The sequence below is a fragment of the Micromonospora sp. LOL_014 genome, assembly GCF_048060245.1.
Taxonomy (GTDB): domain Bacteria; phylum Actinomycetota; class Actinomycetes; order Mycobacteriales; family Micromonosporaceae; genus Micromonospora_E.
The window spans coordinates 1-51,956 of sequence record NZ_JBHMIP010000039.1; the positions used below are offsets into that span (position 1 = coordinate 1).

Sequence of the window (51,956 nt, forward strand, 5' to 3'; positions counted from 1 at the left end):
CCGCCGACGAACGCCTACGCGAGGTAGTCAACAGGGCCAACGTTGCCTGACGCGGCACTAGTTCCAGTTCGAGTACGTCACCAGCGGTGGTGGCGACGCGTCCTCGCAGCAGATCGTCCAGATAGCCGACCCGCCTCCCGTCGCTCATGGTGGCCAGCGCCAGCGGCCCACCGAGGCCAGCGTGGAGCCCGGCCGACTCGGGGACCGCACGGATCCGGATGTTCGGCCGGTGCCCGAGGTCGACCAGGTGGGCAAGCTGATCCTTCATCACCTCGCGCGGACCGCGACGCAACGCCGTCTCCTCGACCAGGGCCACCAGATCCACCGGGGGATCGCGGTCCAGCACCGCGCGCTGTCGCTCCTGACGGGTCGCGATCACCTCCTCGAACCGGACCCGGTTGGACGGCACGGCAGCGAAGACCTGCCGCATGTACGCCTCGGTCTGCAGCAGCCCAGGGACCAGGGTCGGCTCCCAGGCCCGCAGCAACACCGCGCGTCGCTCGTGATCGACCCAGGAGCGCAGCCACGGCTGGCGGTCCTCTCTGCCCTCCCTCGACAGCTGTTGAAGCTGGTCACCGGAGTTCAGTAACTTGTCGAGGTCCTTCGCGGTGTCCTCCTTCGGCACCAGCCGGCCGGTCTCGAAGCTGGCGATGAGCGACTTCGACACGCCTACCGCTTTGGCCAACTGGGTCTGGTTCATGCGCTGAGACAGCCGGAGCCGTCGAAGCTCTCCAGGTAGTTCAGTCATGTTTATAACCTCCAATAACTCGGGCTCATCTCTATCTCTGCGACTTTCATATTGCCCTATGTTCGGGTGGGAGTCCAGGGTGGATTGCGACGGGAAATTGACTCGATGAGTGAGGGGGCGACGGTGGAGGTGGGGGCGCTCGTCGGGGCGGCGCTGCTCGGCTTCTGTGCCGGGCTGTGGTCGTTCAAAGTGAAGTCCAGATGGTGCCCCAGCTGTGGGCGTGCGACCTGGCCGATGGAGCGCGGTGCCGACGGCGTCCAGCGGCCACGCGGCGATGGAAGGCCCGATGGGTAGCCGGCTGCTGCGGACGCCGGAGCCGAAACCAGGGGACGTGCTGTTGATCGGCCAGGAAGCGAGCATGCAGTTCGCCGGCGACCGGAGAATTCGATTTCGGGTCATCTCGGTGGACCGGAAACCGACCTACGACGGTTGGATCTGGCTCACCGGCTACGTCATAGACGAACGCGGATACGCCGCCGGGCGGCGGGAGATCTTCGTGCAACGCGACGGACTCTACCGACTGGCCAAACGGCAGTCGACGGGACAATTGATCAAGGAGAGAAAAGATGATCACAGAGATGGTACGGGACTGGTGGCTGCGCTGGCTCGACTGGCGTTCCGGCCGGTCCACGGCGTCCAGGCGACTCGAATACCTGCGCCGCGAACGGCACGGACAACACCAACGCGGCCGTACGACGGCCCGGCACCGCCGGCTCGACGGCAACCGGGGACGCCACTGGTCGGCGGAGGCTACCGTCCTGGTCCCGACGCTGCGCCCACTGATGACGTACGGCCAACAACTCGGCTACCGGCTGCCGCCGCACGGCATGACCTGACCGGCGGCGTACCGCCGGATGATGAGTGGAGGGTGCGGGATGATCAGGGCAGGGCGCGGCTGGTTGCGACGGCGGCGTACCGGGCGGTGCTCGGCTTCGGGGTCCGAGCGAACGTCTCCCGGTCGACGGTGTGCAGGCCGAAGTGGAAGCGGTAGCCGGCGGCCCACTCGAGGTTGTCCAGCAGCGTCCAGTGGCAGTAGCCGAGCACCGGTACGCCGTCGTCGATCGCGTCGAGCAGACCGGCCAGCGACGGTTCGATGAAGTCCGCCCGCAGGGCGTCGTCGTCCACACCGACGCCGTGCTCGGTCACGAAGACCGGCACCCCGCTGACCTGGTACGCGTACCGCACCGCGCCGCCGAGTGACGTCGGGTCGATCACCGCGCCAGCTGATGGAGCCCGGCCGGATCGTTCGGCGAGGACCGTCGGCGTGACGTGCTCCAGGAACCAGGTGTCGCTGGTGTTGTCGCCCTCGGTCTGGTGACCGGAGGTGGCGACACCGAATAGGAAGCCGTCCGGGAAGCGTCTCATGGATGGACATTTCCGTGGCCGGCTCAAGATCACATGACGAAAAACTGGGACGCCACCGGCGTGTCGCCCGAATTTTCGTCAAGTGATCATGGAGTCAGGTGAGCTGCTGTACAGCGGACTGGATGGCGCGGTGCACCGTCGGGTACGCGTAGATCATGTGCCGCAGGCTGGTCAACGGCACCTCGCCGTGCACGGCGACGGCGAGTGCGCCGAGCACCTCGCCGCCGGTCGGTCCCGCCGAGGTCGCCCCGACCAGCACGCCCCGACTCGCGTCGGCGACCAGCTTGATGAAACCGTCGTTACCCGGCCCATGGATCCAGCCACGCGACGACTCGGCGACGTCGGTCACCGCCACCGCGACGTTCACGCCCTGCTCGCGGGCCTGGCGCTCGGTCAGGCCCACCGCGCCGATCTCCGGGTCGGTGAAGGTGACCCGGGGGACCGCCCGGTACTCGGCGGCCGGTCCGCCCTGGTCGAGGATGTCGCGCACCGCCACGTCCGCCTGGTACATGGCCAGGTGGGTGAAGGCGCCGTGGCCGGCGACGTCACCGACCGCCCACAGCCCGTCGGCGACCCGCGTCCGCTCGTCGGTGACCCGCATCCGCTCGTCGACCGGCAGGTGCCGGGCCGCCGGGTCCAGTCCGACGGTGTCGAGGCCGAGTCCGCCGAGGTCGCTGCGCCGGCCGGTGGCGACCAGCAGCCGCTGTCCGTTCTCCGGGCCGCCCTGCGACAGGTGCACGGCGAACGTGTCGTCGCGGTGCTCGACCCACTCGGCGCGGCTACCGAGCCGGAGCCGGATCCCGTCGTTACCGAGGGCGCGGGCGGCCAGCGCCGACGACTCCGGCTCCTCCCGGGACAGCAGCCGCTCACTGGGCTCGACGATGGTCACCCGTACGCCGAACCGGGCGAACACCTGGGCCAGCTCCAGCCCGATCGCGCCGCCGCCGAGCACGACCAGCGACTCGGGCAGGTCGGTGACCTCGATCGCTTCCTTGTTGGTCCAGTACGGCGTGCCGGCGAGCCCGTCGATCGGCGGCACCACCGGGACGGTGCCGGTGGCGAGCACCACGCCCCGGCGGGCGGTGAACACCTGCCCGTCGACGTCGACCCGCCCGGGTCCGGTGAGCCGGGCGGTGCCGTGCAGCACCCGTACCCCTTTGCCGGTGAGCCGGTCGACGGCGGCCGTGTCCGACCAGTCGGCGGTGGCCTCGTCGCGGATCCGTCGGGCCACCGGCGTCCAGCCCGGACGGATGTCGGCGGTGCCGGCCAGGCCGTCGATCCGGCGGCCCTCAGCGAGTGCGTTCGCCGCCCGGATCATCATCTTGCTCGGCACGCAGCCCCAGTACGGGCACTCGCCGCCGACCAACCGGCGCTCCACACCGACCACGTCCAGCCCGGCCTGGCTGAGCCGGCCGGCGACCTCCTCACCGGCCACGCCCAACCCGACGACGACGACGTCCACCTGTTGCGGCTCACTCATCCGGCCAGCATGTCACCACCGCCGGCAACCCGCAGACCGGGCGGCCCGCTGACCGGACGCCGACTCAGCGGTCCGACAGTGGCGGCGGGTAGTCCAGGCCGGCGCGGACGGCGAGCGGCAACCGCCACGGCTCATGCACCGCCGCCCCGGCGACACCGGCCAGCTCCGGCACCCACCGCCGGACGTACTCCCCGGCCGGGTCGAAGCGGTGCGCCTGGCGCAGCGGGTTGAAACCCCGGTACGGACGGGTGTCGTTGCCGGTGCCGGCGACCCACTGCCAGTTGCCGGAGTTGTTCGGCAGGTCACCGTCGAGCAACCAGCGATCGAACCAGCCGAGGCCGTCCCGCCAGTCCAGGCCGAGCTCCTTGGTGAGGTACCCGGCGGTGATCAGCCGGGCGCGGTTGTGCATCCAGCCTTGCGCCTGCAGTTGCCGCATGCCGGCGTCGACGATCGGCACCCCGGTGCGGCCGGTCTGCCAGGCGTCGAGGGCGTCGGCGTCGTAGCGCCACTGCTCGGCGGCCCCGCGCCGGTACGCGGTGGTCGCCAGGTCGGGGAAGGCGTTCGCAACCTGGTAGTGGAAGTCCCGCCAGCACAGTTGCCGGACGAACGGACCGGCGCCGTCCCCGGCGGCGGTGGCGACCTCCAGCGGCGACAGACAGCCGAACCGCAGGTAGGGGCTGAGCCGCGAGGTGGCGTCGCCAGCCAGGTCATCGTGGCTGTCGCCGTACCGATCGAGGCGGCTGCTGCCGTACCGGTCGAGGTCACCCAGCCAGTCGTGCAGCCGGCGCCGCCCGGCGGTCTCGCCCCCGGCGGCGGCCTGCGGCGACTCACCGTCCGGCAGGGCCGGCAGCCGTCCGACGGCGGGACCGCCGGGCAGCCGGATCCGCGCCGGATCGGCGCTTTCGGCACGCCAGTCGGCGCCGGCCCAGGCCCGGAAGTACGGCGTGAAGACCTTGTAGTGGTCGCCGTTGGTCGGGGTCAGCGCGCCCGGGTGGACGACGGTCAGCCCGGGAAAGGCGCGGTACGCGATCCGGTGCCGCTCGCATTCGTCGGACAGCCGCCGCTGCCGGTGCCGGGCGTAGTGGCTGACGTCGGCGGAGATGGCGACGCCGTCGGCGTCGACCTCGCGGGCCAGCCGGATCGTCTCGGCCACCGGGTCGCCGCGGCGGATCAGCAGGTCGCCGCCGAGCCCGCGCAGAGTCGCCCGCAGGTCGGCGAGGCTCTGGTGCAGGAACCGGTCGCGGTTGGCCGACCGGCCGGCCAACCGTGGGTCGAGGACAAACAGCGGCACCACCTGTTCGGCGGTGGCGCAGGCGGTAGCCAGCGCCGGCTGGTCGTGCACCCGCAGGTCGCGGGTGAACAGCACGACAGCGGTACGCACGGCGCTACGGTGCGGTCGGCGTGGCGGCGGTCGGCCTTGGGGCTGGCGCCGGCGTCGGCGGTGCGGGGACGTCGACCGGGCCGGGCAGGGTGACCGGGGTGCCGGCCGGGGTGAGCAGGGACCGTAACGCAACAGCGGCCCGGCGACGGTTGGGAACGGTGGCCCGGCGACGGAACACGTCGTAGCCCTGCGCGGCGATTTCGTCGAGGATGCCGCCGTACAGCGCGTACGCGGTGCGGATGCAGGCCTGCGACGCGGGTTCGAGCAGGATGACGCCGGGGGCGGCCGCCGCGTAGTGGCCCCTGGCCCGGCCGACCTCGTAGCGGATCATCTCGATGATCGGCGGAGTCGCCCGGCGCTGTCGGGCGGCGTCGACCAGGTCGGCCCGGGTGATCCCGAACCGCGCCAGGTCCTCGTCCGGCAGGTAGGTACGGCCACGGTCCAGGTCCTCGGCGACGTCCCGGATGAAGTTGGTGAGCTGGAAGGCGAAGCCGAGCTGCCGGGCCGGCTCCCGGGCGGCGGCCCGGTCGGTGCTGCCCAGGATCGGCAGCATCATGGTGCCGATCACCGCCGCCGAGCCCTCCATGTAGTCGAGCAGGTCGGTGTAACGCGGGTACGAGGTGACCGTCAGGTCCATCGTCATGCTGCGCAGGAACGCGGTGAAGTCCGCCTTGTCCAGGTCGAACACCGCGATGGTGTGCAGCACGGCGGGCAGCAGCGGATCGTCGACCGGGGCACCGTGCAGGCCGGCGAGGAACCGCTGCCCCCACTGGTCGAGTGCGGCTGCCCGGCCGGCGGGTGGCAGTTGGTCGGTGCGGTCGACGATCTCATCCGCGTACCGGGTAAATCCGTATAAAGCATGAACATGCCGGCGTTTCCACTGCGGGAGCAGCCGGGTCGCGAGATAGTAGGTGCGCCCGTGTCGTCGGTGCAGGTCACGGCAGCTCTCGTAGGCAGCGGACAGATCGACGTTCATCGGGCCTCCTCGGCTATCGACGCAAGAATCGACGCAACTTCTGGCCCTAGGGTACGCTCGATCGCGTGGCCAATCACACAGTTGCCGACACCGACCGAAGCGCGTCGGTCGACGAGCCGGCCGGGTCGGCCACCCCCGGCTCGCCCCCGGCCCGCCGCCGTGACCTGCTGACCGCAGCCGTCGACGACACGTTGATCGATTTCCTCTCCGCCGAGATCGACGCGCTCGACCGCATCGATCCGGCGCTGCGCCCGTTCGCCCAGATCGCCCGGGACACCGTGCTCGCCGGCGGCAAACGGCTGCGGCCGGTCTTCGCCCACTGGGGCTGGCGCGGGGTGGCCGGCCCGGACGCGCCGCTGGCTCCGGTGCTGCCGGCGCTGGCCGCGCTGGAGCTGCTGCACGCGTTCGCGCTGGTGCACGACGACGTGATGGACGGCTCCGCGACCCGTCGCGGCCGCCCCACCGCCCACCGTCGGTTGGCCGGGCAGCACCGGGCGGCCGGCCGCGACGGCGACCCCGACCGGTTCGGCGACGGTGCCGCCGTGCTGGTCGGTGACCTCTGTCTGGTCTGGGCCGACCGGCTGCTCGGCCAGGCCGGCGTGCCACCCCGGACCCTGCTGGACGTGCGGCGCCGCTACGACCAGATGCGGGTCGAGACGATCGCCGGGCAGTACCTGGACGTCCTCGGCGAGACCGAGGCCGACACCTGGTCGGTCGACCGGGCGCTGCGGGTGGCCCGGCACAAGACCGCCAGCTACACCGTGCTGCGGCCGCTGCACCTCGGTGCGGCCCTCGCCGGACCCGGCGCCGACCCGGCGATCCACGAGGCATACCGGCGCTACGGCATGAACGTCGGCGAGGCGTTCCAACTGCGCGACGACCTGCTCGGCGTCTTCGGTGACCCGGCCACCACCGGCAAACCCGCCGGCGACGACCTGCGGACCGGCAAGCCGACGGTGCTGCTGCTGATCGCCCGCGAGCTGGCCACCGAGGCCCAACGCGCCGAACTCACCCGGCCGCCGTCCGGCGCCGGACGGGAGTCCGGCCGGGAGATCGATCGACGGGTAGGCCGGCTGGCCGAGATCGTCGTCGAGACCGGCGCCGCCGACCAGGTGGAACAGCTGATCGAGCAACGGGTACGGGACGCGGTCGACGCACTGGGCGACGCCCCGATCGACGCGGCCGCCCGTCGTGTGCTCACCGGCCTGGCGGTGACCGCCACCACTCGGCAGGCATGATGTGAGCGGCGTTCAGAAGAAGGAGGTGGTCGCGGCATGCGTACCGTGACCGGGGCGACCGAACGCGTCGTCGTGGTCGGTGCCGGGCTCGGCGGGCTCGCCTGTGCCCTGCACCTGGCCGGTGCCGGACGGCAGGTCACCCTGCTGGAACGCGAGTCGGTGCCGGGCGGGCGGGCCGGTCGGCTGGCGCTCGACGGCTACGAGTTCGACACCGGGCCGACCGTGCTGACCATGCCCGAACTGATCGCCGAGGCGCTCGGCGCGGTCGGCGAGGAGCTCTCCGACTGGTTGGAGCTGATCCCGCTCGACCCGGCCTACCGGGCGTACTATCCGGACGGATCCACCCTGGACGTCGTTACCGACACCGCCCGGATGGCGGCCGAGGTGGCCCGGGTCTGCGGCCCCCGGGAAGCCGACGGCTACCTGCGCTTCGTCGACTACGCGCGGCGGCTGTGGCAGCTGGAGCGGGCCGACTTCATCGACCGCAACCTCGACAGCCCGCCGGACCTGCTCACCGGCAACCTGCTGCGGCTGCTGGCAGCCGGAGCGTTCCGGCGGATGCAGACCAAGATCGGGCAGTTCTTCACCGACCCCCGTACCCAGCGGATCTTCTCGTTCCAGGCGATGTACGCCGGGCTGGCGCCACACGACGCGCTGGCCATCTACACCGTCATCGCCTACCTGGACTCGGTGGCCGGGGTGTCGTTCCCCCGGGGCGGCATGCACGCGGTGCCCCGGGCGCTGGCCGGCGCCGCCGAGAAACACGGCGTACGGATCCGCTACGACACCACGGTGACCCGGGTGGAGACCGCCGGTGGTCGGGCGCGCGCGGTGCTCACCGCGGACGGTGACCGGATTCCCGCCGACGTCGTGGTGCTCAACCCCGACCTGCCGGTCGCCTACGCCGAGCTGCTGCCGCCGGCCCGCCGCCGGCGGCTGCGCTACTCGCCGTCCTGCGTGGTGCTGCACCTCGGCGCCCGGCAGGGCTACCAGCAGATCGCCCACCACAACATCCACTTCGGCCGGCTGTGGAAGGGCACCTTCGACGAAGTCATCCGCCGGGGCGAGCTGATGAGCGACCCCTCGCTGCTGGTCACCAACCCGAGCCGGACCGACCCGTCGGTGGCCCCGCCCGGCGGGCACACCTACTACGTCCTCGCTCCGGTGCCCAACCTGGACAGCGGCCGGCTGGACTGGCGCGGTGACCTGCCACAGCGGTACGCCGACCAGCTGATCGCCACCCTGGCCGAGCGCGGCTACCGGGGCCTGGCTGACGGGATCGAGGTCCGCGAAGTGCTCACCCCGGCCGACTGGGCCGACGCCGGAATGGCCGCCGGGACACCGTTCGCCGCCGCGCACACCCTGTTCCAGACCGGCCCGTTCCGGCCCGGGAACCTGCACACCACCCTGGAGAACGTGGTCTTCGTCGGCTCCGGCACCCAACCGGGGGTCGGCGTGCCGATGGTGCTGATCTCCGGCAAACTGGCCGCCGGTCGGATCACCGGTGCGGGGGGTGCCCGATGACCGGGACGTCGCGGGAAAGCCATCTGGTCGAGTTGGTCGACCGGGCCGGGCGACCGGTCGGATCGGCCACCGTCGCCGCTGCCCACCAGCCGCCGGGCCAACTGCACCGGGCCTTCTCGGTGATCCTGGTCGACCCGGCCGGCCAACTGCTGCTGCAACAGCGGGCTGCGGTGAAGACCCGGTTCCCGCTGCGCTGGGCGAACACCTGCTGCGGCCATCCGCTGCCCGGCCAATCGGTGACCGAGGCGGCCAACCGCCGGCTCGGCGAGGAGGTGGGCGTCGCGCCGGTGCCGTTGACCGAGCTCGGCGTGCACACCTACCAGGCCACCGACCCGGTCACCGGCCGGACCGAGTACGAGTACGACCATGTACTGCTGGGGGAGCTCGATCCGGCCTCCCCGCTGCGGCCGGATCCGGCGGAGATCGCGCAGCTGCGCTGGATGCCGCCGGATGAGCTGCGGGTCGGCCTGACTGACGACCCGCACGCCTACGCCCCGTGGCTGGCCGGCGTGGTCGACCAGTTGTTCGCGCCGGGCCGGCGGGACCACGACGCGGCTGCGGAGCGGAACGGCGCGAACGCGGAGCGGCACGGCGGGGCTGCGGAGCGGCCAGGTGAGCGATGACGCGCTGAGCGCGGGCAGCGTGGCACGCCGGCTCGGCGTGGCGGTGACCACGCTGCGCACCTGGCACCAGCGGTACGGGCTCGGCCCGACCCGGCACGTCAAGGGGCATCATCGCCGGTACAGCCGGGAGGATCTGGCCCGGCTGGAGGTGATGCGCCGGCTCACCGCCGAAGGCGTGTCCCCGGCCGAGGCGGCGCAGTGGGCACGCGGCAACGCGGCGTCACCCACCGCTGAGCCTGGTCGGGCCGGCGGCGGGCACACCATCGCGGTCGGCACCGCCGGCCCGGCCGCCCGTGGCCTGGCCCGGGCCGCCGTACGCCTGGACGACCTGGCCATGCGGGAGATCATCGAGCGTGGGCTGCGTACCGACGGGGTGATCTCCACCTGGGACCGGGTGGTTCGCCCGGTGCTGGCCGGCGTCGGTGACCGGTACGCGGCCACTGCCGGCTTCGTCGAGGTGGAGCATCTGCTGTCCCGGTGCGTCTCCGCCGCGTTCGCGTCGGTGACCGGGCCGGCCCTGCCGGCCGCGGCGGGTCATTCTGCGGACGGCCCGCATGACGGCGGCGGCCCCGGAGCGCTCCTGGCCTGCACCGACGAGGAGCAGCACTCCCTGCCGCTGGAGGCGCTGGCCGCCGCACTCGTCGAGGTCGGCGTGGTCGCCCGGTTGCTCGGTGCCCGGGTACCGGCGACCGCGCTGGCCGCCGCGGTCGACCGGACGGGGCCGGCCGCCGTCGTGCTCTGGTCGCACACCCCGGCGACCGCAGATCTCGGGCAGCTGCGCGTGGCCCGATCCGGACGGCACCGTCCGGTGCTGGTTCTCGCGGTCGGGCCGGGCTGGCCGGTCACCGAGCTGCCGGACGGGGTCCGGCATTGCGCCGACCTGACCGACGCGGTGACGCTCTGCCGGTCCGCCGACCGAGTCGTCGCCCAGCAGCACGGCCCGTAGCTTTCTGTGGTACTGCCCGTCACAGCCGGCGGTCGGCGGCGCTCAGATCCGATGTGCGGGTTCGAGTTGAGCGGATTGATCGACTAACGTGTGCTTCGCTCGATCTCCGTCCACCCCCTCGCCCGGAGTCGACATGTCGAAACGCACCGTGTCGAAACGTGCCATGGTCGCGGCAGGCTTGGCGGTGTTCGCGCTGCTGGTCGGCAGCGAAAGCATCGCCGCGCTGCGTGGTGCCCGGCAGGCGCCGACTCAGGTGCCGGCCACCGCCGCACTCGGTGTCGCGCCGGACCGCGCTGCTCCCACCCCTGAGCCGGTGCCCTCACCCGGCCCCCGCGACCCGGTGCCGGCACCGACCGCTGAGCCCGCCGACCAGCGATCCTCGGCCACCGAGACCGGCGGCTCACCCGGGGCGTCCGCCCGGCCCGCCGTCGACGAGAGCCTGCTGCAGCGGCGTACCGGTGGCCGGCAGGTGGCGTTGACCTTTGACGACGGCCCGCACCCGAAGTGGACACCGCTGATCCTCGACGAGCTGCGGGCGGCCGGGGCGCGGGCCACCTTCTGCGTCGTCGGTGCCCAGGTACGGCGGTACCCGGCCCTGATCGCCAGGATGGTTCGGGAGGGGCACGCCCTGTGCAACCACACCTGGAGCCACGAGCTCGATCTCGGGTTGCAGCCGCCCGACGAGATCCGGGCCAACCTGCTGCGGACCATCAAGGAGATCCACAAGGTGGTACCCGGCGTGCCGATCGAGCACTTCCGGCACCCCGGCGGCCTGTGGACGCCAAAGGTGGTCACCGTGGTCGAGGAGCTGGGGATGGTCCCGCTGGACTGGGACGTCGACCCGCAGGACTGGCGTAAGCCCACCAAGGAGGAGCTGGTGTCGCAGGTCACCGACGGGGTCCGGCTCGGGTCGATCATCCTGCTGCACGACGGTGGCGGTGACCGGTCGGCCACCGTCGCCGCGCTGCCGGTCGTGGTTAAGGAGCTGAGGCAGCGGTACGGCATCACCCTGCTCGGTGCTAGCCTTTCCCCCTGATCCGTCCGGTTCGCCGATCTGGTTTGGTCCGGGGCATACTCGTCACGTATGCTTTCGCAAGCTTCCGGCGGGGCCGGATGGGAGCACTACCGTCGGAGTCGCGATGTGCGATGATGACGGGGCCGCCCTCATCGTCTAGCGGCCCAGGACGCCGCCCTTTCAAGGCGGTAGCACGGGTTCGAATCCCGTTGGGGGCACCACCGGCCGACCGACCGGCCGGAGCAAGACCGAGGTCCTGTGGAGCAGTCGGAGTGCTCGCCGCCCTGTCAAGGCGGAGGTCGCGGGTTCAAGTCCCGTCAGGACCGCGCAACGCCGATCGCCGTGCGTTTCCCACGCGCGGCGTTTCGTTTTCGGGGCCGACCCGACCGGTCCGGGTGTTCTCACCGGCAGGCGGGTATGATGTCCCGGACACCCGGCCAGGTAGCTCAGTTGGTACGAGCGTCCGACTGAAAATCGGAAGGTCGGCGGTTCGACCCCGCCCCTGGCCACAAAGCCTCTCGCCGGGCTTCAGCAGCGCCCAATCGCCTCCTGCGGTTGGGCGCTTCGCTGTCGGACGACGCGTCGTGGCTCCGTCTGCGCCGGGGACTGCCCTTGACATTCCGCGACGGGCCGTGAGACTGCCGGCATGGCCGAACACGACGGCACCGGCCCCGCCGCGGCGCCCCCGCCCGCCAATTCGCCACCCCGGCGGGTGCGGGTCGTGCTGGGCGAGGTCGGCCGGCGCGGGGACGCCGACCGGCTGCGTACCGACCTGGCTGAGCAGACGCAGATCGGCGAGGCACTGGTGCGCGGCCTGGTCCGGGCACAGTTGGCGTTGGCGATGCGGCTGGCGGTGGTGGTCATGGTCGGCCTCGGGTCGCTGCCGATGCTGTTCGCGATCGCCCCCGGCGTCGCCGAGATCAAGATCGTCGGCGTCAACCTGCCGTGGCTGCTGCTCGGGGTGGCCGCGTTCCCGTTCCTGGTGGCCGTCGGCCTGACCTACGTTCACCTCGCCGAACGCAACGAACAGGACTTCGTCGCGCTGGTCCGCCGGCCGGAACGCTGAGCGGCGCCGATGACCAACCCGTACGTGATCCCGGCGCTGGTCGTGGTCACTCTGGTAACCGTCGCGATTGGCTTCTACGGGCTGAAGCTGGCCCGGACCACGTCCGACTTCCTGGTCGCCTCGCGTACCGTCAGCCCGTCCTGGAACGCGGCGGCGATCAGCGGCGAGTACCTTTCGGCCGCGTCGTTCCTCGGTATCGCCGGCCTGATCCTCAAGTACGGCGTCGACGTGCTCTGGTATCCGGTCGGCTTCGCCGCCGGCTACCTGGCCCTGCTGCTGTTCGTCGCGGCCCCGCTGCGCCGGTCCGGGGCGTTCACCCTGCCGGACTTCTGCGAGATCCGGCTCAGCTCCCGGCGGCTGCGCCGGCTGGCCACCGTCTTCGTGATCTTCATCGGCTGGTTCTACCTGCTGCCCCAGCTGCAGGGCGCCGGGCTGACCCTGGCCACGGTCACCGGCGCGCCCTACCCGCTGGGAGCGTTGCTGGTCGGCGGGGTGGTGACCGCCAACGTGGCGCTCGGCGGCATGCGGGCGGTCACCTTCGTGCAGGCGTTCCAGTACTGGCTCAAGTTGACCGCGCTCGCCGTACCGGCGGTCTTCCTGGCCATGCAGTGGCAGTCCGACGGACGGCCGCCGGTCAGCCCACCGGACGGGTTGACCTTCACTCAGGCGACCACCGTGGTGGTCGAGCGGTCCGCGACGCTCAACTACGCCGACGGGCGGACCGAGCAGGTGACCCCGGGCACCGAGCTGACCTTCGCCGCCGGGGACCGGGTCCCCGAGGTGTCCGGGGCCGAAGCCTATTGGGGCGCCGCCTGGCTGCTGCCCGGTGACCCGGACCGAGGTGACCAGGGGCTGTTCGCCACCTATTCGCTGATCCTGGCCACCTTCCTCGGCACGATGGGGCTTCCGCACGTACTCGTGCGGTTCTACACCAACCCCGATGGTGCCGCCGCCCGCCGGACCACCCTGGTGGTGCTGGCCCTGGTCGGCCTGTTCTACCTCTTCCCCACCCTGTACGGGGTACTCGGTCGGGTTTACACGCCGCAACTGCTGATGACCGGACGCTCGGACGCGGTCGTGGTGCTGCTGCCGGAGGCGGCGCTCGGCGGCGGACTGCTCGGTCAGCTGCTCGCCGCGCTGGTCGCCGCCGGGGCGTTCGCCGCCTTCCTGTCCACCTCGTCCGGGTTGCTGACCAGCGTCGCCGGGGCCGTCTCGACCGACGTGCTGCGGCGCAACTCGGTACGCGGGTTCCGGCTGGCGGCCCTGGTCGCCGGCGCGGTACCGATGGTCCTCGCGCTGAACGTCTCCGGCCTGGACGTATCGCAGGTCGTCGGGCTGGCCTTCGCGGTGGCCGCGTCGAGCTTCTGCCCGCTGCTCGTGCTCGGCATCTGGTGGCGTGGCCTGACCGACGCCGGTGCCGCCGCCGGCATCGTCGCCGGTGGTGGCGCCGCCGTCGGCGCGGTGCTGTGGACCGTGCTGGGTCCGCCACTGACCGGCTGGCCGGCGGTCCTGGTCGCCCAGCCGGCGGCCTGGACGGTGCCGTTGGCGTTCGCGGTGATGATGCTGGTGTCGGTGGTCACCCGGCGGCGGTTGCCGGGTCAGGTGAACGCCCTCATGCTGCGACTGCACGCGCCGGAGAGCCTGCGCCCGTGACATCCTGCGTCGGTGTCGCCGTCGCCGTCGTACCCGGGTAGGAGAGCCGGATCCTCCCTCAGCGGGAGCGTATCCGGGATGCCGGTAGTTACCGTCGGACCATGACAGATGCTGCCCAGCCCGGCGGGCCGGCGCTCGTCCTGCGCGGCCTGGCCAAACGGTTCGACGACAAGGTCGCGGTCGCCGGGGTCGAGCTGGACGTCCCGGTCGGCTCCTTCTACGGCCTGCTCGGCCCGAACGGTGCCGGCAAGACCACCACGTTGTCGATGGCGGTCGGGCTGCTACGGCCGGACGCCGGCCACGCCCACGTCCTCGGCCACGACGTCTGGGCCGACCCGGTGCGGGCGAAGCAACTGCTCGGCGTACTGCCGGACGGGGTGCGGCTGTTCGACCGGCTCACCGGTGCCGAGCTGCTCGCGTACCACGGTCTGCTGCGCGGCATGGACCCGGCGGTGGTCGACCAGCGGGCCGGCGAACTGCTCGACGTGCTGGCGCTCGACGACGCCGGACGCACCCTGGTGGTCGACTATTCGGCGGGCATGAAAAAGAAGATCGGGCTGGCCTGTGCGCTGCTGCACGGACCCCGGCTGCTGGTGCTCGACGAGCCGTTCGAGGCGGTCGACCCGGTCTCCGCCGCGCTGATCCGCGACATCCTGCAGCGGTACGTCGGCGGCGGCGGCACGGTGATCTTCTCCAGCCATGTGATGGCCGTGGTCGAGCGGCTCTGCAGCCACGTGGCGATCCTCGCCGACGGAGTCATCAAGAAGGTCGGCACGTTGGACGAGGTACGGGCCGGGCGGTCGCTGGAAGAGGTCTTCGTCGACGTCGTCGGTGGTCGTACGGCCACCGGGGAGGAACTGGCATGGCTGTGACCGGGCCGGGAACCGGCGGTGCGGTCACCGGGTCGACCGCCGACGCGCCCGCCGTCGCCGGCCGGCGCCCGGTACGGGCCCGGCACTTCGTCCGCCTCAAGCTGCGGGTGATGGGCAACAACCTACGTGGCCAGGGCTGGCGGATCGCGTTGTTCATCGGCGGGATCATCGCCGGGCTGTGGTTCGCCGGCAACGGTTTCCTGATCCTCGCCGCGCCGGGGTTCGTCGACAGCGAACAGGGCATGCTGCTGGCCGCCGGGTTCGGCGGCTCCCTGCTGGTGCTCGGCTGGCTGCTGTTGCCACTGGCCTTCTTCGGCGTGGACGAGACGCTCGACCCGGCCCGGTTCGCGCTGCTGCCGCTGCCCCGGCGGACCATGGTCACCGGGCTGCTGGTCACCGGACTGATCGGCGTACCGTCGATCGCCACCGGTCTGGCCACCCTGGGGCTGGTGCTCAGCGCGGCGCTGCTCGGCGGCCCGCTGGCCGGCACGGTCCAACTGGTCGGGGTCGCCGCAGGTCTGCTGCTCTGCGTCCTGGGTAGCCGGGCGATCACCAGCGCGTTCGCCGGCATGCTGCGGTCGCGCCGGGTGCGTGACCTGGCCGCGGTGCTGCTCGCCGTGCTGGCCGCCCTGCTCGGTCCGCTGCAACTGCTGGTCATCGGCGGGCTCGGCAACGCCGACTGGGACCGGCTGGCTGAGGTGGCGGGAATCCTCGGTTGGACTCCACTGGCCGCCCCGTACACGATGGGTTTCGACGTGGTCGCCGGGCGGCTCTGGGCGGTACCGGTGAAGCTGGCGGTCACCGCCGTCGCGTTGGCCGGCCTGTACCGGTGGTGGTCGAGGTCGCTGGAGTCGGCGATGGTCGGCACCGCGAGCGGCGGCCCGGCCAGGTCGGTGGCCGCTGCGTCCGGAACCCCGGTGAGCCAGTTGTTCCCGCGGCTGCTTGCCCGGACCCCCCGCGACCGGTACGGCGCACTGGTCGCCCGGGAGGTGCGCTACTGGTGGCGGGACATGCGGCGGCGGGCAAACCTGATCACCGTCGCCGTGGTCGGGGTGTTCATCCCGGCGCTGATCAACGCCGGCGGTTTCAGCGCCTTCACCTACGATCCGGACGGTTCGGTGGGCACCGGACCGTCCGCGTCGGCGACCAGCGTCAGCATCTCGATGCTCTTCGTCGGCGCGCTCGCCGCCGTGACCCTGGCCAACCAGTTCGGATTCGACGGCAGCGCGTACGCGGCGAACGTGATCGCCGGGGTGCCGGGTCGGCTGGAGCTGCGTGCCCGGGTGGTCGGGTTCTCGGTCTACATCGGGCCGCTGCTGGTGGCGATCTCGGCCGGCTTCGGGTTGTTCCTGCGCGAACCGGGCTGGATCCCGGTCGCCGCCGGGACGCTGTTCGCCGCGTACGGTGCCGGGCTGGCGGTCAACCTGATCGTCTCGGTGGTCGGTGCCTACTCGCTGCCGGAGACGTCGAATCCGTTCGCGCTGAACAGCGGTGCCGGCGTGGCGAAGAGCATGCTGGCGCTGGTGGCGATGGTCGCGTCGGCGGCGGCCGCGGTGCCGATCGTGCTGGCCACCGCGCTGCTCGGCGAGGTCTGGTACTGGTTCGCCCTGCCGGTCGGCGTCGGATACGGCCTGGGTGCGGTGGCCCTGGGCCTGTACATCACCGGTGACCTGCTGGACCGACGGATGCCGGAGCTGGTCGCCACGGTGACGCCGCGCCGGTGACTCCCGACTGGGTCACAATGTTTCACGTGAATCATCCCGAGCCCGGTGCCGAGATCCACTATCGCGACCCGTTCGCCACGGCGAGTGAGGACCGTTCGCCCGCGCGGCGGCTACGTGGCCGGCTGGCCGTCCCGGTAACGCTGTGGACGGCCGGTGGTGGGTCGGCTCCACTCGCCGGATTGACCGTGTCGTCAACGGTGCTGGCCGACGGTGACCCGCCGCGACTGCTCGGGCTGCTCGACGAGGAGTCGCAGCTGTGGGAGGTGCTCCGCGAGTCGGGCAGGTTCGCGATGGTTCCGCTGGGTCCGGCGCATCGGCAGCTCGCGGACCGGTTCGCTGGGCTGATGCCGGCGCCGGGCGGACCGTTCAAGGCAGCGGACTGGCAGTTCACCGAGTACGGCCCGGTCCTGGCGGGGGCAAGCGGGTGGGCGGGCTGCCGGCTCGACGACGCCCGACCGTACGGGTGGGCGATGCTGGTGGAGGCGACTGTCGAGTCGGTCACGGTCGGCGACGAAGGCGACGCCGGGCCGCTGATCCACTACCGCGGCCGGTACCGCGAACTCGGCGAGCCGCGCGGCCGGTAGCTCGGTCCGGGCCGACCCGGGTGGCAACCGCTGGCCGGCCGGGGCGCTACCACTAGGCTCGGGAGCATGCTGCCTGTTCCCCGATTCGGCGACGGCCATCGAGTGTTGGTCACCGGAGGTGCTGGTTTCGTCGGAAGCCACCTCGTCGACCGGTTGGTCGCGCGTGGTTGTGCGGTGGTGGCGGTGGACAACTTCGTCACCGGCTCCAAGGAGAACGTCGCCCACCTCACCGACGAACCTCGGTTCACCCTCGTCGAGGCGGACATTTCGGACGGATTGCCGGATCATCACCCGGCGTTGCGTCAGCGGTTTGACGCGATCATGCACCTTGCCTCGCCAGCCAGCCCGACGGACTTCGCCACGCTGCCGATCGAGATCCTCCGGGTCGGCTCCCTCGCCACGTTGCACCTGCTGGACCGGGCGGTCGCCGACCGGGCCCGGTTCATCATGGCGTCGACCTCCGAGGCGTACGGCGACCCGTTGGTGCACCCGCAACCGGAGACCTACTGGGGCAACGTCAACCCGATCGGGGTGCGCAGCGTCTACGACGAGGCCAAGCGGTTCGCCGAATCGGCGACGATGGCGTACCACCGGTACCGCGGGCTGGACGCCGGCATTGTGCGGATCTTCAATACGTACGGGCCCCGGATGCGGCCGGACGACGGCCGGGCCATCCCCACCTTCATCAGCCAGGCGCTGCGCGGCGAGCCGATCACCGTGCACGGCACCGGCGGGCAGACCAGGTCGATCTGCTACGTGGCGGACCTGGTGACCGGGATCGTCGCACTGCTCGACTCCACCGAGACCGGGCCGATCAACTGCGGCACCGAGCATGAGTTGACCATGCGGGAGCTGGCCGAGCGGATCGTCCAACTGGTGGGCAGCTCGTCGACGATCAACCTGGTCGCCCGCTCCTCGGACGACCCGGAGATGCGCCGTCCGGACCTGACCCTGGCCCGCACCAGGCTCGGTTACCAGCCGACGGTCGATCCGCAGGACGGGCTGCGCCGCACCATCGCCTACTTCCGCCAGCGACTCGGCTGATCGGCGGCGACTCGGCTGATCGGCGGCGGCCCGGCAGTCGAGTCATCGGCGGGCGAGCGCCCGGTACGTACGCTGGAGGCATGCCAGCCAGCAACCAGCACGGTGACCGGTCAGTCAGCAGCCGCCCCGGTGGCCGGGCCGTCCCCGGCCGGACGACCGGTCCGGCCGGCACCGCCTACGGGTCCTCGAGCGGCCGGGCGCAGGTGCCGGTCGGCGGTCGTGCCGGCAACCAGTACGGTGGCCCGCCACGCCGGCTGCGGCCCCGCTGGGGGCGCATCGCCCTGGTCGGCGGGGTGGCGTTGGTGGTGCTGGCGCTGCTCGCCAGCGGTGGGCTCTGGGCGTACGCCCGTGGGCTGGACCAGGATCTGGGGCGGACCGATCCGTTCTCGCAGATCACCGAGGGGCGGCCGCCGGCCGCAGTCGACGGCGCGCTGAACATCCTGCTGATCGGCACCGACTCGCGGGATCCGGACGCCCCGGTCGACCAGGCCGGCAAGTGGCGGGCGGACACGATCATCGTGATGCACATCCCGTCGTCACACGACCGTGCCTATCTGGTGTCGATCCCGCGTGACCTGTACGTGCCGGTCCCGTCGGACGCCGCTGCGGCCTGCGAGACCGGCGAACGTGCCAAGATCAACGCCGCGTTCGCCTGGGGCGGGCTGCCGCTGGCGGTACGCACCGTGGAGTGTTTCACCGACGTGCGGATCAAACATGTGATGTCGATCGACTTCGCTGGTTTCGTCGAGGTCACCGACGCGCTCGGCGGGGTCGACCTGACCGTCGAGCAGGACACGACGTCGATCCACAAGCCGTACCGGCAGTTCAGTGAGGGCGTCAATCACATGAACGGCACCGAGGCGCTGGACTGGGTCCGCCAACGCAAACAGTTTCCGGATGGTGACTTCGCGCGTATGCGTCACCAACAAGAGTTCCTCCGCGCACTGATGGACAAGGCTGTGAGTTCCGGCACACTGTCGAACCCGGTCAAACTGAATGCGTTTCTCAAGGCGACGACCCAGGCGGTGACGGTCGACCAGGGCTTCTCCCTGGTCGACATGGCGCTGCAGTTCCGCAAGCTCAGGGGAGAGAACCTGCACTTTCTGACCAGTCCGCACAACGGCAGCGAGACGATCAACGGCGAATCGGTGGTGGTCTCCGACCGGGAGAAAGCGTTGTCGATGTACCGGGCGATGGCGGCCGATCAGATGACCGCCTGGGTCCAGGCCAACGTCACGCCCAGTCCGGGTGCCAGTGACTGACAGCCCTGATCCGGTGACTGAGTGGATATTGCCGGTCGTCACCGGGTGACCGGTCAATCCGACACAAATCTGAAACCCGAGCAGGGTCGATAAGTCGACCAAGTTTCCGTACAGTGGGCTCGCCCTATTGTCACGCCCCCCAGGAGCAGGCATGCCGGTTCAGACCCGCCGACGTTCGACGTCGACCGAGTCGGGGAACCCGCTCGCCACCCGCGGCGCGGCCGGACGTCGGTCGAGCGGCCGGTCGGGTCCGGGCTCCGGCCGCAGCGGCTCGGGCCGGCGGCCCCGCCGCAAGGACCCGGTCTGGGCTCGCACGATGGTCGTGCTGGGTGCGCTGCTGATGATGCTCAGCGGCACCACGATCGTCGGCAGCAAGTGGCTGATCGCCCAGGCGACCAGCGGGATCGAGCAGTCGGACCTGCTCGGCGTCGCCGGCAAGACCGACGCTGAGGGCGGCGACAGCCTCGAAGGCCCGATCGACATGTTGCTGCTCGGCATCGACCACCGGGCCAGCTGGGCGGAGTCGGACACCCGGGCCGACACGATCATTATCCTGCACATCCCCGCTACTCACGACCAGGCCTACCTGATCTCCGTCCCCCGGGACACCGAGGTCGAGATTCCGCCGTTCGACAAGAGCGGGTGGCCGGGCGGGGTCGGCAAGGCCACCGAGGCGTTCTTCCACGGCGCACAGAACGGTGCCGGGCACAAGGGCGGTGCCCAGCTGATGGCAGAAACGATCAAGAACCTCACCGGGGTCAGCTTCGACGGCGCCGCGATCATCAATTTCAGCGGCTTCAAGTCGGTCATCGACAGCCTCGGCAGCGTCCGGCTCTGCGTCGATGAGGACACCCCGTCGATCCACATGACCCTGGTCGACGGCCAGCCGATGTGGAACTCCGACGCCGACAAGGTCAGCGGGGAGAAGCAGCAGGTCGTGCACAAGAAGGGCTGCCGCGAGATGCAGGGCTGGGAGGCGCTGGACTTCTCCCGGCAGCGATACGGGCTGGACAACGGCGACTACGACCGGCAGAAGAACCAGCAGAAGCTGATCAAGGCCATGGCCAAGAAGGCGATGTCCAACGGGGTGATGACCAACCCGCTCAAGCTGAACGAGCTGATCGACGCGGCCGGCAAGGCGTTCGTGCTGGACACCGGCAAGGTGCCGCTGCCGGACTTCGTCTTCACCCTGCGTGGGGTGGCCGCCAACGACCTGGTCATGCTGCGGACCAACGGTGGCAGCTTCAACGGCAACGACGCCGGCCGGGAGAACATCGATCCGCTCAGCCAGGAGATGTTCCAGGCGGTCAAGAACGACAACCTCGCCGAGTTCATCCTCGCCAACCCGTCGGTACTGGCGGGCCAGGAATAGACTGTTCGGCATGCATGGGCCACCGATCCCCACCGTTGACGTCCCCGACGTATCCGCCGACGCGTACCTGCTGGACGTCCGCGAGCCCGAGGAATGGGCGGCCGGGCACGCGCCGGGCGCCCACCACCTGCCGATGATGGAGATCCCGCACCGGTTGGCCGACGTCCCGCAGGAGGGCGACGTGGTGGTGGTGTGCCGGTCCGGCGGCCGGTCCGGGCAGGTCGTCGCCTACCTCAACCAGCACGGCTGGGACAACGTCCGCAACCTCACCGGCGGCATGCAGGACTGGGCGGCGCACTCCCGACCGATGGTGAGCGAGTCCGGCGAAGCGCCCCGGGTCCTCTGATCGGCGGCGCGGCGCTGGCGGCCCGGCACTGCCCAAATCCGCCGGCACCGGGCAGACTCGAAGCATGCCGGAACGCCCCGACTATCCGAGTCTGATCGCTGGACACACCGTCGTCCTCGATAGGATCAACAGCGGTGAGTCGGGGCTGCCGATCCTGCACCACCTGCTGCGACTCGCGCAGCGTGCGCTCGGCGCCGCCGGGACCTCGTTCGCCGAGTACGGACCACACAGGGGTCGGATCATCGCCGCCACCGGTGCCGCCGAATGGTCGGTCGGCCGACCCGTCGACCTCGACGAACCCGCCACCGCCCGGCTGCTCACCGGACCGCGGACCGTCGAGTTCCCGGTGACGGCGCTCGCCGCCGGCCCGGCCGACCAGATCGCCGGCCGAGGCCTGCATCGGATGCTGATCGCGCGCGCCGAGATCGGCGGGGTGCTGATCGGCAGCCTGCACGCCTACTACCCGGATCCGGACCGGAGCGCCGGCCCTGACCATCACACGCTGATCGCCTACCTGGCGTCCTGCATCGCCAACATGTACGGCGACCAGACCGGGCTGCCGGTGCACGGCGACGGGCCAGTGGTCGCCGCGCTCGCCGACGGACTGGCCATCGTCGATGACGAATCCTGCGTGCGGCTGTGGAACCCGGCGGCTGAGCGACTCACCGGCAGCACCGCACAGGACCGGCTGCACCGACCGATCCCGTTCCCGGTGCCGCCCCCCGGACAGGTCGTGGACCATCAGCAGCCGGACGGCCGGTGGCTGCGGATCACCTCCGGGGAGCTACCGGGCTTCGCCGCCTCCCGGGTGGTCACCTTCCGGGACATCACCGACCAGCACCACCGCGACCACGACGTCGACCTGTTCATCGCGGTCACCAGCCACGAGCTACGCACCCCGGTCACCGTGATCAAAGGGTACGCGGAGACCCTCAGTGATCACTGGGAGTCGTTGACCGACCGGGACCGACGGGAGGCCGCCCGGGTGCTCGGGCAGCGGGCCACCGAACTGGCCCGGCTGGTCGACCGGCTACTCTCCGCCGCCAATGACTCGGGACCGGCAGCCGGCACGCCGTCCGCCCCGTTCGATCTGGTCGAGGCACTGCGGGCCACTGTCGAGAATCTGCCCGCCGGACTGCGTCAGCGGCTCACCGTCGAGCTGCCCGACGACCTGCCGAAAGCGGTCGGAGACCGGGCGAGCCTGATCACCGTACTCACCGAACTTGCCACCAATGCCGACAAGTACTCGCCATCGGGCAGCCCGATCGAGGTCACCGCCATCGCCGACGAACGCTCGGTGGCCTTGCGGATTAGTGATCGCGGCATCGGGGTACGTCCGGAACACGTGGAACGAGCGTTCGATCGGTTCTGGCAGGGCGAGTCGGGCGACCAGCGCCGTTACCCCGGCGCCGGACTCGGCCTGTACCTGGTCCGACAGATCGTCGAGCGCCAACACGGCTGGGTGTCCCTGCGGCCCCGTGACGGCGGAGGTACGGTCGCCGAGGTGCGGCTGCCCCGCAGTTGAGAGGAGGCGGCGTGACCTCGGCACTGGCGGGACGGGTGTGGAGCATGCTGGTACCGCACCATGCCAGCGGTGCCCGGTTCGCCCGTCACCAGCTCGCCCGGACGTTGGCCGACCGGATCCGCCCCGACTTCCTGTCCGACGTGATGACGGTCGTGGCCGAACTGGTCGGCAACGCCGTACGGCACGCCCGGCCGCTTCCGGACGGAACGATCCGGGTGACCTGGCAACTGATTCCGCGCCGGCACAGCCGCACGGTCCTGCTGCGGGTGACCGACGGCGGGTCCGAGGACGTTCCGCAGGCCCGGACCGCCTCGTCGGGTGCGCTCAACGGCCGTGGCCTGGGCATCGTCGCCGCCCTGGCTCGCCGGTGGGGGGTAGAGCCCGCCGGCTCCGGCCGTTGCGTCTGGGCAGAGATCGGCGAGCCGGATTCGGGCTGAGCCGGGCCGGGGGCAGATTCCAGCGGTCGCAGACCCGGGGGCCGGGCGGATCCCCCGGTGGCGGGCCGGTTCCTCTAGGCTGTCTGGCCGTGGGCAAGCGCCGAAAGCAGGACCGGGCCGCCAGTGGCGGCAAGCGGGAGAAGATCCGCGACGTATTCGTGCCCCGGCCGTTCGCCGGGCTGGCCGACGAGCCGGACTGGGTCGCGCTGCGCGAACTCGTCCCAGCGGCCACCGCGCCGTTGATCCTCGAAGCCGAGCTGGCCGGCAAGTACGCCGACCGGACGGTGACGCTGGCCACCGTGCTGCCGATGGCGGCCCCGGCCGTCGTCCGAGCCGACGGCCAGATCATGATCGGGCTGCAGCGGCACGCCCAGTCCGGGGACGTCTCTCGCGACCTGGCGGCGGCGTTGCTGGCCGCGCTGGAGACCGCGCCGGGCGACACGGTGCCGGTGCCGCCGCTGCCCGGCCCCGGCCCCCGGCTGCAGGACGTGCTCGCCGACGGGGCGCTGACGGTCCAGGTGCACGACAGCTTCGCGTTCTGGGTGGAGCCCGAAACGGCCGCCAACCCGGCGGTGCAGGCCTCCCTGGAACGGGCCGACGCGTCCATCTATCCGACGACCCGGATGGCGGCGGCGCCCGCCGCGTACTGGTGCCGGGTGGGGGAGCGGGCGCACGTGCGCTGGGTACTGCCCGGAGACGAGGACCGGACGCTGGACACGCTGGCCCGGCTGAGCGCCGCCGGTGACCTGCCGATCGGGCCGCAGACCCGGTTCGCCGGGATGTTCCGGGCACACGGGCTGCTGGTGCCGGTGTGGGACCTGCCGTCCGGGCCGGAGGCCGCCGAGTGGGAGCAGCCGTTGGCCGAGTTCGCCGAGCGGCTCGCGGCGGCGGCCAGCGTCACCGATCCGCTCGACGCCGCCGCCCGCCGGTCCCGGCAGGGGCTGCTGGGCCGGCAGCTCACGCTGCGCTGACCCGGCGGCCGGTCAGTCGGGCCGGAGCGGATCCCGGACCAGGGGTGCCGACATGCACCGTGGGCCGCCCCGGCCGGACCCGAGTTCGGCGCTGGGGATCGTCACCACCTCGATCCCGGCCCGGCGCAGCTGCGTGTTGGTCGCCGTGTTCCGCTCGTACGCCACACACACCCCGGGAGCCAGCGCCAGGGTGTTGTTTCCGTCGTCCCACTGCTCCCGTTCTGCGGTGACCGGGTCCAGCCCGGTGCCGACCAGCCGGAGCCGGTCGATGTCCATCGCGTCGGCGGCAGCCCGCAGGAACGGCGCGGGTCCAGCGACCTGCAGGTCGCCCGAGGCGGTACGGATCACCGTGTACGCGGCGAGCTCCTCGGCCATCGGCGGGTACATCAGCACCGCGTCCACGTCAACCAGCGTGCAGATGGTGTCCAGGTGCATGGTCGCCCGTCGTTGGGTGATCGGCACCACCAGGACGGTGTGGGCCAGCCCGTCGCCGAGCACCCGCCGGGCCAGTCGCTCCACCCCGGCGGGTGTGGTCCGTTCGCCGACGCCGACGGCCAGCACGCCAGGGGCGAGCAGCAGCACGTCGCCGCCTTCGACGTGTTCCTGGTCCGGCCGGTGGATCAGCTCGGTCCCGGCGAACCGCGGGTGGTGCCGGTAGATCAGGTCGGTGAGCCGGCCCTCCCGGCGGCGGGCAGGCATCGCCAGGCTGGTCACCGCCACCCGGTCGCGGATCCAGACCGATGAATCGCGAGTGAACAGCAGATTGGGCAGCGGGTCGATGATGAAGTCGTGCTCGCGCAGCAGGGCATGCACCAGCCCGGCCGGCCGGTCGTCGCGGCGGGGAAGTTCGCCACGGGCCAGGCCGGCGACGAGCACCCGGGCCAGTCCGGCCGGGTCGAGGTAGGCGAGCTGCTCGGCGACCCGGTCGCGCAGGGTTTCGCCCAACCGGCGGCCGGCCAGTACGGTCGCCACGGCCTCGGCGCGGGCCGGGGCGGCGGCGAGCGTCTCAGTGAGCAGTTGTTCGAGGTAGAGCACCTCGACACCGCGCTCGCGCAGCACGGCGGCGAACGTGTCGTGCTCGGCCTGGGCGCCGGCGACCCAGGGGATCGCGTCGAAGAGCAGGGCACCGGTGTTGCGGGGGGTCAGCCGGGCCAGCTCGCTGCCCGGACGGTGCAGCATGACCACCCGGAGGTGGCCTACCTCACTGTCGACGTAGTGCGTCACACTCGCAGCCTATGGCAGTCGTTTGGCACCATCTGTTGAAAGAGTCGTGGGGTGAATAGGGCATTCATCCCTACTCACTCCGGCCTGGTGTCTTGCTTTAGTACCGGTGTCGCCACGTACGGTAGTTGGTAGTCCATCGTCCAGGGGACCTTTGCCGGAGGTCGTGATGACTGTCTTCCATGAGCGCCGCGTGCTGCCCGCCCAGCGGGCGCTGCCCCGACCGGATGAACGGGCGATGGAGGAGTCCGCACCTGGCACGTTGGAGGCCATCCGGCCGTCGCCGATGGAGTGGGCCCGACGCCGTCGGGCCGAGCGTGGCGCCAAGCGGATCGAGGCGGCCGGTGCCCGTGCGCTGAACCGTCTTGATCAGCTCGGCCCGTCCTGGCACGTGGTGAACTGGCCGCGTACCGACAGCCCGGACCGGGTGCTCGGGCTGGAGACCGCCGGCCGCGAGGAACGTGCCGGGTTCCTGGCCATCGGGCCCAGCGGGCTCTTCGCGGTCACCGTCGTCGACCACGGCCGCAGCCGGGTCCTGGTCGCCGGTGACGTGGTGCAGATCAACGGCAAGCGACCGACGTACGTCGCCGAGGCCCGCCGGGACGCCAAGCGGGCGAGCAAGGCGATGTCCGCCGCGGTCGGGCACACCATCCCGGTCGCTCCGGTGCTCACCTTCGTCGGTTCCGGGGTGATCAGCGTGTACGGGCTGCCCAAGGAGTGCATGGTCACCACCCATCGGGAGCTGGATCGGCTGCTCATCGCCGGGGGCACCCGGATCAGTTCGGCCACCGCCGAGAAGCTGTACCAGGTGGCCCGGCACCCGGAGACCTGGCTGAACGCTCCGTACCGCTCGGCGACCGACTACCGGTGGTACGGGGCCGGCCGTTCAGCCGCTGACAAGCCGACCAGCCGGCGGTAGCCTTCGGGGCGAAGGCGCTGACGACCTCACTACGGCGTACGTCCCGCTGCCGACCAGCTTGTGACGACTGCACCCGTTCACCCCGGTCTGTCCGATCCTGAGCCTGCTCGGCATCAGTCGACGGACCCGGCAGAGACCGGATAGCGTTGCTGTTGTCCGGTTGAGTCAGGGGAGGCGCGGGTGGCGCACGTCGAGCTCTCGATCTCGGAACCGCTGGTCCCTCAGGCCCGCGAGCCGATCGAGCCGATGCGCGTGGACAACTTTCAGCTGTGGGCGGCCACCGCCGCTACCGCGCTGGAGCCGTGTCTCGTCCTGCGCCAGGACCTGACCGTCGCCGCGATCTCCCGGTCCTGCTGCGACTTGCTGGGCCTCGGCGAACCCGGCCGGGTCGAAGGCCGGCCGCTGCTGGCCGGCCTGCGGCTGGTCGACTTCACCGCGCAACGCGGCGAGCTCGACGAGACCGAGATCGACAAGATCCCGCCGCTGCTCGCGCTCAGCTCCGGGCGGCTCGCCCGCGGCCTGCTGCGAGTCGACAGTGACGCGGCCACTGCCCAGGGCGACGGCACGGTGGACGCGATCGCCACCCCGGTGTGGACCGGCAAGAAGGTGACCGGGTCGCTGACCTTCTTCGCACCGATCACCACCGCGTACTCGGCCGGATGACCGGCCCGCCGGTCGACGCCTCTGCCGTACGCTGCCCTCATGCTCGACCTGGACTTGCTGCCAGCGGAGTACGCCGTCTGCCGCCTACCGGCCGGGTCCTCGCTGCCGGCCGAATACCTGGCCGGCCCCACCGCCGGGGTCGTCTCGGTCACCTGGACCGAGGACGAGGTGTCGGTGATCTGCCGCACCGACCGGGTGCCGCCCGGTGCCAAAGTCGAGACGCCGTGGCGCTGCCTGCGGGTGGTCGGCCCACTGGACCTCGCGCTGACCGGGGTCCTCGCGTCGCTCGTCGGTCCGCTGGCTGAAGCCCGGGTCAACATCGTGGCATTCTCGACCTTCGACACGGACTATCTGCTGGTGCCGACCGTCCGGCTGTCCGAAGCTCTGGCCACGCTGACCGGCAGCGGCCACCGGGTCGCCGGCGCAGCCGTACCATGAGTTGGTGCTGTCCGCACGTCGACGGTCCCGGGCCGGCAGCCGGCACCCCGGCCGGCGCGCCGGCTTCGGACTGCTGCTGATCAGCGCGGCACTGCTCGGCGTATCGATGGTCGCCGGTTGCGGTCGGCCGCCCGGGGTCGACGCCTCAACGGCGGACGCGGCGCCGGCGCCGGCACTGACCGGCACATCGCCGCCGACCGCACCGCCAGGTACGCCCACGCCGACGCCGGCCAACCCGCCGTCGGCCACCCCGAGCAGCTCCCCGACGGCCGACGGCTTCCCGGTGGCCGTCGCCGTCGACTGCGCCGGGCGGCCCACCGCCGCCCAGGTGGTGGCGCTGCTGCGCCGCACCGACGGGCTGCTACCAGCCGGCGCCCAGGTCAGCGTGCCGGTGGCACCCCGGTGCGCCGGCAGTTGGCAGTACACGGTGGTGCAGATCCCGTCCCGGGAGCCGTTGCAGGTGGTCACCGAAGGGTCGCCGACCTCGTTCACGTTGGTCACCGCCGGTACGGACGTCTGCGTCATCCCGGTCCGGGTCGTCGCGCCGGCCGGGATCCGTACCCTCGCCTGCGAGTCGGTGCCGATCCCGCCGACCACTCCGTAAGCTGGCCGGCATGTCCGTCCCTGCGCCGACCCGATTCGCCTTCCTCGGCCCCGAGGGCACCTTCGCTGAGCAGGCCCTGCTGACCATCCCGGCGGCCCGGCAGGGCGAGCGGGTCGTGGCCCGCAGCGTGCCGGAGGCGCTCGACGCGGTCCGGGCCGGCAACGTCGACGCGGCCCTGGTGCCGCTGGAGAACTCGGTCGGCGGAGCGGTCGGCGTCACCTTCGACGAGTTGACCAACGGCAAGCCGCTCGTGATCACCCAGGAGGTGGTGCTGCCGGTCGACTTCGTGCTGGCCGCACCCGCCGGCACCACGTTGGAACAGGTCCGCACCGTCGCCGCCCACCCGCAGGCGTCCACCCAGTGCCGGTCCTGGCTCCGCCGGCAGGTGCCGAACGCCGCCGTGGTCGACGTACTGTCCAACGGCGCGGCGGCCGTCGGCGCGGCGGCCGGTGAATACGACGCGGCGATCTGCGCGCCGATCGGCGCCAGCGGCCACCGACTGACCGTGCTGGCCGACAAGATCGCCGACCACGTTGACGCGGTGACCCGGTTCGTCCTGGTCCGGCGCCCCGGACCGCCGCCGGCCCCGACCGGCGACGACATCACCACCCTGGCGGTCTACATCGCCCACGACCGGGTCGGCGCCCTGCTCGCGGTGCTGATGGAGCTGGCCGTCCGGGAGGTCAATCTCACCCGGATCGAGTCCCGGCCGACCGGGGAGGCACTCGGCCGGTACGCCTTCTTCCTGGACTGCTCCGGGCACGTCGCCGACGACCGGCTCGGCGACGCGCTGCGCGGGCTCCGCCGGGTCTGCGCCGACGTACGGTTCCTCGGCTCCTACCCGCGGCACGACTGGCCGCCGGCGGCCGGCGCCCGCACCACGGGCGGGCCGGCCGGCCGGCACGACGACGAGTACGCGCAGGCAGCCGCCTGGCTGGCCCGGATCCGCGCCGGCCAACTGGACTGAGCCGACCGGACACCGCCAGCGGGGTCAGTCACCCGGCGCGTCCCGCGCGTCGGTCGGGCTACTGGGGGATCTGGCCGGCGCCGCGCACCGGCGGCTCCTCGGACGGCTGGACGATCACGAAGCCCTGGCCGGCGAAGCTCATCGTGAACGCCTCCCCGGTACGCCGGCCGAGCAGCGTACCGATGCCCAACTGTTCGGCCCGGTGGTAGCCGGTCTGCAGGCTGGCCGACCAGCAGACGGCGGCCTGCGGGTCGACGTAGGTCGGCTGGTCGACGGAGAGCACGACCGGAGTGCCCTTGGTGGTGATGGCCAGCCGTCCCTGCCCGGTGAAGACACAGTTGAACAGGCCGGAGGAGGAGGCGAAGCCCATTCCCTGGACCATCCGGATGTCGTACTGCAGCGTGGAGTCGAAGGCCAGCACGCTGGAGCCGTTGATGGACAGCGCGTCGCCCGGCTCCAGATCGATCAGGTGCACGTCGGCGGCCTCGTTGGCGAGGAACACGTCACCCTGGCCGGTCAGCTTCATCAGCGGTACGCCTTCGCCGGTGAGCTTCTGCTTGATGAAGTTGCCGAGACCGCCGGAGCCGAGCGCCTGGAACTGCACGTGGCCCTGGTAGGCGACCATCGAACCGGTCCGGGCCATCGCTTCGCCGTTGAGCTCGATCTTCAGCAGTTTGGAGTTCTGCAGCCGCAGCCCGGGCTGGGCGGACTCCTTCTCCAGGTGATCGGCGGAGAACAGGGCACTGCGCATGGGTTCCTCCTGGTCAGGTTGATCGACCGAAGGGTAGGTAACCCGCGCAACCGCACGTCATCGCCCGGCCGGACCATCCTTGGTCAACCCCAGCCCAGATCGTGTAGCCGTTCGTCGTCAATGCCGAAATGATGGGCGATCTCGTGCACCACGGTGATCGCGATCTCGTCGACCACGTCGGCCTCGGTCGCGCAGATCCGCAGGATCGGGTGCCGGAAGATGAGAATCCGGTCCGGCAGTACGCCGGCGTAGTCCCAGCCCCGACTGGTGAGGGCGTGTCCCTCGTACAGACCGAGCAGCTCCGGCTCGCCCGGCGGGGTCTCGTCCTCGACCAGGATCACCACGTTGCTCATCAGCCGCAGCAGCTCCGCTGGGACCTCGTCCAGCGCCTCCCCGACCAACTCCTCGAAGCGCTCGCGGCTCATGTCGACCGGCATCGGTCCATTCTGCCGCACACCGGCTCCCCGGGGCGTTTTCCGGGCCTGCCGGGTATCGATCACCGGGCTTGCTTCGGTATCGATCCCGGGCTCGTCCAGACACCGGCGAACGTGAGATCGGTCGACGGCGCCGGACAAGCCCAGGATCGTCAGGGTGGCGTCGTGGGCGGGCGGTCAGACGGAGAGGCTGGCGTTCAGGGTGATCTCGGCACCCGGCGACAGCAGGCGGGAGATCGGGCAGTTCGCCTTCGCCGCCTCGGCCAGCTTCTGGAAGGTCTCCGGGTCGACACCGGGTACCTCGCCCACCGTCTCCAGGTCGATCCGGGTGACGGTCATCCCGGCGTCCGTCTTGTCCAGGTGCACACTTGCGGTGGTCTGCACCGACGTCGGGGTGAACCCGGCGTCCGCCAGACCCTTCGAGAACGCCATCGAGAAGCAGCCGGCGTGGGCGGCACCGATCAGCTCCTCGGGGTTGGTGCCCTCGCCCTCATCGAAGCGGGACCGGAACGAGTAGTTTCCTTCGTACCCGCCTTTCCCGGTGCGGATAGTGCCAGAACCCTCGGTCAGATTGCCCTGCCAGCGGGCAGATGCGGTACGGATAGGCATGGGCATGACGCTAGCTCACCTCGATGCCCGACGCGACGATGCCCGTGCAAGGTCACCGAGGAGGCTCGGACCCGATGCCCGACGACGGCCGCCGTACCGGCGCGGAACCCGCCCTGCCCCGCCCGCCGGCCGACCAGCCGGCGGTGATCGAGCTCGGCGGCGACGACACCCCGCTGGCCGACGGCCCAGGTCCTGGGTCCGAACCGAGCCCTGGCCCCGGCAGGTGGACCGTCGTCGCTGAGCGGCTGTCCGGCGCGACCGCCGCGACCGTCGACCGGGCCCGTGCCGCTGCCGTAACCCGGTTCGGCTCGGCTGGCCGCGGCAACCTGCCGAGCCTGCTGCTCGCCGCCGTCGGGGTGCTCGCCGCAGCCGGCTCGCTCGGCGGCGTGTGGCTGACCTTCGAGATCCCCGGAATCGACGTCGGAAACGGCGGTCCCTATGCCGCCGCCGTGCGGCTCGCCGAACTCAGTGCTTTCGGCACCGGGTACCTGCTCGGTCTGCTGGCGTTGCTGGTCTGTGCAGCCCTGACACTGTTCGGCTCCCACCGCAACCGCCCCGACACCCGGATCGCCGGGCTGACCATCGGTGCCGGGATGGTCGCCCTGCTGGTCACGGTGATGCTGAACGGCGACGAGCTGATCCGATCGTCGTTGCAGGTTCCCGCCGAGATGGAGGTGCTGGTCAGCCGTGGTACGGCGGTGACCGCCGGCCTGGTCGGCGTCGGCGCGTTGCTGCTGGCGCTGTACCTGGCCGGGCGGACCGCGGCCGGCCGTAGCGGGACCACTGGGAGTGGCGGTGCCGACATCGAAGGCGGTGCCGACCATGGTCGGGGGCTCGACGGGAGCGAACGACCCGCGACCGGCGACCCGGCGGGTCCGGCGCCCGCCCCGACCGACCTGCCGTGGCGTCGGCCGCGGGACACCGCTCCGGAACCGGGCGGGGGTGCACCCGCCGATTTGACGGTCGGGCCGACCGCCCCGTTCGTCCGGCCGGACAACCCGCCGCACCAGACACCCCACTGGTGAGGACGCACCGCTGGCGAGCCGGCCGAAAACCTGCGCGCGGGCCGACGCGGTGGGCCGGTATCGTTGACTTCCGTGATCGATCTCCGACTGCTCCGTGACGACCCGGACCTCTTCCGTGCCAGCCAGCGTGCCCGCGGCGAGTCCGAGTCCCGGGTGGACGATCTGATCGCCGCCGACGAGACGCGCCGCGCGGCGGTGCAGGCCTTCGAGGCGCTGCGCGCCGAGCAGAAGCAGCTCGGCAAGCGACTGCCCCGGGCGGAACCGGCTGAGAAGGCCGAGCTGCTGACCCGTACCAAGGAGTTGTCGGCCCAGGTGAAGGCGGCCGAGACCGCCGCCACCGAGGCCGAGCAGACGCTGCGCCGGGCGCAGTTGGCCTTCCCCAACCTGATTGAGGTCGGCGCGCCAGCCGGCGGCGAGGACGACTACGTCGTCCTGCGGGAGGTCGGTGAGCGCCCCGACATCGACGCACCCCGCGACCACCTGGCGCTCGGTGAAGCGCTCGGCGCGATCGACGTCGAACGAGGCGCGAAGGTCTCCGGCAGCCGCTTCTACTACCTGACCGGCGTCGGCGCGCTGCTGCAGCTCGGTCTGCTGCAGCTGGCCATCGCCCAGGCCGTCGAGTACGGCCTCACCCCGACGATTACCCCGGTGCTGGTCAAGCCGGAGTCGATGGAAGGCACCGGCTTCCTCGGCGAGCACGCCAGCGAGATCTACCGGCTCGAAGCCGACGACCTGTACCTGGTCGGCACCAGCGAGGTGCCGCTGGCGGCATACCACTCGAACGAGATCCTGACCCTCGACGGGCCGGTGCGCTACGCCGGCTGGTCGTCGTGCTTCCGGCGGGAAGCCGGCTCGTACGGCCGGGACGTGCGTGGCATCTTGCGGGTGCACCAGTTCGACAAGGTGGAGATGTTCTCCTTCTGCCCGCCGGAGCAGGCCCATGACGAGCACCTGCGGCTGCTCGCCTGGGAGGAGGAGATGCTGGCGAAGGTGGAGATCCCCTACCGGGTGATCGACGTCGCCGCCGGCGACCTCGGCACCAGCGCGGCCCGCAAGTACGACTGCGAGGCGTGGGTGCCGTCGCAGGGCCGCTACCGCGAGGTCACCTCCACGTCGAACTGCACCACCTTCCAGGCCCGCCGGCTGAACATCCGCTACCGCGACGCTGACGGTCGTAGCCAGCCGGTGGCCACCCTCAACGGCACCCTGGCGACGACCCGGTGGCTGATCCCGATCCTGGAGAACCACCAGCAGCCGGACGGCTCGGTACGGGTGCCGAAGGCACTGCAGCCGTACCTCGGCGGCCGCGACGTCCTGGAACCCCTGGCCACCGCCTGACGTCCCGCCCTGCCAAGGGAGCGACGGGTGCGGCGTTCACCAGTCGAGGTGCCGTTCCGGCATTTGCCGGTCGACCAGTCCGACGTCAGGTACCGGCACGGCCCCGACTCGCTACGCCAACCTGGTGTCCCGGCTGGCCGGACCATCGAGTCGACCGGACAGACAGCGCCATCTACCCGGGTACGGTGCGCAAGTTCTGGGTGCACCTGCCGGCGCATTCACAGCCGACACAGCCGGCGGCGTTGTTGGTGTTCCAGGATGGCTGGTGGTACCTGGATCCGGCCGGCGGGGTGCGGGGCGCGATCGTGCCGGACAACCTGATCCAGCACGGCGACATCCCGCCCACGGTCGGCGTCTTCGTCGACCCCGGGGTCATCACTGACGATGGTGCTGGCGTTGACGGTGCTGGTACTGGCACTGGCGGCGGTGGAGGCACCGCGTTCGGGCCGGTCCGGCGGTACCTGATCATGCTCTGACGTCGGACACCGATGCCTGGTCAGTGTGCACGCGGTCGTCGCTTGGAAGTCATGGTCAGGTCACGGTATGCGAGGTACGGTTGCTGCCCCGTCGACCGAGGAGATCATCGACCACGGAGATCGTCGACCACGGGGGGATCAAGGAGGACAGCATGCCGCGCCCCGGTCTACCCAAGTTGATCGCGACCGACCTCGACGGCACTCTGGTCCGCAGCGACGAGACCGTCTCCGCGTACACCCATGAGGTGCTCGACCGTGCCCGCGACCTCGGCATCCCGGTCGTCGGGGCGACCGGCCGCGGACCAAGGCTGATGGAGTTGACCCGCAACGACATCCGAGCCGCCGACTACTTGGTGATGGCCGGCGGCGGGCGGGTGGTCGACCAGAGCGACCCGACCGGCGTACGGGTGCTGCGCGACGAGCGGCTGCCCGCCGACGTGCTGGCCCAGCTGATCACCGAGTTGGAGGCGGCAGTCGGTCCGCTGATCGTAATGGTCGAAGCGTCCGACGAGCACGAGGCGCCGCTGTGGGGCGACTTCGACCCGCAGTGGCGCTACCCGGAGCGGTTCGAGGCTCGTACCCGGGAGCAGTGCCTGGCCACCGACGTGATCAAGGCGTTCGCCCGGACGCCGTCGCACGACGTGGACGCGCTGCTCGCCGCCGCGGTGCAGGTCGTCCCACCGACGCTGGCGACGGTCACCCAGGCCGGGCTGGGCTTCATCGAGATCTCTCCGCCCGGTGTCGACAAGGCCAGCGGTCTGGCGGTCGTCGCGGAGTCGCTCGGCGTCGACCCGGCGGACGTGCTGGTCTTCGGCGACATGCCCAACGACCTGCCGATGTTCGCCTGGGCCGGGTGGTCGCGGGTGGCGGTGTCGAACGCCCATCCGGCAGTACGCCGTGCCGCCGATGAGGTTACACTGCGTAATGATGATGACGGCGTAGCGATTTACCTCGACCGGCTACTGTCCGGAGATGGAAGTGCATCCACGTCTGGTCGCCACCGACCTCGACGGGACACTGCTGCGGCCCGATAAGTCGCTCAGTGCCCGGACCGCCGCCGCGCTCGACGAGTTCCAGCTGCGCGGCGGGCAGGTGGTGCTGGTCACCGGCCGGCCGGTGCGCTGGCTGTCGGCCGTCTACGAACAGCTACAGGCCCCGGTGCCGGCGGTCTGTGCCAACGGTGCCGTGGTCTACGAGCCGCGTACCGACACCGTGCTGCGCGCCGACCCGCTCGCCCCGGAGATCATGGCCGAGGTCGCCCGGCGACTGCGCGCCGAAGTCCCGGATGTGGTCTTCGCCGTCGAGGTGGAGGATGGCCGGTTGATGCGGCACGGCATCGACTGGCCGGCGCACTGGAACAGCGATCACCCCACCGCCCGGCAGGTCACCGACTCGACGGAGCTGCTCACCGCGCCGGCGGTGAAACTGCTGGCCCGCAGCAGCCACGATGACCCGGAAGTGTTCGTCCGGATCGTCGCCGGAGCGCTCGCCGGGCTGGCCGAGGCCACCCACTCGTCGAAGTCCGGGTTGGTGGAGATCTCAGCTGCCGGGGTCACCAAGGCGGCCGGGCTGGCCTGGCTCTGCGCCCGTTGGCAGATCGGCGCCGCCGACGTGGTCGCCTTCGGCGACATGCCGAACGACGTCCCGATGCTGACCTGGGCCGGGCAGGCGGTCGCGGTGGCGAACGCCCACCCGACGGTGCAGGAGATCGCGGACGCGGTGACGGCGTCGAACGCCGACGACGGGGTGGCTGCCTACCTGGAGCAGTTGCTGGCGCAGAGTCAGAGGTACTGGCCGGTGCGGGTGCTGCCGCCCTCGCCCGGCTGACCGGCCTGACCCGGCATGCCAGGGATCATCCCACCTGGGCCGACCGGCAGTGCCGGCCGCCCGCCGGAACGCATCTGCTCAAGCTGCAGCCGGGCTGCCATCTGCTGGGCCATCAGCGCCGCCTGGATGCCGTGGAACAGCCCTTCCAGCCAGCCGACCAACTGGGCCTGGGCGACTCGCAGTTCACTCTCACTCGGGGTGGCGCCGTCCTCGAACGGCAGCGAGATCCGGGCCAGCTCCTCGCGCAGCTCCGGTGCCAGGCCGTCCTCCAGCTCGGTGATGGAACGCCGGTGGATCTCGCGCAGCCGCTGCCGGCTCGCCTCGTCGAGCGGGGCGGCGCGGACCTCCTCCAGCAACTGTTTGATCATGCTGCCGATCCGCATCACCTTGGCCGGCTGCTCGATCAACTGCGACGGGTCTTCCGGGTCGACCGGCTCGTCGCCGGCACCGGTGGCCCCGCTGGTGCCGCCGGGGGCACCGGTGCCGGCACCGCCGGCGTTCACCGTGCCGACCGGTCGCCCGTCCGGGCCGACCACCACCACCGCGCCGGGCCGGCCAGCCGCCGGGCCGGACTCGTTGGTCTCTTCCGGGGAGCCTGACGTCTCGGTCATAGGCTCCATCTTGACGCAGCACCAGGGCCGGCCGCTCGCCGGTCCCCGATCACGCCGCCCGTAGGTCCCCCCCGATCACGCCGCCCGTCGGCGGCGTGAACCGGCAGATCACCTAGCATTGACTGGACGCAGCCGAGCGGGTAGAACGCCGAGTGGACTGTTGACCAGCTCGCCACCGTCGGCGTACTCCACCTGCGCGACCGACCGTCGTATCCATGGGAGAGGACCACCCCTGTGCCTCACATCGACCGCCGGCAAGCCCTGAAGCTGCTGGCCGCGCTCGGCGCCACCGGGCTGGCCAGTGCCTGCAGCGTCGGCGCGGGTGACGACTCGAACGACGACGACGGCCTGGTCAGCGACCGGCCAGTACGCATCGGCCTGATCGTCCCGCAGACCGGCGGTTACAAACCGATCGGCGACGAGATGCTCAACGGCTTCCAGCTCTACCTGGACACCCACCAGCAGCGGCTGGGTGGCCGCCCGGTCGACCTGGTGATCGCCGACGAGGGGGAGACCCCCGAGTCCGGGCGGGCGGCGGTCGACTCGCTGCTCCAGCAGCAGGTGCTGGCGCTCACCGGGGTGGCCAACTCGGCGGTGATGCTCGCCATCCGGGACGCCGTGGAAGAGGCCCGGGTGCCGTTGATCGGCTCGAACGCCTCGCCACGCAGCCTGCAGAGCGTCGTCTACATCTGGCGTACCTCGTACGTCGCCGACGAGCCCGGCCTCGCCCTCGGCGGTTACCTGGCCCGAGAGGTGTCCGCCAACGGCGAGGTGGCGATCGTCGCCGCCGACCAGCCCGCCGGCCGCGACGTGGTGCAGGGGTTCCGGGAAAGCTTCGGCGCCAGCGACGGGCGGATTTCCGGGGCGGTCATCTGGGCCAATGCCACCCCGAATCCAGGTCGGGACACCTTCGTCGAGCCGATCCAGGAGGTGATCCTCCGGGATCCGGAGGCGGTCTACTGCCACTTCACCGGCTCGGCGGCGGTCGAGTTCATCCGGCAATTGCGCGACGCCGGCTTCGAAGGTCCGATCTACGGTCCGGGTTTCCTCACCGAAGGCAACGTCATCGACCAGTTGGGTGAAGAGGCGAGCGGTATCGTCACCGCTCTCAACTACTCGGCCGACCTGGACAATTCGGCCAACCTGCAGTTCGCCACCGGTTACCGCAAGCGGTACGGGGCGTCGCCGACCACGTACGCGATGTCGTCCTACGACGCGGCCCAGGTGCTGGACAAGGCGATCCGGTCCGCCGGACCGAGTTTCTCGTCCCAGGAGCTGAACCTGGCGCTCGGCCGGGTGGGGCAGATCGACAGCCCGCGTGGGCCGTGGCAGTTCAACCAGCCGCGTACGCCGCAGCAGAAGTGGTACCTGCGTGAGGTGCTGCGCGACGGCCCAGTGCTGTCGAACGTGCTGATCACCGAGCTCGCCACGCTGGGCTGAGCGCCAGGCACGCGCTGGGCTGAGCTGGAGCCGTGGTCAGCCGCGTAGTTCGGCGACGCAACACTTCACGCTGCCGCCGCCCTTGTGCAGCTCGGTGAACTCGACCGGCAGCGGCTGGTAGCCGGCGGTAGCCAGCTTGTCGGCCATCCCGGTCGCCTCGCTGTTGACCACCACGTGCCGGCCGTCGCTGATCAGATTCAGCCCGAAAGCCAGCGCGTCGGACCGGTCGGCGATCACCGCCCCGGGGAACAACTGCCGGAGCACCCGCTGTGACGCGGGGGAGAAGGCCTGCGGGTAGTAGACGACAGTCTCGTCGTCGAGGGCGGCCAGCGCGGTGTCCAGGTGGTAGAAGTGCGGGTCGACCAGGCGCAACGACACGACCGGCCGGCTCAGCGTCTCCTGGAGCCGGCGGTGCGCGTCCGGGTCGGTACGGAACCCGTAGCCGGCGAGGATCGTGCCGCCGTACGCTCCCGGCAGGTAGGTGAAGTCGCCTTCGCCCTCGTTGGCCTCGGTGGGCCGCACGTACCGCCAGCCGAGCTCCTCGTAGAACTCCCGATGCGCGATGGCCTCCGCGGCCCGCTGCGGGTAGGTGAACCGGGCACCGAAAACGGTGCGGTCGACCGAGAATGCACCGTTCGCGGCGAACACCATGTCGGGCAGGTCGGCGCGGGCCGGCAGCAGCCGGACCTGGTGCCCGATACCGGTCAGCGTCTCGCGTAACCCTTCCCATTGTTTGACGGCGAGTTCGGTGTCCACCGGCAACTGCGGGTTCATCCACGGATTGATCGCGTACTCGACTGCGAAGTGCTCCGGCGGACACATCAGGTACGTCCGGGGCTGCCCGGCGGCAGCGCGCACGTGGGTCACGGGTACCAAGAGTAGGTATGCTGTCACACAGTAAAAAGTCTTGATCGTTGCGCCTGAAGGACTAAACGTTGCAGATCGACGCCGTGGACCAGCGAATCATTGCGTCGCTGGTGGCCAACGCCCGTTCGTCCTACGCGGACATCGGCGCCCGGGTGTCGTTGTCCGCCCCGGCGGTCAAACGCCGGGTCGACCGGCTGCGGGCGGCCGGGGTGATTCGCGGCTTCACCGCCGTCGTCGACCCGTCCGCCGTCGGCTGGACCACCGAGGCGTTCATCGAACTGTTCTGCACCGGGCGGACCACACCGGCCCAGATCGCGGCGGCCACCCGCCAGCACCCGGAGGTGGTCGGGGCGTACACGGTAAGTGGTGAGGCAGACGCCCTGGTGCACCTGCGGGCAGCCGACATCGCGCATCTGGAACAGGCCCTCGAACGGCTGCGGGCCGAGTCGTTCGTCACCGCCACGAAGAGCATGATCGTGCTCTCCCGGCTGGTCGACGCACCGCCGCCGGTCGCCGTGCCCGACCCGCTGGCCTGACCGGCAAGTGCCTGACCGGCAAGTGCCTGACCGGTTCAGAGGTACATGCCGGTGCGGTGGTCCCCGGTGTCGCCCCGGGACGGCTTGTCCCCGTCGCCAAAGAACCGCTTGCCACCGAACTCGCCATGCAACCGGTCGTCCAACTCGTCGGCGAGACCGGTCATCACCTGCACCGCGAGCATCAGATGGGTGGGCTGGAAGTTGCGGCCGAACACCGGTACGGACGCCCACACCGTGTCGTTGGTGCAGTACAGCCGCCCGATCGGCATCCGGTTGGTCAACTCGGACAGCTTCACGTACAACTGCTCGGTCGGCTCCACCTCGGTCAGGATCGGCGAGAAGACGTCCACCAGCGGCGGATTGTCCCGGATCCGGACGAAGACCATCGCCGAGCCGGCCCGGATCCCGATGTCGCCGTCAGCGTCCACATGCAGATGCTCCGGGGTGCTGCGCATCATCGTCGCGACCACCGTACGAACCCGCTCGTCGAGCGGCAGCGCGTCACCCGGACCGTCGTCACCGTCCCCCGGCACCGGGTCGCCGGTCGGCAGCCCGAGATGGTCGTCGAGGGACGCCGCCGGTCGGGCGGTGCCGAGCGGCTCGACCTCGATCGGCGAGTCGCTGTCGTCGCCCACCGAGTAGACGACGAAGGCCGGATGCGGGGCCCCGTAGACCTGGCGCAGCGTATGGGTGATCACGGAGGCCAGCCGAGCGACGTCCTTGGTCGTCGTGGCCAGCCCGAAGTTGTCACCGCAACCCGGCACCACTCCGGGCGGCGACCAGCCGAGCGCGACCAGTTCGGCGACGGCGTCCCGGTCCATCCGGTAGTCCGGCGGCAGTGTGGCGTTGCTCACCGCCGACGCGGTCAACCGGTCCTGCAGGCCGATCGAGACATCCACCGAGTAGATCGCGTCGCCGGTGCCGGACGCTGTCGGATCGAGCGTGAGCTCCACCTGTGCGCCGGCCGGCAGCGTCGGCAGCATGGCGGCCAGCGCGGCGGCGAAGTCCCGCCACGCCTGGGTCACCTTCTCCCGCAGGTCGGCCGTGCTCGGCTCGTCGAGCAGGAGCGGCTCGTGCGCCGCCGGCTGACTCCCGGACGCCTGATCCCCTGATGCCGGCACCTGCTCCCCCACGATGATCAACTCAGTCCCGTTGTGCGCACACCCTACCCAGACGAGCCACCACACCGGCTAGCCCCGGTTGCCGTCGGATAACCGGCACTGGCCGATCGCAGTTCGCCGTACCGCCGTTGGCCTGCGCCTTTTGGACGTAGCCGGCGGATCGCAGCACGTGAGAAGGTGGCAGCATGGCCCGTTCCGCCCCCCGAGACGACGCCGGCGACCGCGACCTGCGGGTCGACCAGCCGGCGACCAGCGCGGCCGGACTGCCGGGCGTCACCCACGCGCTGCGCGCCGGCGTCGCTCAGATGGGCGTACGCCGTACCGCGCTCACCCTGGCGCGGGTCAACCAGCCCGGCGGCTTCGACTGCCCCGGCTGCGCCTGGCCGGAGCCGGCCGCGCAGCGCCGCGCGCACGCCGAGTTCTGCGAAAACGGTGCCAAGGCGGTCGCCGAGGAGGCGACCCTGCGCCGGGTCACCCCGGAGTTCTTCGCCGAGCACCCGATCAGCGAGCTGGCCACCCGATCCGACCACTGGCTCGGCCAGCAGGGCCGGCTCACCCACCCGGTGATCCGCCGACCCGGCGCCGACCACTACACCCCGATCGGCTGGGACGACGCGTTCCGGCTGATCGGCGACGAACTGCGGGGCCTCGACTCGCCGGACCAAGCCGCGTTCTACACCTCCGGCCGCACCTCAAACGAGGCCGCCTTCCTCTACCAACTGTTCGCCCGGTCGCTGGGCACCAACAACCTGCCGGACTGCTCCAACATGTGCCACGAGTCGTCCGGGGTGGCGCTACTCAGCACCATCGGCATCGGCAAGGGCTCGGTGACCCTGGCCGACCTGCACCGGGCGAAACTGATCGTCGTCGTCGGGCAGAACCCGGGCACCAACCACCCCCGGATGCTGTCCGCGCTGGAGCGGGCCAAACGGGACGGCGCCACCATCGTCGCCGTCAACCCACTGCCTGAAGCCGGGCTGATGCGGTTCCGCAACCCGCAGCGCGCCGGCGGTCTGATCGGGGCCGGCACCCCGCTGGCCGACCACTTCCTGCAGATCCGCATCGGCGGCGATCTGGCGCTGTTCCAGGCGATCGGCGCGCTGCTGGTCGAAGCCGACGCCGTCGACACCGACTTCGTCGACAGCCACACCAGCGGGTACGCCGAGTACCGCGCCGCCCGCGCCGGGCTCGACTGGTCGGCGGTGACCGCCGCCACCGGGCTGTACAAGGCACAGATCGTCGAGGTGGCGAAGCTGTTCGCCGCCTCCGACGCGACCATCGTCTGCTGGGCGATGGGGCTGACCCAGCGGCAGGACTCCGTCGACGCGATCCGCGAGATCGTCAACGTGCAACTGCTGCGCGGCATGATCGGCAAGCCCGGGGCCGGTCTCTGCCCGGTGCGTGGACACTCCAACGTGCAGGGTGACCGCACCATGGGCATCTGGCACGAGCCGCCGGCCTGGCTGCCGGCGCTCGGCCGGCGACTCGGCGTACCGATGCCGACCGCGACCGGGCTGGACACGGTCGGCGCGATCCGGGCGATGCGCGACGGCGAGGTAGGCGTCTTCATGGCCCTCGGCGGCAACTTCGCCGCTGCCAGCCCGGACACCGACGTGACGGTCGCCGCCCTGGCGTCGTGCGCGTTGACCGTGCACGTGTCGACCAAACTGAACCGCTCGCACACCGTGCCCGGCGCGACCTCGCTGATCCTGCCCTGCCTGGGCCGCACCGAACGGGACCGGCAGGCCGGCGGCGACCAGTTCGTCACCGTCGAGGACTCGATGTCGGCGGTGCACGCCTCCCGGGGCCGGCTCGCCCCCGCCTCCGACCAACTGCTCTCCGAGGTGGCGATCGTCGCCCGGCTGGCCCGCGCCACGCTGCCCGACTCGCCGGTGCCGTGGGAGGCGTACCAGGCCGACTACCGGACGATCCGGGCGACCATCGCCGAGACGGTGCCGGGCTTCGCCGACTTCGAACGCCGGGTCGCCGAGCCGGACGGATTCGTGCTGCCGCACCCGCCCCGGGACCGGCGGACCTTCGCCACCGCGTCCGGCAAGGCCGCGTTCACGGTCAGCCCGCTGACCGTGATCGAGGTGCCGCCGGGCCGGCTGCTGCTGCAGACCATGCGCAGCCACGACCAGTACAACACCACGATCTACGGGCTCGACGACCGCTACCGCGGCATCCGGGGCGGGCGCCGGGTGGTCTTCGTCCACCCGGACGACCTGACCGCACTCGGCTTCACCGACGGCGACCAGGTCGACCTGGTGTCGGAGTGGTCGGATCAGGTCGAGCGCCGGGCCAGCGCCTTCCGGGTGGTGAGTTACCCGACGGCGCGCGGCTGCGCGGCCGCGTACTTCCCGGAGGCGAACGTGCTGGTGCCGCTGGATTCCACCGCCGCAGGGTCGAACACCCCGACGTCCAAGCAGATCGTCATCCGCCTGGAGCCGGCCTGACCTCGCCGGCACCGTAGGCACGAGCCAGGGCGGCCAGCCGGGCACCGGCCTCGACCGGGTCGGCGCCACGGCCGACGGCCAACCCCAACAGGTACGCGGTGACCGGCGCACCCGGGCGCAGCACGTTGTGCGCCACGTCGCGGGCCAGGTCCAGCACCACCGGCACCGGCACCTCGCCGGGGTCGAGCCCGAGTTCGGCGGCGGCTGACGCCACCCAGCTCGTCATCGTGTCGCTCATCGCACCCACTCCCGTGCCTGCCGGACATCCTGGTCGGTGTCGCAATCGAACCACGGCGCCGCGCCGGCGCCGGACCAGGTCACCTCGGCGACGGACAGGCCGCCGAACAGCGCCCGCATCGACGCCCCGACAAGGCCGCCGCCGCGCTGCGCGGCGAGCCGGTCGACCGCCGCACGCAGCCGCTCGGTACGCCACACACCGCAGAGCAGTTGCCGCCGGCCGGTGGCGTCGACGTAGAGCGCCCCGTCGACACCACCCGCCCGTACGGTCCACGTCAGCAGGTCCACCGCATCGGCGGTGAGCAGCGGCAGGTCGCCGGCGAGCAGCGCGACCAGGCCGGCCGGTTCGGCGAACGCGGCGGGACCGGTGCGGCCGGCGGCCTCGGCGAGTGCGGCGAGGCCGGCGGCCGTGGCGGCGACCGGACCGGCCCCGGGCGGCTCCTCGCGTACCGCCAGGACACCCGGCGGCGGGTCGGCCAGCGGGCCGACGACGACGCGCGGGTCGGCGCCCGCGACGGCGGCCAGCACCCGGTCCCGCATGGCTACCCCACCCACCGGTACGTCCGGTTTGTCGACGCCGCCCATCCGTCGGGCCGCGCCACCGGCCAGCACCACCGCCGCGAATCCGGTCACGTCGCCGACGGTACCGCGAGGTGAAACCCGTCGGTGCGGTTGACATCGAAGCCGGCCGGCCGGCGGGAAACATCCAGCCCTCGATGATCGTTGCCGGTGGTATGGATGATTCCGGGGTGAGCGGACCCGACACCGGCAGTGAGACGTCCCACGCCGGCCCGGCCCCGGGCCGGCGTGGCACGGTCCGGGTGGAACCGGGCCAGAAACGGGTCCGGGTGTACCTGCACGGCGAGGTGGTGGCCGACACGACCGCCCCGCTACTGGTCTGGGAGAAGCCCTACTACCCGACCTACTACCTGCCGGCGGCGGACGTCCGCGCGACACTCGTCGCGACCGGTGCCACCGATCGGTCGCCGAGCCGTGGCACCGCCGAGATCCTCGACGTGGTCACCGGGGACGGCCGGACCGCCGCCGGAGCCGCCCGCCGCTACCCCGACTCACCGTTGCCGCAGCTACGCGACGCGGTACGCCTGGACTGGGCGGCGATGGACGAGTGGTTGGAGGAGGACGAGCCGGTCTACACGCACCCGCGTGACCCGTACACCCGGGTCGACATTCTGGCCAGCAGCCGGCGGGTGCGGGTGGAGCTGGACGGGGTGACGCTGGCCGACTCCGGCTCCTCCCGGATCCTGTTCGAGACCGGGCTGCCGCCGCGCTACTACCTGCCCCTGACCGACCTGCGGCGGGACCTTCTGGTGCCGTCGCAGACCCGCACCCACTGCCCGTACAAAGGGACCGCCGAGTACTGGTCGGTGCGGCTCGGCGAGCGGACGTACGACGACCTGGTCTGGATCTACCGCGCGCCGTTGCCGGAGAGCCAGAAGATCGCCGGTCTGGCCTGCTTCTACAGCGAAAAGGTCGACCTGTACGTCGACGGCGTCGCCCAGCAACGGACGCGTACGCAGTTCAGCTGAAGCCGGCGCGACACCCCGCCGGCCGTACGTGCGGTGCGTGTCGTCCGGTGGTCACCTTCCCCTGCTAACTTCTGCCCGTGGCGCAGGCAGACGGATCAACCACAACGGACGGGTCCGGGACGCTCGACGGATCCGGGGCAGTCCGGCAGCCGGCGGGCGTCGTCCCACGGGTCGTCCGCAACGACTGGTCGTCGGTGGCCGTACCCGATCTGGACAGCTGGCGGCCCACGATGACGGTGAGCGTCGTCATCCCGGCCTTCAACTGCCAACCCACGCTGGATCTGACCCTGGCGTCGTTGAGCCGGCAGACGTACCCGGCAGACCTGCTCGAGGTCGTCGTGGCCGACGACGGCTCGGACCCGCCGTTGACCCTGCCCGAGGTCCGGCCGGCGCGGACGAAGATCGTCCGGGTCGGTGCCGGCGGCGAGGCCGGTTGGGGGCGGGCCGCCGCCCTGCGCTGCGGCGTCGCGCACAGCACCGGCAAGATCCTGCACTGGCTGGACGCCGACATGATCGCCTTTCCCGAGCATGTGGCGGCCCAGGTCCGCTGGCAGCATGTGCTGCCGTACGCGGTCACCCTCGGCTACAAGCGCTTCGTCGACCCGGACGGCGACGGGCGGTGGCCGTCGGCGGAGACGGTCGCGCGGACGCTGGCTCGCGGCGCGGCAGCGGACCTGTTCGGTGGCAACCCCGGTGAGCCGCACAGCTACGTCGAGCGGTACGTCAACCAGACCGACCAGCTGCGCATCGCCGACCATCATGCGTTCAAGATCCACGTCGGCGCGACCGCCGCGCTACGCCGCGACCTGTACCAGCGGGCCGGCGGGTTCGACGCGCAGCTGCGGCTGGGCGAGGACACCGAGTTCGGCTACCGGCTCGCCCAGGCGGGTGCCGTGTTCGTGCCGGAGCCGGCCGCGCGGAGCTGGCACCTGGGGCGCACCCACGTGATGCGCGCCCGCAGAGAGATCGCCCGCTGGAACCGCCCGTTCTTCGCCGACCGGATCCCGTACCCACGCAGCTGGCGCAAGGTGGGCGGGACATCCTGGTCGGTCCCGCTCGTCGAGGTGGTCACGGCAGTCGGTGACCAGCCGCTGGAACGGGTACGGGCGGCCGTCGACTCGGTGCTGCGCGGCAGCGAACACGACATCCGGGTCACTCTGGTCGGCCCATGGGATCAGCTCGACGACGCGCGGGTACGGGTGCTCACCGACCCGCTGCGCGACCTGCGACTGATCGCCGCGACCTACCGGGGTGAACCACGCGTCCGGCTGGCCACCGAGCGGCCCGGCAGCGTCTTTCCCGCGCCGTACCTGCTGGACCTGCCGGCCGCGTACGGTCTGGCACCGGACGCCCTGCGACGCCTGATCGACGTCGCCGACCGCCACCAGGCCGGTGTGGTCCGGGTTGACGTCGGCGAGCCCGGAGCGGACCCGGCGCGGGAGGCCGGCGTACGGCTGTGGCGGACTGCGGCGCTCAGCCGGGCGCGCTGGGTGCGCTCCGCCGACGAGCCGCTGTTCGACGCGGTGACCTCGGTGTACGGGCACCGCGACGTGCCTGCCGAGGAGGTCGGCGTCGTGGACCTCACCGGGTTCGAGTTGGCCGACCTGGCGAACGGCATGCCCCGGCCGTCCCGGCGTCGCCGGGCATCCGCCGCGCTGGTGCCGACCACGGTCGAGGTGGCCGGCGTACGGTCGCTGGCCAAGGCGACGGTGGTGGTCGCCTGGATGGCGGGCCGGCGGGTACGGGCTCAGTGGGCCGGGTCGGTGGTGCGGCGCAGAGCCGGCCACAGCGGGTAGCGGTAGCGGGGCAGCAACGGCATCGACACCGTGGTCGAGATCAGCCGTTGGCCCCGGGCCTGCTGGTCGATCCAGCGATCGTCCAGTTTCAGCGACACCTCGCCGGCGCGGAACCGGCTCGGGTTGCCGGAGACCGTGTGGTTGGGCCGCAGTCGCACGGTACGTCGGTCGACGAACGGCCCGCCGGCCGGCGGCGAGACGACCTCCTCCGGCAGGCCGACGAAGCGGAGCAGACCTTCGACGGTGCCCCGGGGCTCGATCATGAAGTCCTCGTACCGCAACCGTCGGTGCCGGCCGGGAAAGGCGCGGGCGGTCCGCTCGATCAGCAGGTTCCAGCCGAGCCACAGCCGGCTGCTTTCGGCCGGGCTATGGTGGTGGGTCAGGCCGGGGGTCGAGGCATCGTGGTGGGAGGTCGTCCGGGACCAGGAGTACGCCACCGCTCGCGGGTCGCGCACCACGTGCAGCAGGTACGGCTGCACGCCGGCGACACCCGACAGCATCGCGGCGTCGGCGGGCGACTTGGACGAGTCGACGATCAACGTGGCCCCGGTGACGTCCGCGACGGCACGGTAGAGCGAGGCCATCAGCCGTCGGTAGCGCTCGACGTCGGGGCCGGGCCGGGCACGCAGTAGGGCGGGCGTGTGGCGGACCCGCAGCGCGCGCCGCTGCAGCGCGTACACCTCGGCGGCCGACGGCGGGTCGTTCCCGTACGCGGCGCGGAGGATCTCCTGCCAGAGCGGGCATTCGGGGACCGGGACGCCGCAGCCGCACGGCCGGCGCTGCTGCAGCCCGCGTAGCCAGAGGTAGGTGAGCTCACCGACGGTGAAGACCGACTCGTACGAGTTGAGAATGTTGTCCAAGATGGTGGTGCCGCTGCGTCCCCACGCCGCGATGAACAGAACCTTGGTCACACCGCTCCCTCCACAGGCTGCGGCCGGAGTCTAGCCAGGGTGCGGTGCCGATCCGGTCCACTCCTCGGGCCTCGACAAGCCAGGCGCCGGGGCCGGATGCCGGGTCGGCGCCGGTGCGTCGTCCGATCGCCGAGGGTGTTCCCGACCCGTACGGATGATGACTACCCAGATTTCACCCAACGGTCGCTCACGGTCGCCATCGTCAGGCGTGATGTCCGATACCCCAGCCGTCAGTGTGGTCATCCCGACCCGCAACCGCCCGGACCTCGTGACCCGCGCCGCTCGCAGCGCCTTGGCGCAGAGCGTCGAGGAGATCGAGGTGATCGTCGTGGTTGACGGGCCCGACGCGGCGACCCGGTCCGCGCTCGACGCGGTCGCCGACGCCCGGCTGCGGGTGGTCGAGCTGCCGGCCAGCGGCGGCGCGCCGGCGGCCCGCAACGCCGGGGTACGGCAGGCCCGCGCGCCCTGGGTGGCGCTGCTCGACGACGACGACGAATGGCTGCCGCACAAGCTTGCCGCCCAGCTCGACGTGGCCCGCGTGGCGTGCGCGCCGCTGCCGATCGTCGCCAGCCGGCTGGTCAACCGGACCCCACGGGCCGAGTTCGTGATTCCCCGGCGGCTACCGGATCCGGGTGAGCCGCCGAGCGAGTACTTCACCGTCCGGCGCGGACTGTTCCACGGCGACGGCTTCATCCAGACGTCGACGATCATGGCCCCGACCGAGCTGTTCCGCCGGGTGCCGTTCGATCCGACGGTGCCCCGGATGCAGGAGCTCGACTGGTCGCTGCGCGCGCTGAGCCACGACGACGTGGCGCTCACCTTTGCCGACGAGCCGCTGGTCATCTGGCATCAGGATGAGAACCGGCCACGGATCAGCCTGGACTCGCCGTGGCAGGCACAGTTCGACTGGCTGCGGCGCAGCCGTCCGCTGATGACGCCCCGCGCGTACGCCGCGCTCACAATGAGCGTGATCAGCTCGATGGCGGCACCGACCCGCAGTGGCAAGGTCTTCGCGACACTGCTGCGTGAGGCGCGCCGGCATGGGCAGCCGGGTACGTTGGACTACCTCACGTTCACCCAGATCTGGCTGATCCCGCCGGACCTGCGCCGTACTGTGCGGGACATGATCCTCAAGCGCCGCCGCCAGGCGCAGCCCGAGCAGCCGGCGGGCATTGAAACGGACGCGCTCCAGCGGTAGCTCCGCTTCACCCACCAGCCTCCCCCAGTCAGTGGGAGAATTAGGTCATCGAGGCCGGTAAGGGAAAGATGCACCTGGCCTGCAAGGATGTGAGTGTCGAAGTCATATCCATAGCAGAAACGGGTGCACCTTCCCGGTGAGTAAGAGTACGGGATGGGCCACACGGTTGCGGGTAGCCGTGGGCGGCAAGGGTCTGGTCGGGCACGCGGGCGCGGTACTGCTACGGCAGTGCGCGGACCGGACCGGTCTGACCTCGACGTTGAACAAGGTCCTGCCGCGCGGGAGCGGGCCGGGGTGGTGGGACCGGGGCACGGTGCTGGTCTGTCTGGCGACCGCGTCGTGCTCGGCGCGACGAGCATGTCCGACATCGGGCTGCTGGCGCGTCAGGCCCTGCTGTTCGCGGATCCGCCCTCGGAATCGACCGTCCGCCGCGCCCTGGCAGGGTTGGACGAGACATCGCTGCGCCGGATCGCCACCGCGCGGGCGAAGGTCCGCGTCCGGGTGTGGGACCTCCTCGCCCGCCGCCCGCAGGGGTTTCCGTGGCTGACCGTGGCCGGGAAACCCTTGACCGGATGGGGGGTCATCGACATGGACGCCACGTTGATCACCGCACACAGCGACGAGCAGGGCGCGGCCGCCACGTTCAAGAAGGGCTACGGACACCACCCCCTCGGCGCGTGGTGCGCCAACACCACGGAAAGCCTGGCCATGCCGCTGCGCCCCGGCAACGCCGGATCGAACACCGTCAGCGACCACATCCGGGTACTCGACGACGCGATCGCCCAACTACCGGCGTCCTACCGGCGGAAGATCCTGATCCGCGTCGACGGCGCCGGCGCCACCCACGACCTCATGACACACCTGGAGCGGCTGAACCGGACACGACGCAACGTGCGCTTCACCGTCGGCTGGACCATCACCGACGCCGACGAGACCGCCATCGCCCGGCTACCCGAGACCGCGTGGACCGACAGCCTCGGCCAGGACGGCACCGCCACCACCGGACAGGCACACACCGCCGAGCTGACCGGCCTCGACCAGCGCCTCGACAACTGGAACACCGGGCTACGGCTGATCGTGCGACGCACCAGACCCTCGGCCCGGCACGCGAAGAACCGCACCGCCCTGGAACGATCCACCGGCTGGCGGTACGCGATCGTCGCCACCGACATCGGTCGCCTCGGACGGGTAGCCGGCTCGCACCAGCCACAATGGCTCGACGCCCTGCACCGCGCCCACGCCCAACCTGCGACTGAGGACACCAGATCGCCCGACGCGTCACCGGACGTCACCCGTCAGCCGCGACAGCCCCAGACCCGGGCAGCAGACGGGCGGGTGCAGAAGCCGCGGCCAGGCGGAGTAGGGTTGGCCCTTGACGGGCCGTTAGCTCAATCGGCAGAGCTGAGGACTTTTAATCCTTAGGTTCTGGGTTCGAGTCCCAGGCGGCCCACCACATGACCTGGGAAAATAGCCACCAGTCGATGGCTGATCTGTTCTTTATCCGGCCAAATTTGTCGGATATGACCCGCTATGCGGGGAGCACCCAGCGAACACCCAAGACGCCCACGACCGCGTCGGCGTCGACGGCTGCAGCCCGGACTACAGGGTGTGGTATCCAGGGCGGGGGGGGTTGGGGGAGGCCGGGCCGGGTGACCATGCTCGCCGCCGGGTGCAACCCGGCCATTCCGGGCGGCTTCATGTAGAAGTTCGTCAACTACCGGCTGCGGTTGGTCGTGGTCGGCGATGGCCGCACCGCTGGCGCGCGCCCTGTCCGCTGGCCCGGTCCTTCAGCAGTTCCAGGTACCGCTCGTCGTCGGGCGTCCGGTTCACGCGTAGAGACGCCAGCCGCTGGGTGCGGAGCCGGTTGGCGACCTGCGCGTCGACGATCGGCGCGGCGTTCGGGTCAGCGATGCCATCGGCGGCCGTGGTCATGAACAGCCGCGTGGTGAAAGAACGCCCCGCCGGTACGCGACGGGTCGGCCGTCGGTGTGCAGCCTGGGCCTGACCGCCCACAACGCCCGTGTGCCGGGCGGGGCTGGTGGACCCGAACGGTTGTGAGCCCGAGGTGCTCGACGCGGCCTGTCATATGCTGCGCTCGGGCGGCGCTGCACCATCTCCATGTCGATCTCCCGCAAGAGTCGATCGCGCCGCCCCAACCCCTTCCCGGCATCACCCCGGGTCATTGGTGCTCTGCCTGCCAGGTGAGGCAGGTGGGTCGGCGGCCTGTGGCGGCGTATTCGGCGACGGCGCGGCCGGGGTCGGGCAACGGCTCGCGGTGGCCGTGGTAGTCCGTCATCACCGCAGTCAAAGGTTATCCCCTCTATCGGTCGGTCGGGCCGTCTGGCTGGCGGCCGAGGCGTCTGGCTGTCTGGTCGATCAGCGTGTCGGTGAGGTCGTGCAGGAATGCGAGCGCCGTGTCCGTCTCCGCGGTGGGTGTCAGCGCCTGCACGTACGACATCACGACCAGGTTCTCGTCGCGGACGAGGTGAGTGATGTCGATCTGGGTGGCTCCGAGGCCGCCGCCGGTGGTGCTGCTCGCGTCCAGGTCTTCGACGGTTTCGCGAACGATATTCCGCTGTCCTCCCACCAGCCGGTGAGGTCGGCGGTGGTGGTGCCGGGTGTGGTGTCGTCCCACAGGTCGATGTAGCGGACGGCGTCCTGGTTGTACGCCTCGACCGCGCCTGGAACGTCGTCGTAGACCCGGACCTGTATTCCGCCGACGGGTTCGAAGCCGCCGAGTTTGGTGGTGAAACGCCCGTCGGTGGCGTGGGCGACGTAGATGCAGTTCGCAAACCAGTGGGTCCGTCCCACGCTGTAGGTCGTGTGGTGGTCCCGGGCGGGAGCGAGGGTGAGCCCGAATCGCCGGAACAGGTCCTCCGACCGCAGCCGGCTGCACAGGTTGAGGGGCATCTCGTCATACGGCGGTGTCGGGTCGGGCCGCGGGTCCTCGGTGTCGGTCCCGCACCCGCCGGCGACGCTCACGAGTACGGCGGCGGCCAGACACGCGGCGAGGATGCCCCGTCTACTGGTGGTGGGGTTCATCGCCGCTCCTCGGGAGGGGTGTCCAGGGTGAGGGAACAGGTGACCAGTCGGTGGTCCGATGGCGGCGGCTGGCCGGGGTCGGGTAGGTGGACGCGGTAGGTGCCGGGCAGGACGTGGGGTGTCATGGCGTCGTTGGCCAGGAGCCAGTCGATGAGCAGACCGCCGCCGGGGTCGATGCCGGGGTTGACGGTCGGCGCGATCGGCTGGGTGGGATCGGCACGCCATGCCATTTCGGCGACGGAGTGCAGGCCGCAGCCGTTGGTGCGCTGCCGGGTGGTGGCGTCCCAGTCGCCGATGAGGTGGTCGACCGCGCGGGTGTCCGGCACCCACGTGCCGTCAGAGGCCAGTTCGGAAGATTACGTCCTTTTCGGGGCGAGAGTGAATACTCCGGGTTCGTCTTCGGTCAGGACGCGGCGGTTGACCATGCGTTTGAGCTTCGCGCGGGTGCCTTCGACGTGCTTCGGTGAGGGTTCGACGCCGAGTGCGAGCAGATGCCCTTCGCCCGCATTCCGGCGGGTGCGGCGGCGAGGACTTCCAGGATCTGCTGGTAGGGGGTGCTGGCGATCGTCGGGTCGTCGGCGGTGAACTCGGTGGCGGCGAGCGTGCGCAGGGTGGTGCGGGTGGTGGCCAGGGCGGCCAGTTCGCTGTCGACGCGGCCGAGTTCGGCGGTGAGTGTGGCGATCTGGTCGCGTTGGTTGATATTTCTGTATTGGGTGGTGCGGCGGGCGTGAGGGAGTCGCCGATCACGTGATCGGCTTGCTCCGAGGGTG

54 protein-coding genes, 4 tRNA genes and 2 pseudogenes are annotated in these 51,956 nt (G+C 71.2%); 39 read left to right on the plus strand and 21 right to left on the minus strand.

The genetic code is table 11. From position 1 onward, the window contains the following. Window positions 1-748, minus strand: a 748-nt coding sequence (locus tag ACFHW1_RS25905; protein ID WP_416616322.1) for a helix-turn-helix domain-containing protein, incomplete at its 3' end; no start/stop codon positions are given. A gap of 566 nt (window positions 749-1,314) precedes the next feature. Between ACFHW1_RS25905 and ACFHW1_RS25910 the strand changes: the two genes are divergently transcribed. Continuing rightward, entirely contained in the window at window positions 1,315-1,584 is a 270-nt protein-coding gene (locus ACFHW1_RS25910; protein WP_416550800.1) for a hypothetical protein, read from the plus strand. 43 nt (window positions 1,585-1,627) lie between these two features. Here the strand turns inward: ACFHW1_RS25910 and ACFHW1_RS25915 are convergent, their stop codons facing one another. From ACFHW1_RS25915 to ACFHW1_RS25930, 4 genes are all read right to left on the minus strand, one after another. Continuing rightward, window positions 1,628-2,113 (minus strand): family 1 glycosylhydrolase, encoded by a 486-nt coding sequence (locus tag ACFHW1_RS25915; RefSeq protein ID WP_416550799.1) that lies wholly within the window; start codon window positions 2,111-2,113, stop codon window positions 1,628-1,630. 94 nt (window positions 2,114-2,207) lie between these two features. Then, window positions 2,208-3,593, minus strand: coding sequence for a dihydrolipoyl dehydrogenase family protein (locus ACFHW1_RS25920; RefSeq protein WP_416569203.1), 1,386 nt, complete (start codon window positions 3,591-3,593; stop codon window positions 2,208-2,210). A 64-nt stretch (window positions 3,594-3,657) separates the two neighbouring features. Then, window positions 3,658-4,974 carry a cryptochrome/photolyase family protein gene (locus ACFHW1_RS25925; RefSeq protein WP_416550797.1) on the minus strand — a complete coding sequence of 439 codons (1,317 nt, stop codon included), beginning with the start codon at window positions 4,972-4,974 and terminating at the stop codon, window positions 3,658-3,660. Between the two features lie 4 nt (window positions 4,975-4,978). Then, window positions 4,979-5,950 carry a phytoene/squalene synthase family protein gene (locus tag ACFHW1_RS25930; RefSeq protein WP_416550796.1) on the minus strand — a complete coding sequence of 324 codons (972 nt, stop codon included), beginning with the start codon at window positions 5,948-5,950 and terminating at the stop codon, window positions 4,979-4,981. A gap of 65 nt (window positions 5,951-6,015) precedes the next feature. Between ACFHW1_RS25930 and ACFHW1_RS25935 the strand changes: the two genes are divergently transcribed. The 20 genes from ACFHW1_RS25935 to ACFHW1_RS26030 all read left to right on the plus strand — a co-directional run bounded on the left by ACFHW1_RS25935 (window position 6,016) and on the right by ACFHW1_RS26030 (window position 24,152). After that, window positions 6,016-7,188 (plus strand): polyprenyl synthetase family protein, encoded by a 1,173-nt coding sequence (locus tag ACFHW1_RS25935; RefSeq protein WP_416550795.1) that lies wholly within the window; start codon window positions 6,016-6,018, stop codon window positions 7,186-7,188. A gap of 36 nt (window positions 7,189-7,224) precedes the next feature. Continuing rightward, window positions 7,225-8,712 (plus strand): phytoene desaturase family protein, encoded by a 1,488-nt coding sequence (gene crtI / locus ACFHW1_RS25940; RefSeq protein ID WP_416550794.1) that lies wholly within the window; start codon window positions 7,225-7,227, stop codon window positions 8,710-8,712. After that, a complete protein-coding gene (idi, locus tag ACFHW1_RS25945; RefSeq protein ID WP_416550793.1) occupies window positions 8,709-9,335 on the plus strand; it encodes an isopentenyl-diphosphate Delta-isomerase in 627 nt (208 codons plus the stop codon). The genes crtI and idi overlap by 4 nt, the downstream gene beginning before the upstream one ends. Beyond that, entirely contained in the window at window positions 9,325-10,281 is a 957-nt protein-coding gene (locus ACFHW1_RS25950; protein WP_416589726.1) for a MerR family transcriptional regulator, read from the plus strand. Before idi ends, ACFHW1_RS25950 begins: the two co-directional genes overlap by 11 nt. A 133-nt stretch (window positions 10,282-10,414) precedes the next feature. Next, window positions 10,415-11,317: a polysaccharide deacetylase family protein gene (locus ACFHW1_RS25955; RefSeq protein ID WP_416616324.1), complete on the plus strand. Its 903-nt coding sequence runs from the start codon at window positions 10,415-10,417 to the stop codon at window positions 11,315-11,317. Window positions 11,318-11,441: 124 nt separating this feature from the next. Further along, window positions 11,442-11,517 (plus strand) — tRNA-Glu (locus ACFHW1_RS25960). Between the two features lie 31 nt (window positions 11,518-11,548). After that, window positions 11,549-11,622: transfer RNA gene (locus tag ACFHW1_RS25965), tRNA-Asp, on the plus strand. A gap of 109 nt (window positions 11,623-11,731) precedes the next feature. After that, a tRNA-Phe gene (locus ACFHW1_RS25970) sits at window positions 11,732-11,805 on the plus strand. A 137-nt stretch (window positions 11,806-11,942) separates the two neighbouring features. Continuing rightward, a complete protein-coding gene (locus ACFHW1_RS25975; protein ID WP_416550790.1) occupies window positions 11,943-12,362 on the plus strand; it encodes a hypothetical protein in 420 nt (139 codons plus the stop codon). 9 nt (window positions 12,363-12,371) lie between these two features. Continuing rightward, window positions 12,372-14,015 (plus strand): cation acetate symporter, encoded by a 1,644-nt coding sequence (locus tag ACFHW1_RS25980; protein ID WP_416550789.1) that lies wholly within the window; start codon window positions 12,372-12,374, stop codon window positions 14,013-14,015. A 101-nt stretch (window positions 14,016-14,116) separates the two neighbouring features. Next, a complete protein-coding gene (locus tag ACFHW1_RS25985; RefSeq protein WP_416550788.1) occupies window positions 14,117-14,887 on the plus strand; it encodes an ABC transporter ATP-binding protein in 771 nt (256 codons plus the stop codon). After that, window positions 14,878-16,611, plus strand: coding sequence for an ABC transporter permease (locus tag ACFHW1_RS25990; protein WP_416550787.1), 1,734 nt, complete (start codon window positions 14,878-14,880; stop codon window positions 16,609-16,611). Before ACFHW1_RS25985 ends, ACFHW1_RS25990 begins: the two co-directional genes overlap by 10 nt. A gap of 17 nt (window positions 16,612-16,628) precedes the next feature. Continuing rightward, window positions 16,629-17,195 carry a flavin reductase family protein gene (locus tag ACFHW1_RS25995; protein WP_416550786.1) on the plus strand — a complete coding sequence of 189 codons (567 nt, stop codon included), beginning with the start codon at window positions 16,629-16,631 and terminating at the stop codon, window positions 17,193-17,195. 66 nt (window positions 17,196-17,261) lie between these two features. Continuing rightward, on the plus strand, window positions 17,262-18,239 hold the full coding sequence (locus ACFHW1_RS26000; protein WP_416550785.1) for an NAD-dependent epimerase/dehydratase family protein: 978 nt from the start codon (window positions 17,262-17,264) through the stop codon (window positions 18,237-18,239). Beyond that, a complete protein-coding gene (locus tag ACFHW1_RS26005; RefSeq protein ID WP_416551085.1) occupies window positions 18,236-19,501 on the plus strand; it encodes an LCP family protein in 1,266 nt (421 codons plus the stop codon). The genes ACFHW1_RS26000 and ACFHW1_RS26005 overlap by 4 nt, the downstream gene beginning before the upstream one ends. Before the next feature lie 151 nt (window positions 19,502-19,652). After that, the gene (locus ACFHW1_RS26010; protein ID WP_416550784.1) at window positions 19,653-20,873 is read left to right on the plus strand and encodes an LCP family protein; all 1,221 of its coding nucleotides are present in this window, start codon (window positions 19,653-19,655) and stop codon (window positions 20,871-20,873) included. 10 nt (window positions 20,874-20,883) lie between these two features. Then, complete coding sequence (locus tag ACFHW1_RS26015) at window positions 20,884-21,219, plus strand: rhodanese-like domain-containing protein (RefSeq protein WP_416550783.1); 336 nt, start codon at window positions 20,884-20,886, stop codon at window positions 21,217-21,219. Between the two features lie 64 nt (window positions 21,220-21,283). Beyond that, window positions 21,284-22,744 carry an ATP-binding protein gene (locus ACFHW1_RS26020; RefSeq protein WP_416616326.1) on the plus strand — a complete coding sequence of 487 codons (1,461 nt, stop codon included), beginning with the start codon at window positions 21,284-21,286 and terminating at the stop codon, window positions 22,742-22,744. Window positions 22,745-22,755: 11 nt separating this feature from the next. Next, window positions 22,756-23,181, plus strand: coding sequence for an ATP-binding protein (locus tag ACFHW1_RS26025; protein ID WP_416616328.1), 426 nt, complete (start codon window positions 22,756-22,758; stop codon window positions 23,179-23,181). Between the two features lie 89 nt (window positions 23,182-23,270). After that, window positions 23,271-24,152 (plus strand): DUF5926 family protein, encoded by an 882-nt coding sequence (locus tag ACFHW1_RS26030; protein WP_416616329.1) that lies wholly within the window; start codon window positions 23,271-23,273, stop codon window positions 24,150-24,152. 12 nt (window positions 24,153-24,164) lie between these two features. Here ACFHW1_RS26030 and ACFHW1_RS26035 read toward each other — a convergent pair whose 3' ends face one another. Next, the gene (locus tag ACFHW1_RS26035) at window positions 24,165-25,376 is read right to left on the minus strand and encodes an arginine deiminase (protein WP_416550779.1); all 1,212 of its coding nucleotides are present in this window, start codon (window positions 25,374-25,376) and stop codon (window positions 24,165-24,167) included. A gap of 166 nt (window positions 25,377-25,542) precedes the next feature. On the opposite strand from ACFHW1_RS26035, the gene ACFHW1_RS26040 reads away from it, so the two are divergent. The 5 genes from ACFHW1_RS26040 (at window position 25,543) to pheA (ending at window position 28,964) form a co-directional block, all read left to right on the plus strand. After that, window positions 25,543-26,292 carry a hypothetical protein gene (locus tag ACFHW1_RS26040; protein WP_416550778.1) on the plus strand — a complete coding sequence of 250 codons (750 nt, stop codon included), beginning with the start codon at window positions 25,543-25,545 and terminating at the stop codon, window positions 26,290-26,292. A gap of 180 nt (window positions 26,293-26,472) precedes the next feature. Next, window positions 26,473-26,955, plus strand: coding sequence for a hypothetical protein (locus ACFHW1_RS26045; RefSeq protein ID WP_416550777.1), 483 nt, complete (start codon window positions 26,473-26,475; stop codon window positions 26,953-26,955). Between the two features lie 39 nt (window positions 26,956-26,994). Continuing rightward, window positions 26,995-27,393, plus strand: coding sequence for an ACT domain-containing protein (locus ACFHW1_RS26050; RefSeq protein WP_416550776.1), 399 nt, complete (start codon window positions 26,995-26,997; stop codon window positions 27,391-27,393). A 4-nt stretch (window positions 27,394-27,397) separates the two neighbouring features. Then, entirely contained in the window at window positions 27,398-27,997 is a 600-nt protein-coding gene (locus ACFHW1_RS26055; RefSeq protein ID WP_416550775.1) for a hypothetical protein, read from the plus strand. Window positions 27,998-28,007: 10 nt separating this feature from the next. Beyond that, window positions 28,008-28,964, plus strand: a complete 957-nt coding sequence (pheA, locus tag ACFHW1_RS26060) for a prephenate dehydratase (protein WP_416550774.1) — start codon at window positions 28,008-28,010, stop codon at window positions 28,962-28,964. A 58-nt stretch (window positions 28,965-29,022) separates the two neighbouring features. Here the strand turns inward: pheA and ACFHW1_RS26065 are convergent, their stop codons facing one another. The 3 genes from ACFHW1_RS26065 to ACFHW1_RS26075 form a co-directional block, all read right to left on the minus strand. Next, a complete protein-coding gene (locus tag ACFHW1_RS26065) occupies window positions 29,023-29,715 on the minus strand; it encodes an AIM24 family protein (RefSeq protein ID WP_416616331.1) in 693 nt (230 codons plus the stop codon). A gap of 83 nt (window positions 29,716-29,798) precedes the next feature. Then, the gene (locus ACFHW1_RS26070; RefSeq protein ID WP_278173063.1) at window positions 29,799-30,152 is read right to left on the minus strand and encodes a metallopeptidase family protein; all 354 of its coding nucleotides are present in this window, start codon (window positions 30,150-30,152) and stop codon (window positions 29,799-29,801) included. A 174-nt stretch (window positions 30,153-30,326) separates the two neighbouring features. Next, window positions 30,327-30,758: an OsmC family protein gene (locus ACFHW1_RS26075; RefSeq protein ID WP_416550772.1), complete on the minus strand. Its 432-nt coding sequence runs from the start codon at window positions 30,756-30,758 to the stop codon at window positions 30,327-30,329. Between the two features lie 74 nt (window positions 30,759-30,832). Here ACFHW1_RS26075 and ACFHW1_RS26080 point away from each other — a divergent pair, with 74 nt between their 5' ends. From ACFHW1_RS26080 to ACFHW1_RS26100, 5 genes and pseudogenes are all read left to right on the plus strand, one after another. Next, window positions 30,833-31,783: a hypothetical protein gene (locus ACFHW1_RS26080; protein WP_416616332.1), complete on the plus strand. Its 951-nt coding sequence runs from the start codon at window positions 30,833-30,835 to the stop codon at window positions 31,781-31,783. A 72-nt stretch (window positions 31,784-31,855) separates the two neighbouring features. Next, the gene (gene serS / locus ACFHW1_RS26085; protein ID WP_416550770.1) at window positions 31,856-33,121 is read left to right on the plus strand and encodes a serine--tRNA ligase; all 1,266 of its coding nucleotides are present in this window, start codon (window positions 31,856-31,858) and stop codon (window positions 33,119-33,121) included. A 185-nt stretch (window positions 33,122-33,306) separates the two neighbouring features. Further along, window positions 33,307-33,597, plus strand: coding sequence for a hypothetical protein (locus ACFHW1_RS26090; RefSeq protein ID WP_416550769.1), 291 nt, complete (start codon window positions 33,307-33,309; stop codon window positions 33,595-33,597). Between the two features lie 152 nt (window positions 33,598-33,749). After that, window positions 33,750-34,565 (plus strand): annotated as a pseudogene (locus ACFHW1_RS26095) (HAD family hydrolase); the annotation flags it as partial. Window positions 34,566-34,569: 4 nt separating this feature from the next. Continuing rightward, complete coding sequence (locus tag ACFHW1_RS26100) at window positions 34,570-35,424, plus strand: HAD family hydrolase (RefSeq protein ID WP_416569211.1); 855 nt, start codon at window positions 34,570-34,572, stop codon at window positions 35,422-35,424. Here ACFHW1_RS26100 and ACFHW1_RS26105 read toward each other — a convergent pair. Then, the gene (locus tag ACFHW1_RS26105; RefSeq protein ID WP_416569212.1) at window positions 35,379-36,044 is read right to left on the minus strand and encodes a bacterial proteasome activator family protein; all 666 of its coding nucleotides are present in this window, start codon (window positions 36,042-36,044) and stop codon (window positions 35,379-35,381) included. The genes ACFHW1_RS26100 and ACFHW1_RS26105 overlap by 46 nt on opposite strands. Before the next feature lie 225 nt (window positions 36,045-36,269). Here ACFHW1_RS26105 and ACFHW1_RS26110 point away from each other — a divergent pair, with 225 nt between their 5' ends. Next, window positions 36,270-37,475, plus strand: coding sequence for an ABC transporter substrate-binding protein (locus ACFHW1_RS26110; RefSeq protein ID WP_416550766.1), 1,206 nt, complete (start codon window positions 36,270-36,272; stop codon window positions 37,473-37,475). A 36-nt stretch (window positions 37,476-37,511) separates the two neighbouring features. On the opposite strand, the gene ddaH is transcribed toward ACFHW1_RS26110, so the two are convergent. Continuing rightward, window positions 37,512-38,342 carry a dimethylargininase gene (gene ddaH, locus ACFHW1_RS26115; RefSeq protein WP_416550764.1) on the minus strand — a complete coding sequence of 277 codons (831 nt, stop codon included), beginning with the start codon at window positions 38,340-38,342 and terminating at the stop codon, window positions 37,512-37,514. A 68-nt stretch (window positions 38,343-38,410) separates the two neighbouring features. Here ddaH and ACFHW1_RS26120 point away from each other — a divergent pair, with 68 nt between their 5' ends. After that, window positions 38,411-38,878: an Lrp/AsnC family transcriptional regulator gene (locus ACFHW1_RS26120; protein ID WP_416550763.1), complete on the plus strand. Its 468-nt coding sequence runs from the start codon at window positions 38,411-38,413 to the stop codon at window positions 38,876-38,878. Between the two features lie 35 nt (window positions 38,879-38,913). Here the strand turns inward: ACFHW1_RS26120 and ACFHW1_RS26125 are convergent, their stop codons facing one another. Further along, on the minus strand, window positions 38,914-39,999 hold the full coding sequence (locus ACFHW1_RS26125) for a T3SS (YopN, CesT) and YbjN peptide-binding chaperone 1 (protein ID WP_416550761.1): 1,086 nt from the start codon (window positions 39,997-39,999) through the stop codon (window positions 38,914-38,916). Window positions 40,000-40,184: 185 nt separating this feature from the next. Between ACFHW1_RS26125 and ACFHW1_RS26130 the strand changes: the two genes are divergently transcribed. After that, window positions 40,185-42,455 (plus strand): FdhF/YdeP family oxidoreductase, encoded by a 2,271-nt coding sequence (locus ACFHW1_RS26130; protein ID WP_416569214.1) that lies wholly within the window; start codon window positions 40,185-40,187, stop codon window positions 42,453-42,455. Here ACFHW1_RS26130 and ACFHW1_RS26135 read toward each other — a convergent pair. Together ACFHW1_RS26135 and mobA are read right to left on the minus strand one after the other, a co-directional pair. After that, the gene (locus ACFHW1_RS26135; RefSeq protein ID WP_416550759.1) at window positions 42,433-42,693 is read right to left on the minus strand and encodes a DUF6457 domain-containing protein; all 261 of its coding nucleotides are present in this window, start codon (window positions 42,691-42,693) and stop codon (window positions 42,433-42,435) included. The genes ACFHW1_RS26130 and ACFHW1_RS26135 overlap by 23 nt on opposite strands. Further along, window positions 42,690-43,325, minus strand: coding sequence for a molybdenum cofactor guanylyltransferase (gene mobA, locus ACFHW1_RS26140; RefSeq protein ID WP_416616334.1), 636 nt, complete (start codon window positions 43,323-43,325; stop codon window positions 42,690-42,692). The genes ACFHW1_RS26135 and mobA overlap by 4 nt, the downstream gene beginning before the upstream one ends. 116 nt (window positions 43,326-43,441) lie before the next feature. On the opposite strand from mobA, the gene ACFHW1_RS26145 reads away from it, so the two are divergent. Together ACFHW1_RS26145 and ACFHW1_RS26150 are read left to right on the plus strand one after the other, a co-directional pair. After that, the gene (locus tag ACFHW1_RS26145) at window positions 43,442-44,239 is read left to right on the plus strand and encodes a DUF427 domain-containing protein (protein ID WP_416550755.1); all 798 of its coding nucleotides are present in this window, start codon (window positions 43,442-43,444) and stop codon (window positions 44,237-44,239) included. A 77-nt stretch (window positions 44,240-44,316) separates the two neighbouring features. Then, window positions 44,317-46,035 (plus strand): glycosyltransferase, encoded by a 1,719-nt coding sequence (locus ACFHW1_RS26150; protein WP_416616336.1) that lies wholly within the window; start codon window positions 44,317-44,319, stop codon window positions 46,033-46,035. Here the strand turns inward: ACFHW1_RS26150 and ACFHW1_RS26155 are convergent. Next, window positions 45,987-46,946: a sulfotransferase family protein gene (locus ACFHW1_RS26155; protein ID WP_416550752.1), complete on the minus strand. Its 960-nt coding sequence runs from the start codon at window positions 46,944-46,946 to the stop codon at window positions 45,987-45,989. The genes ACFHW1_RS26150 and ACFHW1_RS26155 overlap by 49 nt on opposite strands. A gap of 211 nt (window positions 46,947-47,157) precedes the next feature. Between ACFHW1_RS26155 and ACFHW1_RS26160 the strand changes: the two genes are divergently transcribed. From ACFHW1_RS26160 to ACFHW1_RS26170, 3 genes are all read left to right on the plus strand, one after another. Then, a complete protein-coding gene (locus ACFHW1_RS26160) occupies window positions 47,158-48,144 on the plus strand; it encodes a glycosyltransferase family 2 protein (protein WP_416616337.1) in 987 nt (328 codons plus the stop codon). A 588-nt stretch (window positions 48,145-48,732) separates the two neighbouring features. Then, window positions 48,733-49,566 carry a transposase gene (locus ACFHW1_RS26165; protein WP_416616341.1) on the plus strand — a complete coding sequence of 278 codons (834 nt, stop codon included), beginning with the start codon at window positions 48,733-48,735 and terminating at the stop codon, window positions 49,564-49,566. Continuing rightward, window positions 49,522-49,597 (plus strand) — tRNA-Lys (locus ACFHW1_RS26170). The genes ACFHW1_RS26165 and ACFHW1_RS26170 overlap by 45 nt, the downstream gene beginning before the upstream one ends. A 257-nt stretch (window positions 49,598-49,854) precedes the next feature. On the opposite strand, the gene ACFHW1_RS26175 is transcribed toward ACFHW1_RS26170, so the two are convergent. From ACFHW1_RS26175 to ACFHW1_RS26200, 6 genes and pseudogenes are all read right to left on the minus strand, one after another. Next, window positions 49,855-50,076, minus strand: a complete 222-nt coding sequence (locus ACFHW1_RS26175; RefSeq protein WP_416550749.1) for a hypothetical protein — start codon at window positions 50,074-50,076, stop codon at window positions 49,855-49,857. 247 nt (window positions 50,077-50,323) lie between these two features. Beyond that, window positions 50,324-50,440 carry an Imm1 family immunity protein gene (locus tag ACFHW1_RS26180; protein ID WP_416550748.1) on the minus strand — a complete coding sequence of 39 codons (117 nt, stop codon included), beginning with the start codon at window positions 50,438-50,440 and terminating at the stop codon, window positions 50,324-50,326. 24 nt (window positions 50,441-50,464) lie between these two features. Then, the gene (locus ACFHW1_RS26185) at window positions 50,465-50,602 is read right to left on the minus strand and encodes a hypothetical protein (RefSeq protein WP_416550747.1); all 138 of its coding nucleotides are present in this window, start codon (window positions 50,600-50,602) and stop codon (window positions 50,465-50,467) included. Further along, a complete protein-coding gene (locus ACFHW1_RS26190; protein ID WP_416616339.1) occupies window positions 50,602-51,186 on the minus strand; it encodes a hypothetical protein in 585 nt (194 codons plus the stop codon). The genes ACFHW1_RS26185 and ACFHW1_RS26190 overlap by 1 nt, the downstream gene beginning before the upstream one ends. Continuing rightward, entirely contained in the window at window positions 51,183-51,512 is a 330-nt protein-coding gene (locus ACFHW1_RS26195; RefSeq protein ID WP_416550745.1) for a hypothetical protein, read from the minus strand. Before ACFHW1_RS26195 ends, ACFHW1_RS26190 begins: the two co-directional genes overlap by 4 nt. 77 nt (window positions 51,513-51,589) lie before the next feature. Next, window positions 51,590-51,956 (minus strand): annotated as a pseudogene (locus ACFHW1_RS26200) (hypothetical protein); the annotation flags it as partial.

Coding starts and splice junctions, on each gene's coding strand:
- ACFHW1_RS26160 (WP_416616337.1), top strand. CDS start 47,158: ATGTCCGATACCCCAGCCGTCAGTGTGGTCATCCCGACCCGCAACCGC.
- ACFHW1_RS26175 (WP_416550749.1), bottom strand. CDS start 50,076: ATGACCACGGCCGCCGATGGCATCGCTGACCCGAACGCCGCGCCGATC.
- ACFHW1_RS26185 (WP_416550747.1), bottom strand. CDS start 50,602: ATGTCGTACGTGCAGGCGCTGACACCCACCGCGGAGACGGACACGGCG.
- ACFHW1_RS25975 (WP_416550790.1), top strand. CDS start 11,943: ATGGCCGAACACGACGGCACCGGCCCCGCCGCGGCGCCCCCGCCCGCC.
- pheA (WP_416550774.1), top strand. CDS start 28,008: ATGTCCGTCCCTGCGCCGACCCGATTCGCCTTCCTCGGCCCCGAGGGC.
- ACFHW1_RS25995 (WP_416550786.1), top strand. CDS start 16,629: ATGTTTCACGTGAATCATCCCGAGCCCGGTGCCGAGATCCACTATCGC.
- ACFHW1_RS26070 (WP_278173063.1), bottom strand. CDS start 30,152: ATGCCGGTCGACATGAGCCGCGAGCGCTTCGAGGAGTTGGTCGGGGAG.
- ACFHW1_RS25985 (WP_416550788.1), top strand. CDS start 14,117: ATGACAGATGCTGCCCAGCCCGGCGGGCCGGCGCTCGTCCTGCGCGGC.
- ACFHW1_RS26135 (WP_416550759.1), bottom strand. CDS start 42,693: ATGAGCGACACGATGACGAGCTGGGTGGCGTCAGCCGCCGCCGAACTC.
- ACFHW1_RS26015 (WP_416550783.1), top strand. CDS start 20,884: ATGCATGGGCCACCGATCCCCACCGTTGACGTCCCCGACGTATCCGCC.
- ACFHW1_RS25920 (WP_416569203.1), bottom strand. CDS start 3,593: ATGAGTGAGCCGCAACAGGTGGACGTCGTCGTCGTCGGGTTGGGCGTG.
- crtI (WP_416550794.1), top strand. CDS start 7,225: ATGCGTACCGTGACCGGGGCGACCGAACGCGTCGTCGTGGTCGGTGCC.
- ACFHW1_RS26000 (WP_416550785.1), top strand. CDS start 17,262: ATGCTGCCTGTTCCCCGATTCGGCGACGGCCATCGAGTGTTGGTCACC.
- ACFHW1_RS26050 (WP_416550776.1), top strand. CDS start 26,995: ATGCTCGACCTGGACTTGCTGCCAGCGGAGTACGCCGTCTGCCGCCTA.
- ACFHW1_RS26040 (WP_416550778.1), top strand. CDS start 25,543: ATGACTGTCTTCCATGAGCGCCGCGTGCTGCCCGCCCAGCGGGCGCTG.
- ACFHW1_RS26065 (WP_416616331.1), bottom strand. CDS start 29,715: ATGCGCAGTGCCCTGTTCTCCGCCGATCACCTGGAGAAGGAGTCCGCC.
- ACFHW1_RS25915 (WP_416550799.1), bottom strand. CDS start 2,113: ATGAGACGCTTCCCGGACGGCTTCCTATTCGGTGTCGCCACCTCCGGT.
- ACFHW1_RS26080 (WP_416616332.1), top strand. CDS start 30,833: ATGCCCGACGACGGCCGCCGTACCGGCGCGGAACCCGCCCTGCCCCGC.
- ACFHW1_RS26075 (WP_416550772.1), bottom strand. CDS start 30,758: ATGCCTATCCGTACCGCATCTGCCCGCTGGCAGGGCAATCTGACCGAG.
- ACFHW1_RS25930 (WP_416550796.1), bottom strand. CDS start 5,950: ATGAACGTCGATCTGTCCGCTGCCTACGAGAGCTGCCGTGACCTGCAC.
- ACFHW1_RS26130 (WP_416569214.1), top strand. CDS start 40,185: ATGGCCCGTTCCGCCCCCCGAGACGACGCCGGCGACCGCGACCTGCGG.
- ACFHW1_RS25910 (WP_416550800.1), top strand. CDS start 1,315: ATGATCACAGAGATGGTACGGGACTGGTGGCTGCGCTGGCTCGACTGG.
- ACFHW1_RS26165 (WP_416616341.1), top strand. CDS start 48,733: ATGGACGCCACGTTGATCACCGCACACAGCGACGAGCAGGGCGCGGCC.
- ACFHW1_RS26190 (WP_416616339.1), bottom strand. CDS start 51,186: ATGAACCCCACCACCAGTAGACGGGGCATCCTCGCCGCGTGTCTGGCC.
- ACFHW1_RS26010 (WP_416550784.1), top strand. CDS start 19,653: ATGCCGGTTCAGACCCGCCGACGTTCGACGTCGACCGAGTCGGGGAAC.
- ACFHW1_RS26180 (WP_416550748.1), bottom strand. CDS start 50,440: ATGACGGACTACCACGGCCACCGCGAGCCGTTGCCCGACCCCGGCCGC.
- ACFHW1_RS25955 (WP_416616324.1), top strand. CDS start 10,415: ATGTCGAAACGCACCGTGTCGAAACGTGCCATGGTCGCGGCAGGCTTG.
- idi (WP_416550793.1), top strand. CDS start 8,709: ATGACCGGGACGTCGCGGGAAAGCCATCTGGTCGAGTTGGTCGACCGG.
- ACFHW1_RS26020 (WP_416616326.1), top strand. CDS start 21,284: ATGCCGGAACGCCCCGACTATCCGAGTCTGATCGCTGGACACACCGTC.
- ACFHW1_RS26105 (WP_416569212.1), bottom strand. CDS start 36,044: ATGGAGCCTATGACCGAGACGTCAGGCTCCCCGGAAGAGACCAACGAG.
- ACFHW1_RS25980 (WP_416550789.1), top strand. CDS start 12,372: ATGACCAACCCGTACGTGATCCCGGCGCTGGTCGTGGTCACTCTGGTA.
- ACFHW1_RS25990 (WP_416550787.1), top strand. CDS start 14,878: ATGGCTGTGACCGGGCCGGGAACCGGCGGTGCGGTCACCGGGTCGACC.
- ACFHW1_RS26100 (WP_416569211.1), top strand. CDS start 34,570: ATGGAAGTGCATCCACGTCTGGTCGCCACCGACCTCGACGGGACACTG.